Here is a 56,620-nt window from a genome sequence, read left to right on the forward strand (position 1 = left end):
GCAAGCGCGCCCACATGGTCTCGTAGTCGCCGACCACGTCTTTGCTCTGCAACACCACGATCGCGTAGTCGGGCAGCAGGTTGAGTGTGGACGGGTTTTCGGGGCCGGACGTCATCGTGAGCGTGCCCGTCTCGGCCACGCCCGCGAAGGCGTGGTTCACGGCGGCGAGGTCCTGCCCGTCGCTGCGGCCCTTGCTGACCTCCAGCGCGGTGTCGCCCCACGGCATGGCGGCGAGGCGCAGGTCGTCGCCCATCTTGATGCGGGCCGGCAGGTTGGAGGCGCGCAGGTAGTCCGCGATGGCGGCCGGCGCGTCCATGGCGCTGTCGACCTCCACGACGCTCGCCATGGCGGCCTCAGCCTGGGTCTTGAACAGGTCGATCAGCGCCTCGCCGATCAATTGCCCGCGCTGCGGAATGGCGCCCTTGGGCGCGCTCTCCAGCCGTTCCTGCACGATGTGGCGGCGCGGCGCCTCCGTGCCCTTCACGCCGAGCGAGCGGCGGATGGTGGCGAAGATCTCATCGCGAGCGGTCACCGGCGGCCCTCCGCCTTGCGGCTCTTCCACTGGTCCTGGAACGTCGCGCCCTGCGGCGCCGGGAAATCGCGGTAGTCGGTCCAGCCACCGGCGAGCGGCAGCGACGTGAACCGCCCCTTGTTGCGGCCGAGCAGCGCGAGCCCGCGCATCGCCACGCTGGTGGCCAGCCGGTAAAGCCGGGGGCGGCGGGCGAAGAAGCCCCAGGAGCCGATGCCGGTGCGCAGCGTCGCGGGCTGGAGGTGGCGCTCGAACTCGCGGTCGCGCCAGTGGCGCATCAGCTTCGGCAGCGGGATGCGCACCGGGCACACGCTCTCGCAGCGCCCGCAGAACGTGGAGGCGTTGGGCAGGTGGCCGGCCTTGTCGACGCCGATCAGCGAGGGCGACAGCACCGCCCCCATCGGACCCGGATAGACCCACCCATACGCGTGGCCGCCAACCGCGTGGTAGACCGGGCAGTGGTTCATGCACGCGCCGCAGCGGATGCAGCGCAACATGTCCTGGAAGGCGGTGCCGAGCATCGACGACCGGCCGTTGTCGAGGATCACCACGTGGTATTCCTCGGGCCCGTCCACGTCCTGCGGCCGGCGCGGGCCGGTGGAGAATGTGGTGTAGACGCTCATCTCCTGGCCGGTCGCCGACCGCGCCAGCACGCGCAGGATCTGCGACACGTCCTCCAGGGTGGGGACGATCTTCTCCAGCGAGGCGATCACGATGTGGACCTTCGGCATGGTCTGCGTCAGGTCGCCATTGCCCTCGTTGGTGACGATCACCGAGGTGCCGGTCTCGGCGATCAGGAAGTTCGCGCCCGTGATGCCGACGTCTGCTGCCAGGAACCGGTCGCGCAGGACGCCGCGCGCCTCGGTCAGCAGCTGCACCGGCTGGGAGAGGTCGCGGGCGGGATCGAGATGCGTGTGCACCCGGCGGAAGTCGCTCTCCACCTGCGTGGCGTTGAGGTGCACGGCCGGCGCGATGATGTGCGAAGGGATCTCGCCGCGCAGCTGGATGATGTATTCGCCCAGGTCGGTCTCGACCGGCCGGATGCCGGCCGCCTCCAGGGCCGTGTTGAGCTCGATCTCCTCCGAGATCATGCTCTTGCCCTTGGTCACCGTACGCGCGCCGACGCGGCGGCAGATGTCCAGGATGGCGCCGCGCGCCTCCTCGGCCGTGCGCGCCCAGTGCACGTGGCCGCCGGCGGCCGTCACCTTGCTCTCGTACTGCTCGAGATAGAGGTCGAGATGCGCCAGCGCGTGGTTTTTGATGTCACGCGCGCTGTCGCGCAGCGCCTCGAACTCCGGCAGCTTCGCGGCCACCACGGCGCGCTTGTCGATGAAGCCCTGGCGCACGTTGCCCATGGCCTTCTGCAGCTGCTCGTCCTGCAGCGCCCGGTGGGCGTTGTCCTTAAACTGTGGGGAAGTGACGTGCAGCGTCATGTCAGCGCTCCCGCTGGTCCGGCGCGCCGATCGGCGGCTCGTCCGTCATGCCGGCCAGCACCTCGGCGACATGGCGCACCGCGATGGGCTTGCCCTCGCGCGAGAGCTTGCCGGCCATGTTCATCAGGCAGCCGAGATCGCCCGCCAGCACCGTATGCGCGCCGCTGGCCGAGATCGCCTCGGTCTTCTTCTCGACAATGGAGTTGGAGATCTCGCCATACTTCACCGCGAAGGTGCCCCCGAAGCCGCAGCAGACTTCGTTTTCCTTCATCTCGGTCAGCGTCAGTCCCTTCACGGTGGCGAGCAGCTGGCGCGGCTGGCGCTTCACGTTGAGCTCGCGCAGGCCCGAGCAGCTGTCGTGGTAGGTGACGGTCCCGTCGAACCGGGCTTCGACCTCGGTCACGCCCATCACGTCGACCAGGAAACTCACGAGCTCGTAGGTCTTGGCCGCCAGCGCATCCGCCTTGCGGGCGATGTTGGGGTCGCCGGCGAAGAGCTCCGGGTAATGCGCCTTGATCTGCCCCGCGCAGGAGCCAGACGGCGCCACCACGTAGTCGAACGACGAGAACGCGGCGATGGCCTGCTCGGCCAGCGCACGCGCGGTGTCGCGGTCGCCAGAGTTGAAGGCGGGCTGGCCGCAGCAGGTCTGGCGCGGAACCTCCACCACGCAGCCGGCGTCCTCGAGCAGCTTCACGGCCGCGAACCCCACGGAAGGGCGCATCAGGTCCACGAGGCAGGTGACGAACAGCCCCACGCGGGGCCGCTGGGGGCGGGCGGTCAAGGGCACGGCTCAGGACAACTCCAACACGCGCGCGGCCTTGTGGCCGGCCGGCGCGCGACAGTGCACCGGCGCCGACTTCGTTTCAAGCGCGCCGCCGCGCCCCCGGCGTCGCGTCAGCTCTTCTTGCCGGTGGCGTCGAACTGCTTCAGGTAGGCCACGAGGTTGTCGATGTCGCCCTGCGCCTGGATGCCCGGAAAGATCATCTTGGTGCCCGGGATCTTGGCCTTCGGGTTCTTGATGTAGTCTTTGAAGGTCGCCTCGTCCCAGGTCAGGCCCGAGTTCTTGTTGGCCTCGGAGTAGCTGTAGCCCTCCACCGCGCCCGAATGACGGCCGATCAGGCCGTTCAGCTGCGGGCCTACGCCGTTCTTGGCGCCTTCGCCGATCTGGTGGCAGGCCTTGCACTTCAGGAAGACCTTTTCGCCCGCCGCGGCGTCCTGCGCAAAAGCCGAACCGGCCGACAACGCGAGCGCCGCGCCGGCGGCGAGGATGACGGTGAACTTGGTCATGGACGAAATCTCCCTTGAGGCGCATGCCCGCGTTGGCTGCAACTTGGCCATAGCATGAATGGCGGGCTTCGTTGCAGTGAACCTAGGTCGCACCCGCTAGACGCCGCCCGCATACGGGTGGTTCCGGCGTCACGGCGCCACGGCCCCCGCTTACGCCCCGGCCAGAAAGGCGAGCCCTTCGTCCCAGGGCGGCGTCGGACCGTAGAGATCGGCCAAATGATCGATGAATGCGCGCACCTTCTGGGCGAGGTGCCGGCGCGATGGGTAAACGGCGTGGATCGCGACCTTGCGCGCCCCGCCCAGCCCCGGCAGCACCCGCACGAGCCGCCCGTCGCGCAGCTCGGGCCCCACGTCCCAGGTCGAGCGCAGTGCGATGCCGGCCCCCGAGATCACGGATTCCCGCACCACTTCGCTGGAGTTGGTTTTCAGCGGGCTCTCGACCCGTACGGTCACGGGCCCATCCGGCCCATCCAGCCGCCACTGGTCCGTGTTGTGCGCCAGCAGCCGGTGCCGCGACAGATCGGCCAGCCGCTCCGGCACGCCATGCGCGGCGAGGTATTGCGGCGCCGCGCAGAGCACGCGGTGGTTGGGCGCGAGCCGGCGCGCCACGAGGCTGGAATCCTGCAGGTCCGCGATCCGCACCGCGAGATCGAAGCCTTCTCCGACGATGTCCACGAAGGCGTCGGACAAAACCAGGTCGACGGTCAGCTCAGGGTGCGCGTCCAGAAAGGCCGTCAGGTGCGGCGCGATATGCAGCCGCCCGAACGAGGTCGGCGCCGAAACCCGCAGCACGCCGCGCACCGCCGAGGAGCGCCGCGACACCCATGCTTCCGCCTCCTCGACGCTGGCCAGAATGGCCACGACACGCTCGTGAAAGCCCTGGCCAGCCTCCGTCAGGGCGATCTGCCGGGTCGTGCGATGCAGCAGCCGCGTTCCCAGCCGCTCCTCGAGCCGGCGGATGCGCTTCGAAATCACGGCCGGAGAAAAGCCGAGCTCCCGCCCTGCGCCGGACATGGAGCCGGCCGCCACCACGCGGGCGAAGATGTCGAGATCGGCGAGGGTGTTCATGGAGGCGCTCGGGGAGGCGGGAACTGAAAAGCGGCGGGGCGGCAGCGTCAGATAAGCACAAGGGCATGGACATTTGTGCCCTGGGAGAAATAATCCTGATCGACGCGGCATCCTGCAAGGCCCCGCGCAATCCGCTATGCTGAAAACTGAACACACGCGTTCACCCCGGCCGCCCTGCGCCGGAACGCCTGGAGGACCCATGAGCGGCATCGCTTTTCCGATCCCCGATGCGGGCGTGGTCGCCCGCCGGGACGAGATCGTCGCCGGCCTCGCGCGCCTCGTCGCCCCGGACGCGCTGGTGACCACCGAGGACGAGCGCCGCGCCTTTGAGACCGACGGCCTCACGGCCTATCGCCGCCTGCCGCTCGCCGTGGTGCTGCCCTCCACCACCGAGGAGGTCGCCTCCGTGCTGAAGTTCTGCAACGAGCATGGCGTCAAGGTCGTGCCGCGCGGGGCCGGCACGTCGCTGTGCGGCGGCGCCATCGCGCAGGAGGACGCCATCATCCTGGGCGTCTCCAAGATGAACCGCGTGCTGGACGTGAACTTCGGCGACCGCACCATGCGGGTGCAGTCCGGCATCACCAATTTGGCGGTCAGCGGCGCGGTGTCCTACGAGGGCTTCTTCTACGCGCCGGACCCCTCGTCGCAGCTCGCCTGCACGATCGCGGGCAATATCGCGATGAACTCGGGCGGCGCCCATTGCCTGAAATATGGCGTCACGACCAACAACATCCTGGGCGTCCGCATGGTGCTGCTGGACGGCACGATCGTGGACATCGGCGGCGACGCCCTGGATGCGCCCGGCTACGACCTGCTCGGGCTGGTGATCGGCTCCGAAGGCCAGCTCGGCGTCGTCACCGAGGCGACGCTGCGCATCCTGCGCGCCGCCGAGGGCGCCCGCCCGGTGCTGTTCGGCTTCGCGTCCAGCGAGAGCGCGGGCGAGTGCGTGGCCGCCATCATCGCGGCCGGCATCGTCCCGGTCGCGATGGAGTTCATGGACAAGCCCGCCATCCAGATCTGCGAGGACTTCGCCAAGGCCGGCTACCCGATGGACGCCGAGGCCCTGCTGATCATCGAGGTCGAGGGCTCGGACGCCGAGATGGACGCCACGCTGGCGCGCATCGTCGACATCGCCAAGGAGCACGGCGTCCAGACCGTGCGGGAATCCAAGTCCGCCATGGAGACGGCCGCCATCTGGAAGGGGCGCAAATCCGCCTTCGGGGCCACGGGCCGCATCGCCGACTACATCTGCATGGACGGCACCATCCCGACGGGCCAGCTCCCCTACGTGTTGAAGCGCATGGACGAGATCGTGAAGAGCTATGATCTTCGCGTCGCCAACGTGTTCCACGCGGGAGATGGCAACCTGCATCCGCTCATCATGTACAACGTCAACGACCCCGTGGAGGCCCACAAGGCCGAGGAGGCCGGCAACGACATCCTCAAGCTCTGCGTCGAGGTCGGCGGCTGCCTTACGGGCGAGCACGGCGTCGGCATCGAGAAGCGCGACCTGATGCGCCATCAGTTCACCGAGGTCGACCTCGAGCAGCAAATGCGCGTCCGCGCCGTGTTCGACCGCCAGTGGCTGCTCAACCCCGCCAAGGTCTTCCCCCTCGAAGGCCGCTGGCTCCCCGACAGCGAGGCGGCGTAGGCGGCGAAGCCCCTCATCCGACCCTTCGGGCCACCTTCTCCCCGTGCCGGGGCGAAGGGCGCGCCCGCCGCCGCAGCCGCAATCGACCCCCTCTCCCCGGCACGGGGAGAGGGCTGGGGTGAGGGCCTCTCCCCACCGCCTCAACCAAAGAAACGCGTGAATCAACCCGCATGACCGACCTTCTCCAGCCCGCCGATGAAGCCGCCCTGGCGGAGGCCATTGCGGCCGCCCATGCGGCAAAGACTCCCCTGGCCGTGGAGGGCGCGGGCACCAAGAACGGCTTCGGCCGGCCGCTTCAGACCGAGCGCACGCTCACGACGCGCGGCATGACAGGCGTCACCCTCTACGAGCCGTCCGAGATGGTGATCGGCGCGCGCGCCGGCACGCCGTTGCGGGAGGTCGAGGCCACGCTCGCCGAAAAGGGCCAGGCGCTGACCTTCGAGCCCGTTGACTACAGGGGCCTGCTCGGAACGAGCGGCGAGCCCACCATGGGCGGCCTTGCGGCCAGCAACAATTCCGGCCCGCGCCGCATCATGGCGGGCGCCTGCCGCGACAGTCTCATCGGGGTGCGCTTCGTCAACGGCAAGGGTGAGATTGTGAAGTCCGGCGGCCGGGTGATGAAAAACGTCACCGGGCTCGATCTCGTGAAGCTGATGGCGGGCTCCTGGGGCACGCTGGGCGTGATGAGCGAAGTCATCTTCAAGGTGCTGCCCGCGCCCGCGCACGTGATGACGGTGGTGCTGCACGGGCTGGACGACGCCCGCGCCATCGAGGCCATGGCGGCCGGCCTCGGCTCGCCCTTCGAGGTGAACGGCGCCGCGCATCTACCCTCCGGCGTGGAGCGCGTGCCCAAGACGCTGCTGCGCGTGGAGGGCTTCCGCGAATCCATCGCCTACCGGGCCGGCGAGTTGCGCACCGTGCTGAAGGGCTTCGGCCCCGCCGACGTGATCGAGGGCGACACCGCCGCCGCGCTCTGGCGCCAGATCCGCGATGCGTCTTTTCTGGCTGAGCCGCGCGACGCCGCGGTCTGGCGGGTGTCGGTCGCTCCCTCCAGGGCCGCGGCCGCGATGGCGAAGTTGCACCCCACGCTGCCGGTGCGCAGCTTCTATGATTGGGGCGGCGGACTGGTATGGATCGCCGCCGCGCCGGCGGGCGACGCCGGGGCAGCCGCCATCCGGGGCGCTTTCGCGGGAACCGGCGCGCATGCGACGCTGGTGCGCGCGCCGGCGGAGGTTCGCGCCGCCGTCTCCGTTTTCGAGCCGCAGCCGGCCGCCATCGCGGCGCTTTCGGCTGGGATCAAGGCCAGCTTCGATCCAGCCGGCATCCTCAACCCGGGCCGCATGACGGCGGGGCTCTGAAAGTCATATCATGCAGACCAATTTTGCTCCCGAGCGGCTGAAGGACCAGGCCACCGCCACGTCCGAGAAGATCCTGCGCACCTGTGTGCATTGCGGCTTCTGCACCGCCACGTGCCCCACCTATCTGCTGCTCGGCGACGAGCTGGATAGCCCGCGCGGGCGCATCTACCTCATCAAGGACATGCTGGAGAACGACAGGCCCGCCACCCCGCAGGTGGTGAAGCACATCGATCGCTGCCTCTCCTGCCTGTCCTGCATGACGACCTGCCCGTCGGGCGTGCATTACATGCACCTCGTCGACCATGCCCGCTCCTATATCGAGGACACCTACGCGCGCCCGCCGCTCGACCGCGCCATGCGGTCCGTGCTGGCCGCGATCCTGCCCTATCGGGGCCGCTTCCGCCTGGCGCTGGCCGGCGCGATGCTGGCCAAGCCGCTGGCGCCGCTGCTGCGCCGTATTCCGGGGATCGGCGCCCGCATGGGCGCGATGCTGGCGCTCGCCCCGTCGCGCCTGCCGGCCCGCTCGGACGCCGAAAAGCTCACGGTGTTTCGACCGGAGGGGCCGCGCACCGGCCGCGTGGCGCTGTTGAACGGCTGCGCCCAGCCGGTGCTGCAGCCCTCCATCAACGACGCCGCGATCCGGATCCTGAACCGCAACGGCGTCGAGGTCGTGATCCCGCGCGACGAGGGCTGCTGCGGCGCGCTGGTCCACCACATGGGCCGCAACGAGCAGGGCCACGCCCTGGCAAAGGGCGCGATCGACGCCTGGACGCGCGAGATCGAGGGCGAGGGCCTGGACGCCATCATCGTGACGACGTCCGGCTGCGGCACCACCGTGAAGGACTACGGCTTCATGTTCCGCGAGGACCCCGCCTATGCGGACAAGGCCGCGCGGGTGTCGGCGCTTGCCCGGGACATCACTGAATATCTTGGCTCCATCGAATGGAAGGCGCCCGTGCGCCGCACCGGCGACGTCGTGACCTACCATTCGGCCTGCTCGATGCAGCATGGCCAGAAGATTACGGACGCGCCCAAGAAGCTGCTGAAGGCGGCAGGCTTTCTCGTCAAGGACGTGCCGGAGGCGCATATCTGCTGCGGCTCGGCCGGAACCTACAACATCCTCCAGCCGGAGCTGGCCGGGCAGCTGCGCGAGCGCAAGGTCGACAACATCCAGAAGACCCGGCCCGAGATCGTCGCAACCGGAAACATCGGCTGCATGACGCAGATCGGAAAGGGATTCGCCGACCGCGGCGTGCGAATCCCGATCGTCCACACGGTGGAGTTGCTGGACTGGGCCACGGGAGGCCCCATGCCGGAGGCGCTCGAAGACGCCGGATTCGGCCATCGCGAGGCGCAGGACGAGCCGGTTTCGTTTGCTGCTGAATAGAAAATGGCAGCTCGTCTGATCTTTGCGGTTACGCGCGTTGCTGCAAGTTATGGTAAACAAAAGGTTAAAAATACAGCTTGAACGTGAGTGAGTCTGTGGCGCTAATGGGTCGTCCAACGCACTCAGGGAGAGCGCTTCAATGACTGACACCCGCGAATTCGTGACCACCAGCGCCGCCAGCCTTGCTCGCGTCGATTACGCCAAGATGCGTGAGATCGCCAAGGCGATCCATGAGGACCGTTCCTTGCTCGACGCCTTCGAGCAGGATCCCGAGGGCACGGCTCGCGGCATCAACGGCTTTGAAGTTCCGGAAGGCTTCCACATCCACGTGGCCGACGCCGAGAACCGCCTCTACCCGGCCGAGGAAGCTGGCGTGTTCGGCGACGAGAGCCGCGAAGCCTGGGACCGCATGGAAGTGCGCGCCGGCCACAAGACTATCAGCCTCGTGGTGTGCTGCACCCCGGCCTGAGCTTCAGGTCATAGGCTGTGGGGCTAAAGGCGCCGTCGCGCTGAGCGACGGCGTTTTCATGTTGCGGGGCTCGATCGCGACCGCGAACATGACATTGCCCCAGAGCTGCCCCTGCACGAACACGGGCGACGCCACCATGGTGGCCGGCACCCAGTTGGTCCCGCCATTGTGCCGCATGAAGGCCGTGAGCGAGTAGGACGTGCGGCTGCGGGCGATCACCAGCAGCTTGGAGCGCTCCAGGATGCGCCGGTTGCGGCAATTGACGTCGTTCCACTCGATCTCGCCCGGCCGCTGCGGCTTCGACCATTCGGGATGGTGAACCGGCATGTAGGCGTTGCGGTCCGCCGCCATCACCAGGAAAGCCTCGGGATTTTCGGCCCGGAACCGCTCCAGGATGGGCGGCAGAACGGCGTCGTAGAACGGCGTCGCCCGCGTGGTGTACTGGATCGGGTTGGTGCCCTCGATGCGCCGGTAGTCCACGGTGATCAGGTCCGACGCCGAAACCTGGCCCTGCTGAACGGCGAGCTCGAATTGCAGCGTCACCTCGGTTGCGGCCGCCTGCGCGGTCTTGATCCACCCCTGGAAGCGCCGCTCCGTGTCGGCCACGATCTGGTCGATGCCGTCGCCCACGGCCTGCGGCAGCGCGTCGAACACGAAGCGCACGCCGTCCTCGGTCGCGCTCAGGATCGTGGCCTCGAACACGCCCAGCGTGGGCAGGTCGAGACGGCCGCGGCCGCCCACGCGCAGCTCCGGGTCCGGCAGCGCCAGCACGCCGCCGCGCGAGATGTCGAGCGTCACGATGGGCACGGCCGAGAGCGCGTCGCCCTTGCGGAAGTAGCCGTCCAGCCGCAGCGGCGCGCGCCGGTACTTGCGCTGGTCGCCCGCCTCCGCGTGCCTGAACACCGCCGACGCGCGCTGCGTCAGCCGGTGGAGGGCGGGCACGGTCATGTTCGCGGCCTCGCCGGCGTTGCGGCATGCGCCCGCCGCGTCCGCGGCTATCTGCGTCATGGCCTCGCTCTTCTGCGAGACCACGCGCACGAATTGCAGGCTGTCGGACGCGCGGTGCGCGACCTCGCGGGCGGCGTCCATCTGCGCGCCCACGGCGTCGCGCACGCTGCCGAGCACGGGCCCCACGCGCGCGAGCAGGCGCGCGATGGCGCCGATGGACGCGCCGCTCTCGCGCGCCACCGTCTGCAGGGTCGCGATCTGCGCGCCGATGTCGCTCGTGGCCGCCTGCACCTGCCCGGCCAGCTGCTTCACCTCCGTGGCCACGACCGCGAAGCCGCGCCCGGCCGCGCCGGCCCGCGCCGCCTCGATGCTCGCGTTGAGCGCGAGCAGGTTCGTCTGCCGCGCGATCGCGCCAATCACCGCGACCACGCCCGCGATGCGGTCGACCGCGGTGGTGAGCTGCTGCATGCGCTGCGTCACGTCGCCCGCCAGGTTGCGCGCGTCGTCCACGAACTCGTCCGTGCCCGCGATATGGCTCTCGATCGCGACGCCCGTGCGCGAGAGCTGCTGCGTCGTCTCCGCGAGGCTGGTGGTGGCCTTGAAGGCCGTGTCGGAGAGGCTGGAGAGCTCGAGGCTGGCGTCGCGCAGCCCGTCCATCAGGGTGAGCGTCTCGGTCACCTGCGACTGCACGTCGTCGGCCGAGTAGCCGATTACCCGCATGGTCAGCAGAACGTCGTCCTCGAGCTGTCGCAGCACCTCGCGCAGGCCGTCGCCGCCGTCGGGCGACTCCGACGGCTGGGCCGTCGGCGCCTCGACGGCCGGGGAGGGGGCGTCATGCAGGTCCGCGGCGGACCTGGGGCGCTTGAAGAGGCGGACGAGGTTCACAAACGGCTCGGTGACTCGTGGCGATACGACCAGGAGTATGCCGGGCGTTCGTAAACAATCAGGGATAGAGATCCTCCAGAAGCCGGCTCGATGGGCCGGCGCCGCAACCCGAATGCGCGCAAACGAGCAATTTCAGCCCTCCCTGCGCGCAGGCGGTAGAACTCCGTTCACCATAGGGAGAAACCGGGCCACCCTGGCAACCACTCGAAAAGGCCTGCTCGTCCAGAGTGCGTCACGCAAAAAAGCACGCTGGGGTAGGGTTGCTCGATGACGGTCCGGAATGAAGGCTTGGCGATCAGCGCCGTCATGGACGGGCGTGCGCCCGCGATCCTGTGCGCCGCCGCAACGGCCTTCCTGGCCCGGCTGGACGCCCGGTTCGAGACTGCCCGCCGGGCGGCCCTGGCCCACCGGGCCGAGCGCCGGCTGGCCTTCGACGGCGGCGAGATGCCGGACTTTCCGGCCGAGACCCAAAGCATCCGCGACGCTGACTGGCGGGTGAGCCCCATCCCGGCCGACCTCGTGGACCGCCGCATCGAGATCGCCGGGCCGCCCGGACGCGCCGCCATCGTGGCGGCCGTGAACTCCGGCGCGAAGGTGTTCGTGGCCGATTTCGAAGACGCGTCCTCGCCGAGCTGGACCAACCTGATCGACGGCCAGGCGAACCTGATCGATTTCTGGGCCGGGCGGCTCCAGGCCGGCTCCCCCAAGGGCCGCAAGACCGCGCCGCGTCCGGATGGCGCGGCCGTGATGATGCGCCCGCGCGGCTGGCACCTGCCCGAAAAGCACGTGCAGGTCGCCGGCCGGCCGCTGGCCGCTACGCTGTTCGACGTCGGGCTCTATTTGTTTCACAACGCCCGCGCGATCCAGGCCCAGGGCCGCACCGTCGCGCTTTACTTGCCCAAGGTGGAGGGCGCGCGCGAGGCGCGCCTCTGGAACGACATGCTGGGCTTCGCCGAGCGTGAGCTCGAATTGGCGGCGGGCTCCATCAAGGCCACCGTGCTGATCGAGACCATGCCGGCCGCCTTTGAGATGGACGAGATCCTGTGGGAGCTGCGCGAGCGCGCGCTCGGCCTCAATTGTGGCCGCTGGGACCTGATCTTCAGCTTCATCAAATGCCTCGGCAAGCACGCCCGCTTCGTCACGCCGGACCGCGCCTCCATGGTGATGGGGTCGAACTTTCTGGCGGCCTGCTCCTACCTGCTGGTGAAGACCTGCCACCGCCGCGGCGCGCTGGCGCTCGGCGGCAAGATCGCCAACATGCCCGTGAAGGGCGATCGCCGCGCCCATCGCCAGTCCATCGCCATGGTGAAGGCCGACAAGCAGCGCGCCGCCCTCGAGGGCCTGGACGGCGTCTGGGTCGGCCATCCCGATCTGGTCCCCATCGCCCAGGAGGTGTTCCACGGTCTGGTGCCGGAGGCGAACCAGCTCGGCCTCCTCCATGCCGACATGGAGATCATCCGCGACGACATGCTCTCGATGCACCCCGGCCGCCGCACCGAGGCGGGCCTGCGCGGCAACATCCGGGTTGTGATCCACTATCTGGCCGCCTGGATCGGCGGGCAGGGCGCGCTGCCGATGCACGACCTCCTGGAGGACGCGGGCACGGCCGAGATCGCGCGCGTGCAGGTCTGGCAGTGGGTGTACCACGAGGCCAAGCTGTCGGACGGCCGCAAGATCACGCCCGAGCTCTTCGGCGAAATCCTCGACGACGAGGTCGCGCGCCTCCGCGCCGATCTCGGCGACGCCGGCTTCGCGGCTGGCCGCCACCGGGAGGCCGTGGACCTGTTCCGCGCCATGACGCTGGCCGCGGACGTCCCCGACTTCCTGACGCTCTCCGCCTACGACATGCTGGCGGCCTGAGCGGCTGGCGCACGCGCGCTTTTCCACCCCCGTCCACCGCCCCAATCCCCTCATCCTGAGGAGCATCGCCGCTTGGCGATGCGTCTCGAAGGACAAGTGACTCCAGCCTGCCATCACGGTTGAACTCGCTGGAGCCCTCGTCCTTCGAGACGCAGGCCCAAGCGGGCCTGCTCCTCAGGATGAGGGTGTTGGGAGTTTGGACTATCCGAATGCCGATGAGGCAAGGCGCCCTCGCTCCCTCCACGGCGCCCCCCACACGGAACGCCCGACCTTTCCGCGAATTCATGTTGCGAGGCCTTGGAGGCCGGCTTGGCCGCCACCACATCTCACGGGCCGCACGGTGGCGATTGCGGCGCCTGCGAGGGTTGTTTCGGCCGCCACGCCGTTGAGTCACGCACACGAGGAGCGACCATGAGTCCCGAGGAACGCCAGCTGCTCGCGAATCTGTTCGAGCGTGTGAAGGGCGCCGCCAATGCGCCGCGCGACAAGGAGGCCGAGGCCTTCATCAGCGATGCGGTGCGCCAGCAGCCCTATGCGCCCTACCTGATGGCCCAGACCGTGATCGTGCAGGAGGAGGCGCTGAAAGCCGCCGCCAGCCGCATCCAGGAGCTCGAGGCGCAGGCCGCCGAGCACGAAAAGGCGCGTGACGCCGGCTCCACCAGCTTCCTGGGCGGGCTCGGCAAAACCATTTTTGGCGGCCAGGAGGCGGGTCGTCCGCCCCAGCCCGGCCGTCCCGCAGGCCCATGGGGCCAAGCCGCCCCGCAAGCCGCTCCCCCGCCCGCCGCGGGTCCGTGGGGCGCGGCCCAGCAGGCCCAGCCGCCTCAGGGCGGCGGCGGCTTCTTCGGCGGAGGCCAGGGCGCGGGTCCTGGCGGGGCCATGGGGGCGATGGGTGGCGGTGGCGGCGGCGGCTTCCTGCGCAACGCCATGACGACCGCGGCCGGCGTGGCCGGCGGCGCCTTGCTGTTCCAGGGCGTCTCGTCGCTGTTCAACAGCCACCACGGCTCGGGCGGCCTGTTTGGCGGGCAGGCCAACAGCCTGGCCGACCCGGCCGCGCTCGGCGGCGGCTCCGGCGAGACCATCATCAACAACAACTATGGATCGGCGGCCGCCGACCCGATGGGCGACAGCGCCAACTACCAGTCGGCCGGCTATGACGATCCCGCGACCGACAGCCCCATCGATGACGCCAGCTTCGACGACGGCGGCGTGGACGACGGCGACAGCTGGGCCTGATAGGTTCTCCGGGTGACAGATTCGCCCGACAACAGCGCCCAAATGGCGTCCGCCGCGTTTCGCCTGCCGGCCATGGACCAGGAGTTCCTGCTCGGCGACTCGATGCGCGGCGTGCGCTTTCTTCTGGAATACGCCAAGGCGGAGGAGCGCCTGCGCGCCTGGGGCGTGCGCTCAACCGTGGTGGTGTTCGGCTCGGCCCGCGCGAGGCCGGCCGGCGTCCCGACGACGTTCGGGCCCAACGGCGCGCGCTGGTATGAGGAGGCGCGCCGATTCGGCATGATCGCCTCGCAGCGCGGCGGGGCTTTGACGTCCGACCACGGCCAGCGCGACAACGTGATCGCGACGGGCGGCGGCCCCGGCATTATGGAAGCCGCCAACCGCGGGGCCGCCGAAGCCGGAGCGCCGTCGGTCGGCTTCAACATCACCCTGCCGCACGAGCAGGAGCCGAACGCCTATTCGACGCCGGACCTCACCTTCCGCTTCCACTATTTCGCGATGCGCAAGATGCATCTCGCCATGCGGGCCAACGGATTGGTGGTGTTCCCGGGCGGCTTCGGCACCTTTGACGAGCTCTTCGAGATCTTGACGCTGCGCCAGACCGGCAAGGCCCCGGCGATCCCGATCGTGCTGGCGGACCGAGCCTACTGGACCTCGGTCATCAACTTTGACGCCCTCGTGGACGCCGGCATGGTGAAACGCGACGACCTCGACCTCTTCGGCTTCGCGGATGACGCCGAGGACATCTGGGCCGCCTTGGTGGAACGCGGCCTGCCGCTGCCGCACCGGAAAGGGTAGCGAGCCTGTGGCTGGGCATTCGATGCGCCTCGCCGTCATTGCGAGCGCAGCGAAGCAATCCAGCCTAACGCCCGGCCGTTAGGCTGGATTGCTTCGCCTCCGGCTCGCAATGACGGCGAGGGGACGCCCAGGACGGCGCGAAGCGCCACCCTCCCCCTCAAGGGGAGCGTGGGCCCCCTACATCACCACCACAGTCGTCCCCACCCGCACGCGCTCGTACAGGTCCGTGACGTCCTCGTTGCGCAGGCGGATGCAGCCCGAGGAGACGTTCTGGCCGATGGTGTTGGGCTCGTTGGTGCCGTGGATGCGGTAGAGCGTGGAGCCGAGATACATCGCGCGGGCGCCGAGTGGGTTGTCGGGGCCGCCTTCCATGTGGGCCGGGAGGTCCGGCCGGCGCTTGATCATCTCGGGCGGGGGCGTCCAGCCGGGCCATTCGGCCTTGCGGGTGATGGTCTTCACGCCCGCCCAGGTGAAGCCGGGGCGACCCACGCCGATGCCGTAGCGCAGGGCCTTGCCGCCCGGCTGGACGAGATAGAGAAACTTGTTGGGCGAATCGATCACGATCGTGCCCGGCGCGTGGCGGCCGTCATAGTCCACGACCTGGCGCTCGTAGCGCGGGTCGAGGCCGCGCTCGATGCGGCTCATCGGCTCGGGCGGCGCGTTCATGGGCAGGGAGGCGTAGCGCGGGTCCGGCGCATAGGCGGGCTCGGCCGGCCAGATGGGACGGCGGACGCCGAGCGGCGCCCCTGGGATGGGGGGCGCCACGGCGGGTTCGCGCGGCGACGGGTTGCGCCCGGTCATCAGCAACTCGATGAAGCCGCCGCCCATGTCGGGCGAGCCGGCGCGCGCAAGCGACGGCGCGACGGCCACGAGGGCGATGAGGGGCAACAGGTATCTGCGCATGGGAGGCTGCGGCTCCAGGCTGAATACTTCGGGTTATGTCAGCCGGAAACTATTCGCTCGCGGGTGGAGGCCTGCTGAACAATCAACGTTAACAAAGCGCTTTGTATTTCATTCAATTCTCTTTTCAGCGGAATGGTTTACAAGAAATTGAGCGGTTTCGGTAAGGCGTTGTTTATCCCTTAAGGAAGCGCAGGCATGGTTCTCGGCAACGCTTGGCCGGCTCGCGGCCCGCGTTCGGAAACTGTTGATTGAACCGCACGACCCGCCCCTATCGCCTCGAACGCACCGCGCCGCCCGGGTCGCCGACGGCGCGCGGCGCTTCTGGCTCGTCGGCGGAGACAGCCCGGGCCGAATCGGCGCAGGCCGGAGCCGGCCACCAGGCCGCCGCGGTTGCGGTGGTTCAAGCTGGCGCCGGGCTGGCGCGCGCCTCCGCGGAGCTCACCGCGGTCACCAGCGACGTGGCGCGCGGCGTTCACGCCATCCTCGGCATCTGCGAGGAGCTGGACGCAACGATTCACCGTCTCAAGGCCGAAGGCGCGCTTTCGGCCGAAAGCGCCGACCACCTCTCCGAACGGCTCTTGCTGGTGTTTCAGGCCTGCGATTTCCAGGATCTCGCGGGGCAGCGCATCGCCAATGTGCGCGGCCTTCTCGATGAGCTCGACCGCCGCATCGTGACCTGGCGGTTCGGCGCCGCGCCGGCCGCCAAGGCGGCCACCGCGGACGGCGCGATCCCGGGCTGGGGCGGCAACGCCCGCGCCACCGAACTCGAGAATGGCCCGCGCCTGCAATCGGACGCCGGGCACCTGACCCAGGCCGACGTGGACCGGCTGCTGTCCTGACGACTTCACGGCGCCGGCGCGGCATGCGAGAAGGGCCGCCCCTGTTCGCCCGGGCCGCCCCCCCCCATGACCGCTCCGCTCGACGCCAGCCTCTCGATCCGCCCCGCCGTCGACAATGACGGGCCGCGGCTGGCGGACCTGATTCGCACCGTGTTCGCCGAATACGAGAACTGCCCCTTTGTGTCGGATGAATTCCCGGAGCTCGCCGCCCCGGCGACGAGCTATGCGGCGCGCGGCGGCGTGCTCTGGGTCGCAGAGCGCAGGGCCGCCGGCGGCGAGACGCAGCTGGTCGGCTCGCTCGCGATCGCGCCGGCCGTTGACCCGGGCGACTTCGAGCTCCTGAAGGTCTACGCCGCCGCCAGCGAGCGTGGGCGCGGCCTCGCGGCGCGGCTGCTCGCCGACGCGGTCGCGTACGCGGCCGAGCGGGGAGGGCGGCGCATCGTGCTGTGGTCAGACAGCCGCTTCACGCGGGGGCATGCGTTTTATCGCAAGCACGGGTTCAAGCCGACGCCCGGCATCCGGGCGCTGCATGACGTCGGCGTAACGCTGGAGCTCGGCTTCGCGCGCGACCTGCCTGCAGGCCGGGACGAATCGGCGGGCGGGCTTTGAAGCCCGTTCTCCGGCACGATGTCTCGCTGCTGCCGATCGGCATGGCGATGGCGGGCGCGATCCTGCTCACCGTGATGGATGCGGTGATGAAGGGGCTCTCGGCCGGCTTCTCGACGCTCGATCTCGTGGCCGGACGCTATGTGTTCGGCACGCTGGTGGCGGTCCCGATCGCGCTCGTGATGCGCCCGGCGCTCCCCAACGCGGCGATGCTGCGCGCCCATCTGGTGCGCACCCTCGTGGTGGTGGTGACGGCCGGGTTGTTCTTTTACTCGCTGTCCATCCTGCCGCTCGTGGAGGCGGTGGTGTTCAGCTACCTGTCGCCCGTGATCATGGCGCTGCTCGGCCGCGTGATGCTGGGCGAGAAGGTCGCGCCGGCCGTCGCGGTCGCGATCGCGGTGTCGTTCGCGGGCGTGATCGTGATCGCGGTCGGCAAGGGGATCAGCGTCGCCGGCATGGGCCGGGACCTCTGGGGCGTGCTGGCCGCCGTGGCGGCGGCGTTCACCTATGCGCTCGCGATGGTGATGCTGCGGGCGCGCACGGGCAGCGACCCCATCGTCGGCATCGTGGCGCTGCAGAACGTCATCGCCATGGCGTATGTGCTGCCGCTGTCGCTCGCGTTCGGCCAGCCGCTTTCGCTCGTGCAGGCGCACTGGCCGTGGCTGCTGCTCGCCGGGGGGCTGGGCGCGGTCGGCCACCTGTTCTACGCCGGGGCCTTCAAGCGGGCGCCCGCCGCCAAGATCGGCGCGGTGGAGTACACCAACTTCATCTGGGCGACCGCCATCGGCTACGTCGCCTTCAGCGAGATCCCGACCGCTTCCGCGACGGCCGGCGCGGCCCTGATCGTCTGCGGGTCGCTGGTGCTGATGGTGAAGCGCAAGCCCGCCGCGGCCTGACGGCGGCGGCGCGGGGTTTCGGCCGGAGGCGTTTCGGGCTATGGTCCCCCCGCAGATCGTGGCGCGGCCGCCCCGCCGGTCGCCCTTAATTTCGACCGCCCGCACAAAACCGCGAAGCTCGCGCTGCGACAAATCTTGACAGTCCCGCCCGGGGCGCTTATCTCCGCGTCATCCTGATTGGCACTCTCTTGGTGAGAGTGCTAGCAGGCCATCGTTTCTTGCCAGCTTCAGCGCTTCGTGCGCGTCGCGAAGAGGAAGACACTCATGCAATTCCGTCCCCTGCACGACCGCGTCGTCGTCCGCCGCCTCGAGTCGGAGGAGAAGACCAAGGGCGGCATCATCATCCCCGACAGCGCCAAGGAGAAGCCCCAGGAGGGCGAGATCGTGGCCGTTGGACCCGGCGCCCGTGACGAAAGCGGCAAGCTCGTCGCTCTCGACGTGAAGGCCGGCGACCGCGTCCTGTTCGGCAAGTGGTCGGGCACCGAGGTCAAGATCGACGGTCAGGACCTCCTGATCATGAAGGAGTCCGACATCATGGGCGTCGTCGCCTGATCTCGGACCTACCCCGCCTTTCCTGATTTCAATTCATAGGAGCTAGACGTCATGGCTGCCAAAGACGTTCGCTTTTCCTCCGACGCCCGCGACAAGATGCTGCGCGGCGTGGACATTCTCGCCAACGCCGTGAAGGTGACGCTCGGTCCCAAGGGCCGCAACGTCGTCATCGAGAAGAGCTTCGGCGCACCCCGCATCACCAAGGACGGCGTCACCGTCGCCAAGGAGATCGAGCTCGAGGACAAGTTCGAGAACATGGGCGCCCAGATGGTGCGCGAAGTGGCCTCGAAGACCAACGACATCGCCGGCGACGGCACCACGACCGCCACGGTTCTCGCCCAGGCGATCGTGAAGGAAGGCGCCAAGGCCGTCGCGGCCGGCATGAACCCGATGGACCTCAAGCGCGGCGTCGATCTCGCCGTGACTGCGGCCCTCGAGGACATCAAGAACCGCGCCCGCAAGGTTGCGTCCTCGGCTGAGGTCGCGCAGGTCGGCACCATTTCGGCGAATGGCGACAGCGCCATCGGCGAGATGATCGCCCAGGCCATGCAGCGCGTCGGCAACGAAGGCGTGATCACGGTCGAGGAGGCCAAGACCGCCGAGACCGAGCTCGACGTCGTCGAGGGCATGCAGTTCGACCGCGGCTACCTCTCCCCGTACTTCATCACGAATGCGGAGAAGATGGTCGCCGAGCTCGAGGACCCCTACATCCTCATCCACGAGAAGAAGCTGTCGTCGCTCCAGGCGATGCTGCCGATCCTCGAGGCCGTGGTGCAGACCGGCAAGCCGCTCGTCATCATCGCCGAGGACATCGAGGGCGAGGCTCTCGCCACCCTGGTGGTCAACAAGCTGCGCGGCGGCCTGAAGGTCGCGGCCGTGAAGGCTCCGGGCTTCGGCGATCGCCGCAAGGCCATGCTGGAGGACATCGCGATCCTGACCCAGGGTCAGATGATCGCCGAGGACCTCGGCATCAAGCTCGAGTCCGTCACCCTCAACATGCTGGGCCGCGCCAAGCGCATCCGCATCGAGAAGGAAAACACCACGATCGTCGACGGCGCCGGTGAGCGTTCCGACATCGAGGCGCGCGTGTCGCAGATCAAGGCGCAGATCGAGGAGACCACCTCGGACTACGACCGCGAGAAGCTGCAAGAGCGTCTGGCCAAGCTCGCTGGCGGCGTCGCGGTGATCCGCGTCGGCGGCGCGACCGAGGTCGAGGTGAAGGAAAAGAAGGACCGCGTCGACGACGCCCTGAACGCCACCCGCGCTGCGGTGGAAGAAGGCATCGTCCCCGGCGGCGGCACCGCGCTGCTGCGCGCCAAGGGCGCCGTCTCCAAGCTGAAGTCGGATAACGCCGACGTGCAGGCCGGCATCAACATCGTGATGAAGGCCCTCGAGGCTCCGCTTCGCCAGATCGTCGAGAACGCTGGCGTCGAAGGCTCCATCGTGGTCGGCAAGATCGGCGAGAACCCGTCCGAGACCTTCGGCTTCAACGCCCAGACCGAGAAGTACGTCGACATGCTCGAGGCCGGGATCGTCGATCCGGCCAAGGTCGTCCGCACGGCTCTCCAGGACGCGGCTTCGGTCGCCGGCCTGCTGATCACCACGGAAGCCATGGTCGCCGAAATCCCGAAGGACAAGCCCTCCATGCCCATGGGCGGCGGCGGCGGCATGGGCGGCATGGACTTCTAAGTCCAACGCCGCTCGGTTCTCCGAGCCACAGAGTAGTGAAGGGCGGCCGCGAGGCCGCCCTTTTTGCGTTGTGGCAGGCGCTGGCCCAGCGAAACGGCCGTGACATGCTCTCCGTCATCCCCGGCGGCGCGAAGCGCCGGGAAGGGGATCGAGAAGTGAGCGACCTTGCCGCTGGATCCCCATCCCGACCTGCTGCGCAGGTCGCCGGGGATGACGGCCCAACAAGTCCAGCCTTCGCTGGCGCCATCGGGAGACATCCTCCCCCTCATTGCGAGCGCCAGCGAAGCAATCCAGCCTAATGTCCGGCTTTTAAGCTGGATTGCTTCGCCTCCGGCTCGCAATGACGGCGAGGGACTCAATCATTCCGGCGTAAGTTTCCGCGACCCCGCAGCCTCTTCGGTTCCACCGCGCCGCGTGTTAAGCCTTCCCGCCGGTTCGCGCTCCGCGCGCCTTTCTTGCCGTGAGACTCAAGCCCCATGCATGGATCTAAGCTGAAGCCGCTGGCCCTCGTGGTTCTGGCCGCCGCGTTGGCGGCGGGCGTGGTCGGGGCCGTGCGGGGCGATCCTGCGGCGCTGGGCCTTGCCTTGGTGGGTCTGCTGCTGGCGGGCGCGACCTGGCGCTCGGCCGTGATCTCGGTGTTCCTGCGCATCTTCGTGGCGATCTTCGCGGTGGAATACGTGCTCGCCAGCGCGGTGGTGCTGCTGGTGCGCGGCGGGCTCTGGCCCGAGGCCCTGGCCGACCTCGCGGTTCCGACCAGCCTGCCGATCACGGTCGGCGTCTTCGGCCTCATCGTGTATGGGGCGTCGCACCTGCACGTGATCCGCACCATCACGCGCATCGCCGACCTCTACTTCGCCACCCGCGAGGTCGGCGTGGCCCGCATCTGGCCGTTCGGGACCGTGCAGGTCCGCGAGAACCGGCTCGCTGCCGCGGCCATCACGTTCCTGATCGTCATCAACCAGGCGCAGGTCGGCATTTCGGTGCGGCTGTCCTTCTTCAACCGCGACTGGTTCAACGCCATCCAGGAGAAGAACGCCGATGCGTTCTGGTCGCTGCTGTTCACGGTCTTCCTGGTCTGGGCGGCCGTCTATATCGCCAGCGCGATCGTCGAATACGTGGTGCAGTCCGGCCTCAGCATCCGCTGGCGGCGCTGGCTGACCGACCATTTCGTCAGCGACTGGCTGGGCGACCACCGCCACTACCGCATGAACCTCGCGGGAGTGGGCGCCGACAACCCCGACCAGCGCATCGCGGTCGACATCGATCGCTTCATCGATTCGACCTACAGCTTCTCGATCCGCCTGCTCGCGACCGTGAGCTCGCTGGTGTCGTTCTCGATCATCCTGTGGACGATCTCGGCCAACTTCACCATCCCGGGCACCGAGATCGTGATCCCGGGCTTCCTGTTCTGGGTGGCGCTGCTCTATGCGGGCATCGGCACGCTGATCACCCACCTGATCGGCCGCACCCTGGTGCCGCTGAACTTCACGCAGCAGCGCTACGAGGCGGACTTCCGCTTCTCGCTGGCGCGCCTGCGGGAATATTCGGAGCAGGTCGCCCTTCTGGACGGCGAGCGCGCCGAGCGCGGCATCGTGATGGGGCGCTTCGGCTCCGTGCTGGCGAATTTTTGGCAGATCGTCGGCGTCCGCAAACGCCTGCTCGCCTTCACGGCGTCCTATGGGCAGATCAGCCCGCTGATCCCCTATGTGATCGCCGCGCCGTTCTACTTCGCGGGCAAGATCCAGCTCGGCCAGATGAGCCAGACGGCAGGCGCCTTCGGCAATGTGGAAGGCGCGCTGAACTTCTTCGTCAGCTATTACGTCAGCCTGGCGGAGTACAAATCCGTCATCGACCGCCTCACCACCTTCAACGACGCGATCGAGACGGCGGGTTCCATCGGAACCAAGCCGCCCCGCGTCGAGCTGGTGCAGAAGGCCGGGCAGACCAACGTGCGCGTGGACGCGCTGGAGCTCGCGCTGCCCAACGGGAAGACCATCGTGACGATCGACGACCTCGTGCTGAAGCCGGGCGAGTCGACGCTGGTCACGGGCCCGTCAGGTTCCGGCAAGTCGACGCTGCTTCGCGCCGTCTCGGGCATCTGGCCCTATGGCGACGGCCGCATCAGCGTGCCCGAGGGCCAGAGCGTGATGCTGCTGCCGCAGCGCCCCTATATCCCGATGGGCACGCTGCGCGGCGCCGTCACCTATCCGGAGCTCAGCGGCGCCTATGACGATGCGGCCCTGCGCGACGCGCTCACGGCCGCGCGCCTGCCCGCACTGGTGGATCGGCTGGACGAGGAAGACATCTGGCCGCAGCGCCTCTCGGGCGGCGAGCAGCAACGCCTCGCCATCGCGCGCGCGCTCTTGGCCAAGCCGGACTGGCTGTTCCTGGACGAGGCCACATCGGCGCTGGACGAGCTCGGCGAGGCGGCGCTCTACAAGATGCTGGCCGAGCGCCTGCCCGGCGCCACCATCGTGTCCATCGGCCACCGCTCGACCCTGATCGCCATGCACAAGCGGCATCTGCAAATGGCCTCGAAGGGCGACCTGTTCACGACCGAGGAGGTCGAGCGGAATGCGAGCGCTTAAGGAGTTCATGTCGGCGCGATGCCCACCCTCCCCTTGAGGGGGAGGGTCGCCGCGCAGCGGCGGGGTGGGGTGACGCCGGGCGTTGGCTGGGTGGCGAAACCGAGTCTTGCCCCGGCCCCCCAACCCGCCGGCCTTCGGCCATCGACCCTCCCCCTCAAGGGGAGGGTGGGCTGCGGCGCTTCGTTCGAAGAACGGCAGGTGAGGCGAGCGCCGTTAGCGCGTTTCTTCTCCCCCCGGGAGAAGGTGTCAGCGAAGCTGACGGATGAGGGACTGACGGCTGGTCAGTGGCCTCGATGGTCGAGTTTGCTGGAAGGACGCTAGTCCCTCATCCGGCCCTTCGGGCCACCTTCTCCCGAGGGGAGAAGGGTGCGGCGCGCGACGCCCTCAGATCGAGCGCTGGAACTTCAGCTCGCCGTGCTGGCTCTGGATGATCAGGTAGCCGTCCTTCACGTCCCACACCTGGGCGGTGCGGAAGGCGACCAGGAAGGCCTTTTCGAGGTCCATCACGCCCTTCTCACAGGCCTTCTTGGTGGACGCGATCGGCCCCACCGCGAAGCGCTGCTGCTGGAGCGGGTAGGCGGTGGCCGAGAAATTGTTGCAGCCGCCGAAGCCGCGGGCGCGGAACTGGCCGTCCAGCATGATGGAGGGGCGCTCGCCCGACGTGAACGACTTGCCGTTCATGCTCGCCAACGTCCACTGCACGTCGGTGGGGAACACCTTCTGGGCCTTGGGAACAACCACCTCGCCCTGCTGCGGCGCCCGGCTGCCCTTCTGCTGCGCAAGCGCCTGCCCGGCGCCCAGCGAGGCGAAGAGCGCGGCGGCGCAAACGAGACGCATGGAGGACGAACGACGCAGCATGATGGTGGATCCCTTGTGGAATGGCGGCGGAGCATAGTCACCCAAAGGCGCCCTCGCAATGGCGAGCCGTGGGTTTGACGGGTGCGTTTCTGCGCTGTTTCAGCGCCTCGCCGTCATTGCGAGGAGCGAAGCGACGCGGCAATCCAGGCGCTAGGCGAAGGCCTTGGCGCCTGGTGGCCCGCGTCAGCTGGATTGCTTCGCTCGCGCTCGCAATGACCGGGAGGGTGGCGCCATCCAAAAGCCCTCAGCCGCCGATGCGGCGTTCCAGCTTCTCGATCAGCGGGTTGGAGGCCGAGAACACGTAGTAGTTCTGCCGCACCGCCACGCGGGTGGCGCCCAGCGCCACGAGCGCTTCCGAGAGGGGAAAGATCTGCCCCGCCGGGCATTGCAGCGTCACCACCCCGGCGGCTTCGTCGCGCTGGATGAGGCGGGCCGAGAACGGCGCCAGCGCGTCCGCGCCCAGCGCGGCGCGGGGCAGGGTGGCGGTGACCTCGCGGGTGGTGCGGGCTTCTTCCTCGGCGGCGATGCGGGCCAGGATGGAGCGGGCGGCCCGGCGGGCGCGCTCGCCCCAGGGGGCCTGCGTGGAGGCCGCCAGATTGGCTTCGCTTTTCAGCATCACGCCATCGTCGATCACCTTCAGGGCGTTGGCGGCCAGCGTCGCGCCCGTTGTGGTGATGTCGACGATGAGCTCCGCCGCGCCTGAGGCCGGCGCGCCCTCGGTGGCGCCGAGGCTCTCGACGATGCGGTAGTCGGCGACGCCGTGCTGGGCGAAGAACGCGCGCGTCAGGTTCACGTATTTGGTGGCGACCCGCATCTTGCGGCCGTGCCGGGTGCGAAACACCGAGGCGACGTCCTCGAGATCCGCCATGCGGCGCACGTCGATCCAGGCCTGCGGCACCGCCACCACCACATTGGCGTGGCCGAAGCCGAGCGGCGTCAGGAGTTCGAGCTTCTGGTCCGCGTCCGGCAGGCTTTCGCGGATCAGGTCCTCGCCCGTGATGCCGAGATGCGCGCCGCCCTGCGACAGCTCGCGGGCGATCTCGGAGGCGGAAAGGAACAGCACCTCCACGTCCGGCACGCCCGCGATCACGCCGCGATAGTCGCGCGCGCCACGACCCTGCGACAGCGGCAGGCCGGCGCGCTTGAAGAACGCGAAGGCGTTTTCCTGCAGGCGGCCCTTGGACGGAACGGCCAGGATCAGCGGGGCGTCGGCGGTGTCGAACGTCATGCCAGCGCTCCTGCGAGCCGGTCGAGCCAGATGGAGCAGCCCACGGCCGGGATGGGGTGGGAGGCGCCGAGCGTCTGGATCAGGCGGTCGTAGCGGCCGCCGCCGACGATCGGCCGGGCGTCTGCCTCACCGCCGTCGCGGATCTCGAACACCACGCCGGTGTAGTAGTCGAGGTTGCGGCCGAAGGCGGCAGAAAAGGCGATCTGCGCCACGTCCACGCCGCGCGCCGCGATGAAGCCCGTGCGGGCGTCGAAGCTGTCGAGCACGGCGCCGAGATCGAGCCGGGCCTCGGCCGCCAGCGCGCGCAGTTGCGACGAGGCGGCGTCCGGATCGCCCGCGATGGCGGCGAAGCGCCGCAGCACCGCGACCGCCTCGGGCGAAACGCCGGCGTCGGCCTCGGCTTCGGCGCGGGCCAGGAAGCGCTCGGCGATTTCGGCGGCGGTGCGGCCGCCCACGGTCGAGATGCCCGCGATGTTGAGCACGTCCTCCACAAAGGCGCGGGCCGCCTTGGGGTCCTGCCCCTGCACGGCGCGCAGCAGGCCGGCATGTTCGCCGCCCACCGCGTGCGCGGCCGTGAGGTCCTCGCCCAGCGCGGCGGCGAGCTGGCCTTGCGCGTAGGCCCGGCGCAGCTGGCGGGCGCGGGCGGGCGGCAGCGCAAGCGCATCCAGCAGAGCGGTAAACAGGCCGACGTCGCCGAGCCGGATCTCGGGGCGGCGCAGGCCCATCGCGTTCACGGCGTCGAACGCGATGGCGAGAACCTCCGCGTCCGCCGCCTCGGCGTCGTCGCGACCGTAGGATTCGATGCCGGCCTGCCAGAACTCGCCGCTCTCGCCGGCGCGCAGCCGGAACACCGGGCCGCCATAGGAGAGCGCCGCCGGCTCGGCCGCGCCGGGCGAGGCCAGATAGGCGCGCGCCACCGGGATGGTGTATTCGGGCCGCAGCGCCCATTCGCGGCCGGCCGCGTCCGTGGTGACGAACATGCGGGCGCGGATGTCCTCGCCCGAGAGGTCCAGGAACACGTCGGCGGGCTGCAGCACGGGCGGCTCGACCCGGCCGTAGCCGGAATCGCCGAAGCTCGCGACCAGCGCGTCGGCCAGATCCTGTGGCGTGCGGTCCATGTCCCTTGTCCTGCCTCGCGTCCTGCGGCGTCGATCCCATAGCAGGCGAGGACGCGGGGCGCGACCTTCTTTGCCGTGGAGGGTGAACGCTCCGTAGAGCCGCCGCGGCCGCGCGGCGCCGCCGCCTTGACACGCGCCCGCAGCGCCGGTAGCGGCGGGGCTCCTTCCCGTTCCCCAACAGCGGCCTCGCCGCGCCAGCGGTGACCCATGACGACGACCACAGCGCTGCCCGAGATCCTGTCCGGCGTCGAGGGCTGGATCGGCCGCTACGACCTCATCCTGTGCGACATCTGGGGCGTGCTGCACGACGGCCTGAAGGCCCATCCGGGCGCGGGCGATGCGCTCACGCGCTTCCGGCAGGCCGGCGGCACGGTGGTGCTGGTCTCCAACGCGCCGCGGCCGGCGCTGGCGGTGGTTCCGCATCTCGACCAGCTCGGCGTCGTGCGCTCGGCCTGGGACGGCGCGGTGACGTCGGGCGACGTCACCCGGGCGATGCTGGAGGAGCGGGCCGGCACGGCCTATTACTGGCTCGGCCCGGACCGCGACGCGCCCCTGTTCGACGGCCTCTCGGCCCGGCAGGTCCCGCTGGAGGAGGCGGAGCTCATCGTCTGCACCGGGCTGCTCCATGACGAGCACGAGACCCCGGCCGACTACGCCGCGCTCCTTGCCGCCGCCAAGGCGCGAGCCCTGCCCTTCGTGTGCGCCAACCCGGACCTCGTGGTGGAGCGCGGGCAGGACCTGATCTACTGCGCGGGCGCGCTGGCGCAGGCCTATGAGGAGATCGGCGGCGAGACGATCTACGCCGGCAAGCCCTACCCGGCCGTGTATGCGGCTGCGCGCGACATCGGCGCGTCCATCCGGCGTGAGCGAACGCCCGAGAGCCGCATCCTGGCCATCGGCGACGCGCTGCGCACCGACATCGCGGGCGCGAACCAGCTCGGCTGCGACTCGCTGTTCGTGGCGCGCGGCATTCATACGCACGAGCTCGGCATCGCGGACCGCCCGCTCCACGAGGAGGGCCTCGCCCGCCTGATGGCGACCGCGACCGTGAAGCCCACCGCCGCGATCGACAAGCTCGCCTGGTAGGGCGAGCGGCCGCGCTTATGCGACCGCGCGGATCACCTTCCCGAGCTTGTCGACGAGTTCGCCGATCTGCTCCTCGGTGATGATCAGCGGTGGCGTCACCGCGATGGTCTCGCCGGTGATGCGGATCATGAGGTCATGGTCCCGGAACGCCCGGTCCATGGCCTCGAAGGCGCGCTTGCCGACCGCGTCCGGGCGCGACGCGAGATCGATGGCGCCGACCATGCCCACGGCCCGGATGTCGAGCACGTTGGGCAGGCCCTTCAGGGTCATGATCGCGTCGATCCACTTCGGCTCCATCGCCTTGGAGCGTTCGAACAGGTTCTCGTCGCGATAAAGGTCGAGCGTGGCGAGGCCGGCGGCGGCCGCCAGCGGGTGGCCCGAATAGGTGTAGCCGTGGAAGAGTTCGATGGCGTTGTCGGGCCCATTCATGAAGGCGTCGTAGATGCCCTTGCGGGCGATCACGCCGCCCATCGGCACCGTGCCCGAGTTCACCGCCTTCGCGAAGGTGATCATGTCCGGCACGACGCCGTAGCGCTCGGCCGCGAAGGCGCAGCCCAGGCGCCCGAAGCCCGAGATCACCTCGTCGAAGATCAGCAGGATGCCGTGCTTGTCGCAGATCTCGCGCAGGCGCTTCAGGTAGCCCTTGGGCGGCGGCAGCACGCCGGTGGAGCCCGCCATCGGCTCCACGATCACGGCCGCGATGGTGGACGCGTCATGAAGGGTGACGATGCGCTCGAGGTCGTCCGCCAGGTGCGCGCCCCATTCGGGCTCGCCCTTGGTGAAGGCCTGTTCCTGGCGGTTGTAGGTGTGCGGCAGGTGGTCGACGCCGGCCAGCAGCGAGCCAAAGAACTTGCGGTTGTTGACGATGCCGCCCACCGAGATGCCGCCGAATCCGACGCCGTGGTAGCCGCGCTCGCGGCCGATCAGGCGGGTGCGCGAGCCCTGCCCCTTCACGTTCCAGTAGGCGAGCGCGATCTTGAGCGCGGTGTCGACCGCTTCCGAGCCCGAATTGGCGAAGAACACGTGGTCGAGGTCGGCAGGCGCCAGCGCGGCGATGCGCGAGGCGAGCTGGAAGGCTTTGGGGTGGCCGAACTGGAAGGTCGGCGCGAAGTCGAGCTCCGCCGCCTGCTTCTGGATGGCCTCCACGATCGGCTGGCGGCCATGCCCGGCGTTGCAGCACCACAGCCCCGCGACGCCGTCCAGGATCTTGCGGCCCTCGGGGGTGATGTAGTGCATGTCCTTCGCTCCCGCGATCATGCGCGGGTTCTGCTTGAAGGAGCGGTTGGCCGTGAACGGCAGCCAGAACGCGTCGAGGTCGTTCGGGGCGACGTCGCGGCCGGACAGGTGATCGTGAGCAAGGGACATAAAGGGCCTCCGGTCGGTCGGCGACGGCGCTGATCGTGTCCGAAAAGCCTAGCAGGGCGCCAGCCCGCGCGAAAGCCGCCCCCATGCGTGGCCCCTGCGAAACTGCGGCCGTCCGCCGCAGCTTTTTGGCAGAAGATGCGAGAAGGCGGGGATGTGTCGGGTGCTGGGAGGCTGTGGAGAGCGCCTCGCCGTCATTGCGAGCCGGAGGCGAAGCAATCCAGCCTAGCGCCGGGCCATTTGACTGGATTGCTTCGCTGTCGCTCGCAACGACGGGAGGGTGGGGCGGCTAAACCGCTTTCCCGTCAAAGCGGCGCGAGCGATCGCGCCCTTACGCCAGCGGCACGGCCTCGTAGCCGGCCTTGGTGATGGCCTCGGCCAGTCCGTGCGGGTCGGCGCTGGTGCGGGCGTTGACGCGGGCGTTGTCGAGGTCGACCGAGACTTCGGCGCCGGGGTCGAGCCGCTTCACGACGCGGGTCACCGCGTTGGCGCAGCCGCCGCAGGTCATCCCTTTCACCGCGAGGACGACGTCGGGCGTGGTGTTCAGTGCTTCGCTCATGCTCGCCTCCAGACGTGGCGCCGCGCACGGGGCGTCCGCCATTCCGGCTTCACATAGGCGCGCGCTTGTCCTGCGCCAAGCACCCAGCGCCAAGAACCCCGCGCCGGGATCGCCGCATGACGCTACCCGCCCGGCCTACCCCTAAGGGCGGCCGCTACGTGAAAAAGGCCGGGAAAGCACGGGCGCAAAAAGGGAAACAGCTTTTCGGGCGCGGGAGGATGCGACACTCTCCGGCCCAAAGGCGGTTTTGTCGGGCAACGTGCGGTGATTCGCAGGCGCGGCGGCCGTTGGGGCAGCATCAACCGGGCATCCGTTCCGCCGTGACCAGCAGGTTCGAACCCATCGCCATCTTCGCGGGCGTCGTTATTCTGGCCGTCGCGAGCGCGCTCACGCTGTGGAGCGGCTTAGGCCTGTCCTGGCCGGTTTCGGCGCTGGCCGGCATGGGCGTGGCCGTGGCGCTGTTGGCGATCGCCGCCTGGTCGCGCCGCGGCGCCGCCCCGGCGCCCATCAACACCAGCGAGGTCGCGGCTGTCCTGGAAGAGCTGGCGGCGACGCGCGAGCGCCTGGCCGCCGTCGAGGAGCGCATGGGCGTGCTCGATCGCGCCATGGTGGAATACAGCCGCAAGACCGTTACGGCCGTCGCCAACGAGCTCGACATGGTGGGTTCCGTCGTGCGCGATCTTGCCCAGGCTGTCGCGATGCACGACGCCGAATTGTTCGCGCGGACGGACGGCCCCAACCTGCCCGCCGACGCTTCAGCCGCCGACGTGGCGCGTTCAGCCTTTCAGGCCCCGCCCGAGGCTGTGCGCGCCGCCGAAGCCGATCCGCAGGCCGAGCCGCCGGCGCCGAGGCCCGGCCAGTCGCGCGAGGACAGAAACGTCGTCGCCAGGGCGATCACGCAGGAGCGGCTCGATCTTTTTCTTCAGCCCATCATGGCCGCGCCGCACCGCAGAGTGACGCTCTACGAGACCATGGCGCGCGTGCGGTTGCCCTCCGGCGCGTTCGTGGAGATGCCCGACGTCGCCGCGGTCGCGCAGCAGCGCGGCCTCGCGGCCCAGTTCGACGCCTATCTGCTCGCCAATGTGGTGAAGATCGCCCGCCACTTGCTCGGGCGCGGCCGCGACGTCCCGATCCTGTGCGGCCTCACCACGCGCGCTCTGGTGGACCAGACCTTTTTCCAGGCCCTCACGGCGCTCGGGGCGGCGGAGCGCGAACTCGTCGGCCGCATCGTCTTCCAGTTCCCGCTCGCAGACGTGCGCGCTTTCGGCGTGCTGGAACTGGAGGGGTTGGAGGCCATCCGCGAGCTCGGGTTCCGCTTCGCGGTGTCGGGCGTGTCGGACCTGAAGCTGGACGCGCGGCCTTTGTTCGAGCGTGGCTTCCGCTTCGTCAGCGTTCCGGCCGAGTTGCTGCTGGCGGCGCAGAGCGGCGCCGTGCCGACCGATATCCATCCCGCCGACCTAGCGGGCCTCATGGCCCGGCATGGCCTGGCGCTGATCGTCGAGGGCGTGGACGCCGATGACGTGATGATCGACTTGGCGGATTTCAGCGTCGCTCTGGCGCGCGGCGACATCTTCGGCGCGCCGCGGCCGGTGCGGGCGGACGTGCTGGCCGAGCGGCCGGCGGCTGAAGGCCGGCCCTCGCCCGAGCCTCAGGCAGGGCCTGCCACGCAGGCGGCGCCTGCCACGCAGGCATTCCGGCCCGAGCCGGTGTCGGCCGCCGCCCGGGCGCGCACGGCCGCGACGCCCCAGCCCCGAACCGAGACCGTGATGCCGCCCCCGGATTCGGCGCTCGCCGCTCTGGTGCGCGAGCTTGGCGCGTCCCGCTCGGCGCCGCAACCGCAACAGTCTGCCCCGGCGGAGCCGGCCGCGACGGACCCGGCCGCAACCGGCGACGGCCTGCGCCAGTCGCTTCGCTCATTTCTGAAAAACGGCGCCGGGCGCTGAGCCCGGCCTCCGCCGCGATTCCTAGCCGGCGTGGCGGGCCAGCACCTTGCGGACGGCCTCGACCAGCTCGGCCTCCGGAACCTCGAACTGCGCCTCGGCCTGCATGGCGAGGTAGGTCTCCCGGTCGGGCGCGCCCGACAGCTTGGCGCCGAGCACGAGGTCCTTGACCTGCACGGCCCCCTTCTCGCGCTCGTTGGAGCCCTGGATCACCACGCAGTTGCTGCCGCGGCGGTCGGCGTATTTCATTTGCGGCTTCATGCCCGCGCCCCCGAGATAAAGCTCGGAGCGGATGCCCGCGCGCCGCAGCTGCGCGACGAGACCCTGGTAGTGGGCGATCTGGTCGCGGTCCATCACCAGCACGACCACGGGCCCGAGCCCGGCCTTGTCCTCGATCTTGCCCAGCACCGTCAGCGCCGCCAGGAGCCGTGACACGCCGATCGAGAAGCCCGTCGCCGGGACCGGCTCGCCACGAAAGCGCGCCACGAGCCCGTCATAGCGCCCGCCGCCCGCCACCGAGCCGAAGCGCACCGGCTTGCCGTCCTCGTCCTTCACCTCGAAGGTAAGCTCGGCCTCGTAGACCGGGCCGGTGTAGTATTCGAGGCCGCGGACAACCGAGGGATCGATGACGACGCGGCCGTCATCATAGCCGCCGGCCCGGATGAGAACCGAGATCTGGTCCAGCTCGGAGACGCCCTCGACGCCGCGAGCCGAGCCGCCGACGACTTCGGCGAGAGCCGATAGCGTTCCGGCCGCGTCGTCCCGCTTGGCGTCCGTGAAGGCCAGCACGCGCGCAATCGCGTCGGCGCTCAGGCCCGCGCCCTTGGTGAAGTCCCCGCTCGGGTCCATGCGCCCCGGGCCCAGCAGGTCGCGCACGCCTTCCGGCCCCACCTTGTCGAGCTTGTCGATGGCGCGCAGCACGATGAGGCGCTTGCCGGCGTTCTCGTCGCCCGCGAGGCCGATCGCCTCCAGCACGCCGTCCAGCACCTTTCGGTTGTTGACCTTCACGACGTACTGGCCGCGCGGAATGCCGACTTTCTCCAGCGTGTCGGCCATCAGCATGGCGGCCTCGGCATCCGCCGCCACCGAGGGCGCGCCCACCGTGTCGGCGTCGAACTGCATGAATTGGCGGAAGCGGCCGGGGCCGGGCTTCTCGTTGCGGAACACCCAGCCGCAGCGGTAGCTGCGGTAAGGCTTCGGCAGGCTGTCGAAGCGCTCGGCGACCGAGCGGGCGAGGGGCGCCGTGAGATCGTAGCGCAGCGACAACCACTGGTCGTCATCGTCCTGGAACGAGAACACGCCCTCGTTCGGCCGGTCCTGGTCCGGCAGGAACTTGCCCAGCGCCTCGGTGTATTCCACGAAGGGGGTTTCCACCGCCTCGAAGCCGTAGAGCTCGAACGTGTCGCGGATGGCCGCGAGCATGCGCTCGGTGGCGGCGATCTCGGCCGGGCCGCGGTCGGCGAAGCCGCGCGGCAGCCGCGCCTTCACGCGGGCGGCGGATGTGTCGTCAGTGTCGGCCATGATGGGGCGCCCGGAACTTGCAAAACTGCCCGCGTCCTAGAGCATTTTTGGCCCGAGCGGTATCCGGCGTCGCGAAAAAGGCGCACCGGCGCGGCGCGCCGATAGACGCGCCTACTTCCAGGCGATGTCGTTCAGGTCGTCGAAGATCTCGTCGACGCGCTGCTGGTCGTTGCCTTCGCCCGGCGCGGCGGGGCCGATCGGCTCGAAGCCGTCGGCGCCGATGGGCGCATAGTCGATCAGGTCGGGCGTGGTGCGCGTGTGGACCATGGTGGCCAGCCGCGACAGGCGCCGCTCCAGCGTCTGCATGGTGGAGCGTATGCGCTGGGCCCGCTGGCGGGCCAGGTCCTGGAACGCGCAGGCAACGAAGATGGCCGTCATCTTCTCGCCCACGAACGCCTTGTAGGCGACGGAATCCATCGCGCCGGCGGCGGCCACGACTTCCTCGGCCGCCCCCATGATGGACTGCGACGACCGTTCGGTGCCCTCGATGATGCAGTCGAGTTCGCGGATGGTGGCCGGGATGCGGTCCTTGGCGATTTCGTCCGCGCCCAGGCGCGCCACCTCCTGGCGAAGAAAGCGAAGGTAGTCGGCGGCTGCGTTGAGCTCGCGCACGAGCGGCGTACGCGATCCGGCGGCCTCGCCGGCCAGCGCCTCGAGCGGGCGCATCGGCCGATGGTGGACGCCGCGCGCCGGCGTTGCGGCGTGTGCGGGGGATGGGCGGGCGGCGCTGTCGGTCATGGGTCTTGTCTCGAGCGCACGGCTTCGGCGTCGCGGGGGTGCGACGCGAGACCGCTCAGGGGCCGCAAACGGCGTCGATCTTCGCCTTCAGGGTCTGGGCGTTGAACGGCTTGACGATGTAGCTCGACACGCCCGCCTTCTTGGCCGCGATGACGTTGTCGGTCTTCGACTCGGCCGTGACCATGATGAAGGGGGTGTCCTTCAGGCCGTCGTCGGCCCGCACCGTCTTCAGGAGCTCGAAGCCGGTCATCGGCTCCATGTTCCAGTCCGAGATCACGAGCCCGTAGCGGCGCTGCTTCAGCTTCGCCATGGCCTGCACGCCGTCCGTGGCGTCGTCCACGTCTTCGAAGCCGAGCTGCTTGAGCAGGTTGCGAATGATGCGGATCATCGTCTGGTAGTCATCGACAACGAGGATCGGCATCGAAGTTTCGAAGCCCATGAACTGTCCCCCTCAAACGTGGGTCCTTGACCGACGTCTAGCTTCTGGATCGCAAGTGGCAGCCGCACTACCGACCGACACCCTAGCGGGCGCGGCTTTCAAACCTGTTAATGCCAAGGGTTTGAGTTGAATCGCGTAAAGTCCAATAGCTCGCTCGCTAACGTTTTGGCTAAGTTGGCCAGCGTGGCCTACACAAACAGGGCCAACCAGCGGTTGAAACAACAAGGAACCCGATGACGTTGCGCACTTACACGATCGATGAACTCAAGGTCGGCATGCGCGAAACGCTGCTCCGCACCGTGATGGAGAGCACCGTGAACACCTTCGCGGAGCTGTCCGGGGACGTAAATCCGGTTCATCTGTCGGACGATTACGCAGCCTCGACGCGCTTCGGCCAGCGCATCGCGCATGGCATGTTCACCGCCAGCCTTATCTCGGCCGTGATCGGCACACGGCTGCCCGGCCCGGGCGCGGTTTACCTGTCGCAGACGCTGCGCTTCGTCGCGCCGGTGAGGATCGGCGACGTGGTGGCGGCCGTGGTGGAGGTGGCCGAGATCATCGAGAAAGGCCGCCGCGTCCGGCTCGACTGCCACTGCCTGGTGGACGGAAAGCCGGTTCTGGAAGGCGAGGCCTGGGTGATGGCCCCGGCGGCGGCCCGGCCTCAGCCCGCGGCCGGTGAGGCCGTGGCCGGCGCTTGACCCGGCCGGCCGTGCACGCCAGTTTGCGCGCGGTTCGCGCCTGCCGGGCGCTCGCCATTGTTTCCGCCTCCTGAAAAGGCCCCCTCCGCGTGTCCGCTCCCGGATCAACCCTCTCCCATGAGCGCCCCTTCACGGTGGTGCGCGGCGCCGCCCCCGATGTGCGCGCGCTCGCCGGCGCGGTGGCGGCGGTGGGCAATTTCGATGGCGTCCATCTCGGCCACAAGGCGGTGATCGGCCGCGCCCAGGCGCTTGCGGCGCGGCTCGGGCGGCCCGCCTGCGTGCTCACCTTCGACCCGCATCCGCGCGCCTTTTTTCGCCCCGACGAGCCGATCTTCCCGCTCACGCCCGAGCCCGTGAAGCTCGCCTTGCTGGCCCGCATGGGCCTCGACGGCGCAATCGTGCTGCCCTTCGACAGCGCCTTGGCGGCGATGACCGCGCAGGATTTCCTGGCCGACCTGTTCGTGCGCCGCCTCGGCCTTTCCGGCGTGGTGGCGGGCTACGACTTCCACTTCGGCAACAATCGGCAGGGCACGCCGGCCTTTCTGGCCGAGCAGGGCAGGGCGCTTGGCCTTGCGGTCGACATCGTCGAACCCATGGCGCTGGAGGGCGGGCCCGTCTCGTCCACGGCGATCCGCCGCGCGCTCGCGGAGGGCGGCGTCGAGCAGGCCGCGCGGCTGTTGGGCTACCGCTGGGTGGTGCGCGCCGCCGTGCAGCACGGCGACAAACGCGGCCGCACGCTGGGCTACCCCACCGCCAACTTGCGCATGGCCCCGGGCTGCGCCCTGCGGCACGGCATCTACGCGGTGCGCATCGCGATCGACGGGGCAGTGCATGACGGCGTCGCGAGCTTCGGCCGCCGCCCGACCTTCGACGACGGCGCGCCGCTGCTGGAGGTCTTCGTGTTCGACTGGTCCGGCGACCTCTACGGCCGCACCGTGGACGTGGAGTTCGCGGCCTGGCTACGCGGCGAGCTGAAATTCGACTCGGCCGAGGCGCTCGTCGCCCGCATGGACAAGGACAGCCTCGAGGCCCGCGCCGCGCTGGCGCGCGCGCCGGACGTTCCGGCTCCGTCGGCGCTACCGCTGCGCTCCGTTTGACGCGCCAGCCCTTTATTCCCCACGCGCGCGCTGCTAGAACCCGCCGCATGACCGCCGCGGCGCGACGCGCGCTTTGCCCCGTTCTGCGAATTACCGGCCCGGCCCTCGGGTGAGGCGTTTTGCTTCGCGAGGGTCCGGGACTTCGGCGCATGCGCGCTTCTTTCGCCCGATCGTCTCTCGCCCGCCGCCTCGCGGCCGGCCCAATCCGGTTGCATCCCGATGAACGACGCCGCCTCCACGCCCGCCGGGCGCGATTATTCCAAGACGCTGTTTCTGCCGCAGACGGATTTCCCGATGCGCGCCGGCCTGCCGCAGGCCGAGCCCAAGCTGCTGCACCGCTGGGAGCAGAACCAGCTCTACCGGCTCCTTCGCGAGAGCGCGGCCGGGCGGCCAAAATTCGTGCTGCATGACGGCCCGCCCTACGCCAACGGCAACATCCACATCGGCCACGCGCTCAACAAGATCCTGAAGGACCTCGTCACCCGCTCGCAGCAGATGCTGGGCTACGACTCGAACTACGTGCCCGGCTGGGACTGCCACGGCCTGCCGATCGAGTGGAAGATCGAGGAGCAGTACCGCGCCAAGGGCAAGAACAAGGACGAGGTGCCGGTCGTCGAGTTCCGCAAGGAATGCCGCGCTTTCGCGGAGCATTGGCTCGGCGTGCAACGCGAGGAGTTCAAGCGCCTCGGCATCACGGGCGACTGGGAGAACCCCTACCTTACCATGGCCTACCCGGCCGAGGCGCAGATCTCGCACGAGATCATGAAGTTCGCCGCCACCGGGCAGCTTTATCGCGGCTCCAAGCCGGTGATGTGGTCCGTGGTGGAGCGCACCGCGCTCGCCGAGGCGGAGGTCGAGTACCACGACCACCAGTCAACCACGATCTTCGTGAAGTTCCCGGTCCGCGACACGTCCGACGTGTCGCTCAGCGACGCCTCCGTGGTGATCTGGACCACCACGCCCTGGACCATCCCGGCCAACCGGGCCATCGCGTATTCCAAGACCGTGGACTACGGCCTCTACAAGGTCACGGAGGCTCCCGAGGGCAACTGGGCCAAGGTCGGCGACCTCTACGTGCTGGCCGACAAGCTCGCCGACAGCGTCATGAAGTCCGCCAAGGTCGACGCGTACGAGCGCATCCGCGAACTTGACCCCGCCTTTATCGAGACCTGCTCGCACCCGCTCGCCGGCGTCGCGGAGGCGAACAGCTTCTACGATTTCGGCGTCCCGATGGTGCCGGCCGACTACGTCACGGACGACGCCGGCACGGGCTTCGTCCACACCGCGCCCGGCCACGGCGCGGACGACTACATCACCTTCATCAACAACCGGCAGGTCTTCGCCGCGGCCGGCACCCAGGAGGTGCCGCACACTGTGGGGCCGGACGGGGCTTACTATCCCAGCGTGGCGCTGTTCGCCGGCGCGCGTGTGCTGGACGACAAGGGGAAGGATGGCGACGCCAACAAGCGCGTCATCGAGAAGCTCGTCGAGGTCGGCGCGCTGGTGGCGCGTGGGCGCCTGCAGCACAGCTACCCGCATTCCTGGCGCTCCAAGGCGCCGCTGATCTTTCGCAATACGCCGCAATGGTTCATCGCCATGGACAAGGGCGTGCCGGCGCTGGGTAACAGGACGTTGCGCGAGGTCGCTCTCACGGCGATCAGCCACACCCGCTGGGTGCCGGCCGCCGGCGAGAACCGCATCAACGGCATGATCGAGAACCGGCCCGACTGGGTCATCTCGCGCCAGCGCGCCTGGGGCGTGCCCATCACGGTGTTCACCCGCGAGGACGACAGCGGCAACGTCATCGAGCTGGCGCCCGGCCCCGATTTCGCGGCCAGCGAGGCTCTCACCGCCCGCATCAAGGACGCCTTCGCCGAAAAGGGCGCGGACGCCTGGTTCGAGGGCGACCCGCGGCGCTTCCTGGAAGGCCTCGTGGACGACCCCTCCGCGTGGACGCCCGTCTATGACGTGCTCGACGTGTGGTTCGACTCCGGCTCCACGCACGCCTTCACGCTGGAGGATCCCGAGCAGTTCCCGGGTCTTGCGGGCATCCGCCGCGTCGTCGACGGCGGCCAGGACACCGTGATGTACCTGGAAGGCTCCGACCAGCATCGCGGCTGGTTTCATTCCTCGCTGCTGGAGAGCTGCGGCACCCGCGGCCGCGCGCCCTATGACGTGGTGCTGACGCACGGCTTCGTTCTGGACGAGAAGGGCCAGAAGATGTCGAAGTCGCAGGGCAACGTCACGGCCCCGCAGGACGTCATCAAGGAAGCCGGCGCCGACATCCTGCGCCTGTGGGTGGCGGCGGCCGACTACTCGGACGACCTGCGCATCGGCAAGGAGATCCTGAAGACCTTCGTGGAGACCTACCGCAAGCTGCGCAACACGCTGCGGTGGATGCTGGGCACGCTCGCGCATTATGATCCGGACGCGCCGCTGCCGACGCAGATGCCCGAGCTGGAGCGCTTTATCCTGCATCGGCTCGCCGAGCTCGACGGGCAGGTGCGCGAGGCCTATGCGGAATTCGACTACAAGCGCGTCATCGCGCTGCTCAGCAGCTTCATGACGAGCGACCTGTCGGCCTTCTACTTCGACGTCCGCAAGGACGTGCTGTATTGCGACCCGGCGTCGAGCGAGACCCGCATCGCTGCGTTGGCGGTGGTCGACGCGGTGTTCCGCCGCGTTAACGGCTGGCTCGCCCCCATCCTGGTGTTCACCGCCGAGGAAGCCTGGCTGGCGCGCAATCCCGCCTCCGGCGGTTCCGTGCATCTGGAGCTCTTCCCGGACACGCCCGCCGCCTGGCGCGACGATGCGCTCGCCGAGAAGTGGGCCCGCATCCGCCGCGTGCGCCGCGTCGTCACTGGAGCGCTGGAGATCGAGCGCGCCCAGAAGCGCATCGGCTCCTCGCTGGAGGCCGCGCCGGAGCTTTACGTGGTCGACGCCGATCTACGCGCGCTGCTAGCCACCGTCGACATGGCGGAGGTCTGCATCACGTCGGGTCTCGCCCTCATGGACGGCGAGGCTCCCGAAGGCGCGTTCAAGGTGGAGGACGCGCCCGGCGTCGCGGTCGTCTCCCGGCCGGCCCCCGGCCGCAAATGCGCTCGCTCGTGGAAGTTCTCCACCGAAATCGGCGCCGATCCCGACTACCCCGACGTCACGCCGCGCGACGCCGCCGCGTTGCGCGAATGGGATGCCGCCCACGCCGCGCAATCGGCAGCGTGATGGCCGCGCGCTTGCCCTGGCTCGGCGGTCTTGCCGCCGCCGTGGCCCTGCTGGCCGACCAGGCGTCCAAGTTCTGGATCCTCAACGTATTCCGGCTGCCCGAACGGCCGCCTGAGCGGGTCGGCCCGGTCGAACTCGTGATGGTGTGGAACCGCGGCGTGTCGTACGGGCTGTTCCAGCAGCACGAGGATTGGGGCCGCTATCTGCTGGTGGCCCTTTCGATCATCGCCGCCATCGGGCTTGCGATCTGGCTCAAGCGCGCCAGCACCGCCCTGGTGGCGGTTGCGCTCGGATTGCTGATCGGCGGCGCGATCGGCAACGCCATCGACCGGTTGCTCTATGGGGCCGTGGCGGACTTCGTTCTGCTCTACTGGATCCCGTTTTTCCCCTACGTGTTCAACGTCGCCGATTCGGCTATCGTTGCGGGAGTGGCCCTCCTTCTGTATGACTCCGTCGTCGTCGAAGGCCGCAAGGCGCGGCCGGCCGGGCAGGACGCCGCCGGGGCAGACCCGGGCGCAGGCATCTGAGGTTCGGCGCAGCGCCTTGAATTGGCCGCGTTAGGTGGGCATCAGCTCGCAAGAGTTGCAGGGCTGCCGGCGAAAGGGATCGCGTTCCATGGTGTTCAAGCTCTCCACGAAACTGGCCCTCGCGGCCGCCGCCATGGCGGCTTCGCTGTCCTTCGGCACGCCCGCCATGGCCCAGAGCGAGACGCTCAACAGCCTGATGGGCTTCCTGGGTCTGCAGAGCGACGAGAAGCCCGAGATCGAATATCGCGAGCGCGCCCCGCTGGTGGTGCCGCCGAAGATCGAGCTGCGCCAGCCGCAGCAGTCGGCCGCCCGCGGCGCCAACTGGCCGACCGATCCTGACGTCGTGAAGGCGCGCAAGAAGGCCGCCGAGGCCCGCGTGCCCGTGCATGACACGCAGACCTACAAGCTGAACGAGGGCAAGCCGCTCAGCGTCTACGAGATGCGGGCCGGCCGCATGGAGGGCGCCGGCCTTCAAACCGGCCCGGCCAACCCCTACAAGGACGACCTGCGCGCCGAATTCTGGGCCGGCCCCGAGAAGATGCAGAACCGCGGAAAGCTGAGCGGCCCCAAGAAGGACGAGATGCTCGCCGGCGTCGAGCCCGAGCGCCAGTTCCTGACGGATCCGCCCGTCGGCTACCGCGCGCCCTCGGCCCGCGGCGCGATGGCGCTGCCGAAGGCTCCGGTGGAGCCCAAGCTGAGCGACAATCAGGAAGGCAGTCCCTACGAAATGTGGCGCAAGCCCAAGCCCGTCGAATAAGCGAGCGCCTGAAGCCGACCCGAGGGGCCCTGTCGAAAGGCAGGGCCCCTCTCTATATCTGGAGCCACAGCCGGGCGTCGCGTCACCCTGACCTTCGACGCGAGCCCTCCGGTCGAGGATCATCATGACAGTCGCCGACGCTCCCGCCGCCTCTTCCGCACCCGCGCACGGCGAGGGCCCCCAGGTCTCTGATTTCAAGCTCGCCAACGGCCTCGAAGTGGTGGTGATCCCCGATCACCGCACGCCTGTGGTCACGCATATGATCTGGTACCGCAACGGCTCGGCGGATGATCCGATCGGCAAGTCCGGCATCGCGCATTTCCTCGAGCACCTGATGTTCAAGGGCACGGCCAGCCACCCGCAGGGCGAGTTCTCCAACATCGTGGCGGAGCTCGGCGGGCAGGAGAACGCCTTCACGTCGCTGGACTACACGGCCTATTACCAGCGCGTCGCCAAGGAGCACCTCGGCGCCATGATGGAGCTCGAGGCCGATCGGATGAGCAACCTCGTGCTCTCCGACGACGTGGTCGCGCCCGAGCGCGACGTGGTGCTGGAAGAGCGCCGCATGCGGGTCGAGACCGACCCGGGCGCGCAGCTCGGCGAGTCGGTCGCCTCCGCGCTGTTCACGCACCACCCCTACGGCATCCCGATCATCGGCTGGATGCACGAGATCGAGAAGCTGGACCGCACCGACGCGCTGGACTTCTACAAGCGCTTCTACACGCCCGAGAACGCCATCCTGGTGGTGGCCGGCGACGTGACGGCGGACGAGGTCCGCGCCTTGGCCGAGACCACCTATGGCCGCGTGCCCGCGCACGGTCAGGCGCCGAACCGCCAGCGGCCGCAGGAGCCCGAGACGCGCGCCTATCGGCGCGTCAGCCTGGCGGACCCCAAGGTCGAGCAGCCCTCGCTGCAGCAGGCCTTTCTTGCGCCGTCTTACTCCACGGCCGAGCCCGGCGACGCCGAGGCGCTGGACGTGCTGACGCAGATCCTGGGCGCGCACGCGACCGGAAGGCTGCATCGCCGCCTCGTGATGGAGAAGCGGGTCGCCGTCGCGGCGGGCGCCTGGTACCAGGGCACGGCCGTGGACCGGACCCGCGTGGTGCTCTACGCCGTGCCGCGCCCGGGCGTCTCGCTCGAGGACCTCGAGACCGAGATCGAGGCGACGGTGGCCGACCTTGTGGCCAACGGGGTCGACGCCAAGGAACTCGAGCGCGCCAAGACGCGCCTGATCGCCGACACCGTCTACGCCCAGGACAGCCAGGCGTCGCTGGCCCGCATCTACGGCTCCACGCTCGCCACCGGCGGCCGCGTGCAGGACGTGGCGCGCTGGCCGCAAGATATCGAGACGGTCACGGCCGAGGCCGTCCGGCAGGCCGCCGCGCGCTGGCTGCCGCCGCGCCGCTGCGTCAGCGGCTATCTGGTGAAGGACGAGGCGGCCTGAGCCGCGTCGTCCCGATCGCCTGACCCTGTTGTTGTGGCGCGATCCCGGCTGGTTCGGGCGTTGCGCAGTCGAGAATCGAGCATCGCCATGAACGCGCCCGTCCAGCCCGAGAGAGCCTCCCACGCCTCGCGCATCCAGCGCGTCTCCACCCGCTGCGGCGTCGAGGCCTGGCTGGTGGAGGACTATACGGTGCCGCTGGTGGCGCTGGAATTCGCCGCGCTGGGCGGATCCTCGCAAGACCCGGCCGGCAAGCCGGGCGTGTCCTACTTCCTCTCCGGCATCCTGGACGAGGGCGCGGGCCCCTACGATTCCGCCGCCTTTCACGAGCGCCTGGACGAGTTCGCCATCGAGCTGCGCTTTCACACCGACCGCGACGTGTTCTCCGGCCACCTGCGCACGCTCGCCAAGCGCAAGGACGAGGCCTTCGACATGCTGCGCCTCTGCCTCGCGGAGCCGCGCTTCGACGACGAGCCGATGGAGCGTGTGCGCCACCAGATCGAGGCCGGGATTCGGCATGAGATCAACGACCCCGACAGCATGGCGAGCCGGGCCTTTTTCGAGACCGCGTTCCCGGGCCATCCTTATGGCCGCGCCGTGCACGGCTCGCTTGAAAGTCTGCCTACGATCGGCCGGGACGACCTCCTGGACTACCGCCGCCGCGTGATCGCCCGCGACGCCATCCGGATCGGCGTGGTCGGAGCCATCGACGCCGCGACGCTCTCGGCCGCGCTCGACAGCATCTTCGGCGACCTCCCGGCCAAGGCCGAGCGCGCGCCTGTCGCCGACGTTAAGCCGGCCGCGATCGGGACCCGCAAGGTCATCGACCTCGACATCCCGCAATCCTCCGTGCGCTTCGGCGGCCCCGGCTTGGCGCGCCGCGATCCGGACTGGATTCCCGGGCTCGTGGTCAACCACATCCTGGGCGGCGGCGTCTTCTCGGCGCGCCTGTTCCGCGAAGTCCGTGAAAAGCGCGGCCTCGCTTATTCGGTTTACTCGCACCTGGCGCCGCTGCAGCACGCCGCGATGTTCATGGGCGGCACCTCGACCAAGAACGAGCGCACGGCCGAATCCATTGCGCTGATCGAGAGCGAGATCCTCGGCATGGCCGAGCATGGGCCCACCGCGGATGAACTCGACAAGGCCAAGAAGTACCTGATCGGCTCCTATGCGCTGAACTTCGATACGTCGACCAAGATCGCCGGCCAGCTCGTCCGCATCCAGCTCGATGATCTCGGGGTCGACTACATGGACCGGCGCAACGGCCTCGTGCAGGCCGTCACGCTCGAGGACACGGCCCGTGTCGCCAAGCGGCTTCTCGGCGAGGGCAAACTGCTTGTTACAGTGGTGGGACGCCCAGTGGGACTGTACTCGGAATAATAATTCGGTGTCTTTTGGATTATCCAAAATCAATATTAACTACGCAGTAGCCACAATCTCTTTCGTGTTGCTAAATAACATTTTTTTATAGAGTCGAAGACTATCGTTCGGCAACCGAGCGCACATGGTTGCTCGTCCGGATGATAGAGTACGATGTTCGCTGCCCACGCCCGACGCCTTCGAGCCGATGAGCGCGGCGCCGTCGCGGTCGTGTTCGCGTTCGTGCTGATCCCGATGGTGCTCTTCGCCGGCGTGGCGATGGACTACACGCGCTTCGCATCCGCGAAAGCCAAGCTCGACGCAGCCGCCGATGCAGCCGTGCTGGCGGCCACCAGCAACTCCACCAATACGGCCTCGGCCGAGGCGGCCCGCAAGATCGCGCAGGACCTGTTCTCCACCCTCGCCGACAACGCTCGGCCGCTGAACGTCGATGGACTGAACGTCACCGTGAGCGACAAGGGTGTCGACCGCACCGCGCAGCTTTCCTACACGGCTCGCATGCGCACGACGCTTGGCGGCGTCGTGGGCATGGAGTGGATGACCGCCAACGGCTACGCGACATCCGCGCAGAGCCGCGCGCCCTACCTTGACTTCTACCTCGTGCTCGACAACTCGCCCTCCATGGGCGTGGGCGCGACCACGGCCGACATCGCCAAGATGGTGGCCAACACGAGCGACAAGTGCGCCTTTGCGTGCCACGACATGTCGAACGCCAACAACTACTACGACCTCGCCAAGAAACTGGGCGTCACGACCCGCATCGACGTGCTGCGCTCCGCGACTCAGAGCCTGATGGACACGGCCGCCAGCCTCGCCGCGATGCCGAACCAGTTCCGCATCGGCATCTATGACTTCGGCGCCGACGCCGCCAACGCCAAGCTCACCGAAATTACGCCGCTGACCCCCATCCTGGCCAACGCAAAAGCCAAGGCGGGCACGATCGACCTGATGACGGTGCCGTACCAGAACTACAACAACGACATGCTGACGCCGCTGACCGCGATCATGCAGGCCGCCAACCAGACCATCTCGGATCCGGGCGACGGCTCCGGCCCGTCCACGCCCCAGAAGGTGATGTTCCTGGTCTCGGACGGCGTGGCGGATGAGTACAACCCCACCGGCTGCAGCCGGCCGACAGCCGGCGGCGGCCGCTGCCAGGCGCCCATCACGGTGTCGCAGTGCGACGCCATCAAGGCGCGCGGAGTCCGGATCGCGGTGCTCTACACCACCTACCTGCCGCTGCCGACCAACGGTTGGTACAACACCTGGCTGGCGCCCTTCGCGGGCGCGATCAGCCCCCGGATGTCGGCCTGCGCCAGCCCGGGCCTGTTCTTCGAGGTCAGCCCATCCCAGGGCATCGCGGAGGCCATGGCGGCGCTGTTCAAGCAGGCCGTGGTGGTCGCCCGCCTCACCAAGTAAGGCGCCGGCGCGTCAGACTTCCTGCACCAGCTTGTGCAGGAAGCGCTCCACATCCGTGTTGAGCCGGTCCGCCGCGAGCTGGACCGAGGTGGCGGCGCTGCCCGCCGTGAGCGCGCTGCCCTTGGTGCGGTCCGCCGCGCCCGCCGCCCGCGTCGAGAACTCGCGCATGTTCTCCGCGCCACGCGAGATGAAGCTCACCGCGGTGGCGATTTCCTCGATGGCGGCGTGCTGCTGCTCCACCGAGGCGGCGATCTCGATGGCGCTCTCGTCGATGCTGTCCAGCGCCGACGCGAAGAACCGAACGCCGTCCACGGTGCGCTTGGAGATGCTCACCACTTCGTCCACCTGCCGCTCGATCGCGACCGCCGCCGTGGCGGTCTGGGCCGAGAGGGACTTCACCTCGTTGGCCACCACCGCGAAGCCACGGCCGGCCTCGCCGGCGCGCGCCGCCTCGATGGTGGCGTTGAGGGCCAGGAGGTTGGTCTGCTGGGCGACGTTGCGGATCATGTCCACGAAGGAGGCGATGCGGTCGATCGAGCCCGAGAGCTCGTCGGCCAACGCCTGCGCCTCGGCTGCGCGGTCGCGGCCCTGGCAGGTTAGCATTGCGGTTTCGCTCATCCGGTTGGCGATCTCGCCGATCGCGCTGGTCAGCTCCTGCGTGGCCATGTGCACCATCGGGGCGCGCTCGGCCGTCGAGGCCGCGCAATCCTCCACCTGGGTGGCGAGCTCCGACGCGCTGGTCGACATCGTGGTGAGCGACCCGCTGGTGTCGTGCATCTCGCGCGCAGCCTGATCGAACGATCCGCGCAGCTCCGCGATCGTCTGCGGAAAGGCCCTGGCCATGTCGACGATGTGCCGGTGTGCGCGGCTCTCGCGCTCCGCCACGAGCTGGTAGTCGGCCGCCAGCCTAGCGGCTTCGGCGCGCGATTCTTCGGCCTGCGCGAGCGCCCGCTCGCTGGTGCCGAAGGCTTCGGCGAGCTTGCTCGTGAGTAACGACAGGGCCGCCACTTCCACCGCCACCACGAAGCCGTGCAGCAGAACCCGCGCCATGCTGGACGCGGCCGGGAACACCGCGCCCGGATACACGGCGTTCAGCACGAGATGGTGCAAGACCACGAAGCCGGCCGCCGCCACGAGGGACCGCCAGCAGCACCACGCCGCCGCGATCGCCAGCGCGGCGAAGAACGTCATGTGGACGTCCAGGATGACGCCCGAACCCTCGGCGCAGAGCAGATAAAGCGCCCCGTAGGCCACAATCGCGATGGAGGTTACGACCCGCGTCGCCAGGACCGTGCCCCAGGCGCGGTAGGCGGCTGAGCACGCCAGCGTCAGCGTGAGGCTGACGGCGATCAGCAGCGCAGCCTGCTCACGCTCGGCCAGCAGCGCGAGGCCGGCCACCAAGGCGGCGTTGAACCAGAGAAACGCAAGAAACCGTGGCGCGACCCACGCGCGAAATTGTTGAAGCATGGTCATGGGTCAGCTCTTGGACGGAGTGGCGCAGGCGAAGGACGACAGCGGGCTGAGGACCAGCAATGCGCCGGCCCGGCGCAGCCGGGCCCGGAATCCGTCGTCGTCAGCGGTTGCGATGACGATCCAGGACCAACTGGCGGCGCGCACGATCTGGCCGTCGCTGCGCGCCACCAGCGAGGCGGCGGCTTCCGCCCCGAAAGGATTGACCACTATCGCGTAGGGCCCCGGCCCTCGGGCGCCCAACTCGAGCAAGAGTAGCGGGACCAGAATGGCCGTGATCGCCCCCAGTATCGCAAGCGTTTCGGCGCAGCGCGCCGGAATCGCGCGCCACGTGTCGCCAGTCGCGCGGGGGATCGCGATGGCGCTCGCATAGTCTGTAGGGAGCACTAATATAGTCCGAGAGTTGTAAGACCTCTCTTTTCTGGCGCGGATTTCTGAAGAGCCGATTAAGTCCACATTTATCAGGTCGTTAAATCGATTTTAGCAAGAGATCGCCCTGGGGCGCTGGCGGGCTGGGTAGGCTCGTCACGGCTGCGGTGCTGAACGTCCGGCGCGGGTTTGTAGTACAGCTGCCTGCGTGCATGTAAGCCATTGATTTGCAATGGAAATGATGACGCTGGCAGAGCGGCTCTGTGCCAAGCCGCCCATTGGGCGCTCGCATACCGGGGATATGCAGGATCTATCCCTGTTTCACATCGCTCAATACCACGGCTGTCCCAAGCGCCGCCGGGGCGGCCTGCACGGCGCAACGGCGTCCGCCACATCTGTAGATTATAGCGCCAGCGACAACGCGCCACAGGCTCGCCGGCGATCAACTCGGAGGGCGGCGCATCGCTGCGCCGCCGCTCGATGGCGCGCTACTGCATCCCGATGGTGGTCAGATCCTGGAACCAGTGCTGCGCCTGCACGAAGCTCTTCACCTTGGGCGAGAGCGCGTGCGGGTTGGTGTCGTGCACGGCCCAGACCAGCACAGCATCGTCGACGATCAGCGTGTGCGCCTGCGCGAGCAGCTTGTCCTGCTCGGCCACGTCGAAGCTCTTCTTCGCCTGGTCGATCAGCGCGTCCACCTTGGGGTTGGCGTAGTAGCCCCAGTTCACGCCCACCGGCGCCACCTGGCCCGAATGGAAAAAGCGCACCAGCGCGTAAAGCGGGTCCGACGTCACGTAGGCGACGTTGTTGGCCGACACGCTGGCGTTCATTTCGTCCTTCGCGCCCTTGCGCCATTGCGTGTAGAGCACCTCCAGCTCCACCGGCTTGAACGACACGTCGATGCCGACCTCCTTCAAGTTCTGCTGAATGTACTCGTTCATCGGCAGGCTCTGCATCTGCCCGGTTCCGCCGGTCGCGATCGCGAAGGTCGCCTTCAGCGGCTTCTCGGGCGAGTAGCCTGCTTCCCTCACGAGCGCCTTGGCGGCCTCCGGATCATACTTGATGTCGAAGCTTGGCTTGCCGAACCATGGGCTCGACGGGTCGACCTGACCCTTGGCGGGGCTCGCCAGCCCGCCCAGCAGCTCCACCAGGCCGGCGCGGTCGATCGCGAGGTTCATGGCCTTGCGCAGGCGGATGTCCGTCCACGGCGAGCCGGGCAGCACGCTCAGATGATAGTTCCAGACGTGGGGCGTTACGTTGTCGACGATCTTGAACCCGCCGCTCTTGATTTGCGGCACGGTGTCGGGCGCCGGCGCCTCGATGATGTCCACCTGCCCGGAAAGCAGCGCGTTGGTGCGGTTCAGCGCCTCAGGAAGCGGCACCAGCACGAGCTTGTCGACCTTCGGGATGCGCTTGGGGTTCCAGTAGCCGTCGTTCTTCACCATCTCGGCGCGCTGGCGCGGCTGAAACGAGGTGAGCTTGAACGGCCCCGTGCCGGAGGGCTGCGACGCGAACTTGTCCCAGTCCTTTCCGACCTTTTCGAACTGCGCCGGGCTCGACACCAGGAACCACAGCATCTGGTAGGGAAAGAAGCTGTCCACGTCCTTGGTGGTGATCTCCACCGTCGCGTCGTCCACCTTGCGCCAGCTTGCCACGGAGGGGAGCCTCGGCCGCACCTGCGCGCTCTGGCGCTTGTCGAATTGGGCGGACTTGTCGTCCAGCACCTTGTCCAGGTTCCAGATTACCGCGTCGGCGTTAAAATCGCTGCCGTCGTGGAACTTCACGCCTTGGCGCAGGGAAAAGCGCCAGACTTTCGGGTTGGCGGCGTCCACGGTCCAGCCGGTCGCGAGGCCCGGCACGAGCTTGCCCGGGCGGTCGGAGACGTCCATCTCCCAGGCGACCAGCGGGTCGTACAGCGTGTAGCCGGTGAACTGGTAGGCGCCCGCGCCGCGGTCGGGCTGGCCGGTGGTCAGCGGGATGTCGGCCAGCGACATGCCATAGCGCACCACGGTTTCGGCGGAGGCGATCGAAGACACGGCGGCCGAACCGGCCAGAACGGCGATAAACGCTGCGGACAGCAATCTGCGGTGCATTGCGGGCTCCCTTGAAGGAAGCTCTTGCTCTGCAAGTGGGATGCCAAATGCCAAGCCGTTAAGCGGCTCCTTCTCAAGGCTGCGTGAACGTTGTCGCTCCTGGCTTGAATGCGGCGAGCACACGCCCGAAGCTGCGCCCGGAGGCGCCCGCGAGCGGCGCCCGGGAGGAACGCATGAAGGTTACAGCATTCATCGTTGCGGGAGCCGCGGGACTCGGCGCCGGTTCGGCCACCGCGGGCGAGATCCGGCTCGTCGGCACCGGCGCGGTGAAACACACCATCGAGAAGCTTTCGGAGGACTTCCGCCTGCGCACCGGCCATGAGGTTCGCGGCGCCTATGCGACCGCCGGCGTGGTGACGAGTCGCATCGAGGGCGGCGAGGCCGCCGAAATCGTGGCGTCGAGCCGCGCCAGCATCGCCACGCTGGTGAAAGCCGGCAAGGTTGCCGGGGAGGCGCGCGACCTCGGACAGGTCCGCGTCGCCATGGCGGTGCGGTCCGGCGCTCCGAAGCCTGACCTTTCGACCCCCGAGGCCTTGAAAGCGGCCCTGCTGGCGGCGGCCAGCGTCGGCTATGGCGACCCCGGGACGGGCGCCACCACGGGCATCCACTTCGCCAAGCTGCTCGAGCAGCTGGGCGTCGCCGACGTCGTGAACGCCAAGGCGAACCTGCAGAAGGACGGCCTCGACGTGATGAAGGAGGTCGCGGAGGGCCGCGCCGCCGTCGGCATCACGCAGGCCAGCGAAGTGCAGGCGGTCGCGGGCGTCGACTTTGCGGGATACCTGCCCGAGGCCCAGCAACTCGTCAGCACCTACACGGCGGCTCTGACGCCGGCCGGCGCCAGGAACCCCGTCGCGTCCGCGTTCCTGGCCTTTATCGCCGGGCCTGAAGGCAAAGCCGCCTTCAAGGCGGCGGGCTTCGACTAGTCCGGCCCGCCGCTTGCGGCCGCCCTCGCTTCTCTCGTGGAGAGCCGCGAGGGGAGGCGATCCAGCCCTAGCCCGAGGCGCCGGCGCGTCCTACTCTGTGGCCATGTCCAACCTGGGAATCACCACCCGCAGCCCGGTTCGCTGGGCGTCGCTTTGATCATGGCCGTTCGTCGCCTCGATCCCGTGCTGGTGGATCGCATCGCGGCCGGCGAGGTCGTGGAGCGGCCCGCCTCAGCCGTGAAGGAACTCGTCGAGAACGCCTTGGACGCCGGCGCCAGCCGGATCGAGGTGGTGATCGAGGGCGGCGGGCGCAGCCTCATCCGCGTGGTGGACGACGGGCTCGGCATGACGCCCGAGGACCTCGACCTCGCGGTGGAGCGCCACGCCACCTCCAAGCTGCCGGACGGCGACCTGTTCGCCATCGACACGCTGGGCTTCCGCGGCGAGGCGCTGCCCTCCATCGGGGCGGTGGCGCGTCTCCACATCGCGACCCGGCGAAACGGCGCGCCGCATGGCTCGTCCATCCTGGTGGACGCCGGACTGAAGCATAGCGTCCGCCCCGCCGCCGTCGACCGCGGCACCCGCGTCGAGATCGCCGACCTGTTCTACGCCACCCCGGCGCGCCTCAAATTCCTGAAGACCGACCGCGCCGAGGCGCAGGCCGTCGCCGACATGCTGAAGCGCCTCGCCATGGCGCATCCGCACGTGCGCTTCGAACTGGGCGGGGAGGGCGCTCCGGCGCTGGACTACCCCGCCGCCGTGGACCTCGACCCCGCCGCCGCGCTGGCCCGCCGCCTGGCGCAGGTGATGGGCCGCGATTTCGTCGACAACGCCTTGCCGGTGGATGCCTGGCGCGAGGACGTCGGCCTCGCCGGCCTCGCTGGCCTGCCCACCGCGCACCGGCCCACCGGCGCGGCCATCCACCTCTTCGTCAACGGTCGCCCGGTGCGCGACAAGCTGCTGCTCGGCGCCGTGAAGGGCGCCTACGCGGACGTGGTGCCGAGCGGCCGCCACCCCGCGCTGGCGCTGTTCGTCACCTGCCCGGCGCGACTGGTGGACGTCAACGTCCACCCGGGCAAGAGCGAGGTGCGCTTCCGCGACCCCGGCCTCATCCGCGGCCTCGTGGTGGGGTCGCTGAAGCAGGCGCTGGCCGGCGCCGGCCACCGCGCTTCCAACACGGTGGGGTCGGCGACCATCGACGCGCTGCGGGCCCACACCGGCGCGCAGGCGCCGCGCTCCTGGCTCGCCTCGCCGGCGACGCGCAACCTCGACTGGAACTGGCGCGCCAGCCCGGCCGCCCCCGCTGAGCCGCCTGGGCCCGCCGGTTACGACACTGGCCCCGCCCCCGCCTTCGGCTTCGCCGAAGCCGCCCAGGCCGCCTTCGCGACTCTCGCCGACCCTGCGGCCGACGGCCGCGCGGCCGCCTTCGCGCCCGCGCCGGACCAGCTGGAACGTCCCCTCGGCGCCGCCCGGGCGCAGCTGCACGACACCTACATCGTCGCGCAGACCCGCGACGGCGTGGTGATCGTCGACCAGCACGCCGCGCACGAACGCCTCGTCTACGAGCGCCTGAAGGCCGAGCGCGCCGCCGCCGGCGGTGTTTCCCGCCAGATGCTGCTGATCCCCGCCGTGGTCGACCTCGACCCCGTGGAGGTCGACCGGCTGGCCGAAAAGGCGGACCTGCTCGCCGCGCTCGGCCTCGTGATCGAGCCCTTCGGCCCCGGCGCGGTCGCGGTGAGCGAAGTCCCGGCCGCGCTCGCGGGCGCGGACGTCGCCGCCTTGGTGCGCGACCTCGCGGACTCGCTGGAGGAATGGGGCGGCGCCCTGGCGCTGGAAGACCGCCTCGACCACGTGCTGGCGACCTTCGCGTGCCACCACTCGGTGCGCGCCGGTCGACGCCTCAAGCCGGAGGAAATGAACGCCCTCCTGCGCGAGATGGAGGCGACGCCGCTCTCCGGCCAGTGCAACCACGGCCGGCCGACCTATGTGGAGCTCAAGCTCGCCGACATCGAGCGGCTGTTCGGGCGACGGTGAGGGGCGCTTGTTGGTTGGCAAGCGTTCACTTATGATTTCGGAATGAAGTCGACGATCGTGAACCTGGGCAGCACACGCGGTTTGCGCCTGCCGGATGAGATCCTTGACGCGGCGGGGGTTACCCATGCCGTGAACGTCGAGCTGCGCGGCGACGAAGTCGTTCTGACTGCCGCGGACGAACACGTTGAGGCCGAGGGCATCGACGGTGTTGGATCGGCGGACGAAGACAGCGTTTTGAGCCGGATCGGCGAAACTGATTTCGATCACGAGGAATGGGAATGGCCGAACGATTTCGACGGCCTCCGGCGCCCAGTCGTTTCGAAGCCTGTCTCGTAGATCTCGATCCAGTCGTCGGTTCCGAGATCGCCAAGAAGAGGCCATGCGTCGTGGTGTCTCCCGACCGCCTGAACGCCACCTTGGCGACGGCCCTTATCGTTCCGCTGACATCGAGGAGGCGCGGTTGGGATCACCGCGTGCCGCTGCTGTTCGACGGCGTTCGGGGCGAACTCTGCACCGACCAGTTACGCGCGGTCAGCAAGGAGCGCCTTCGCCGCTACCTCGGCGTTCTCGACCCGATCACCGCGCGCCGACTGTCTTCGTCCTTGCAGTCGCTTTTCGCTGATTGAAGCGTCGTCCCACCGCTTGAGCCAGCGGAGTCGAACGCCGCCTCACGGCGCCACGCGCGCGAACGCCACCTGCGTGTCGCCGTAGTCGCGCCGTTCCAGCAGCGTGAAGCCGTTCGGCAGCGTGAGTTCTGCCTCGGCGTGCTCTTCCACCACCAGCAGCGCGCCTGGGGCCAGCCAGCCGCCGGCGAGCGCGGAGGCGAGCGCCAGGGGGGCGAGGCCCTTGCCGTAGGGCGGGTCGCAGAATACGAGCCCAAAGGGCGCGTTCGGGTGCGCGGCCCCGAGCTTGGTCGCGTCGCGGCGAAACACCTTGCTGAGGCTGGCGGCGCCGAGCGCCTCGATGTTGCTTTTCGTCAGGCCGCGACCCTCTGCGGAATCGTCCACGAACAGCGCGTAGGCGGCGCCGCGTGACAACGCTTCAAGCCCCATCGCGCCCGTGCCGGCGAAGAGGTCGAGCACGCGCGCGCCGTGGACCGGGTCCTCGTGCGCATGAGCGAGGATGTTGAAGATTGTCTCGCGCAGCCGATCGGAGGTCGGCCGCACGGCTTGCGTCTTCGGGCTCGCGAGCGCCCGGCCCTTGAACCGGCCGCCGACGATCCGCATGGGTCAGCCTTCGCGCGGCCGCCGGGGCGGACGTCCGCCCGCGCCGCCGGAGCCGCCGCGCCCAGGACCCGAGCCGCCACGGCCGGGCCCTTTGGAGAAGCCGCCCGGCTTGCCGCCAGGAGCTCCGCGTGACGCGCCAGGACCGCCGCGCGAACCGCCGGGGCCGCTCGGCCTGTCGCCGCGCGCCTTGAACCCGCCTTCGGGCCGATCGCTCCGCGTGGGGCGATCTCCCCGTGCGGGTCGATCGCCGCCGCCGGCGGGCCGCTCGCCCCTGGGTTTGAAGCCCTCGCCGCCACGATCGTCGCGCGGCTTGAAGGTGCGCGGCTTGCGCGCGCCGCCCTCGCCGTCAGCCTTGCGTCCCTCGAACCACAGATCGCGCTTGGGCCGGTCATCGCCGCCGCTGCGCGGCCGCTCGTCGCGTTCGCGGGGCGCATAGCTACGCTTCTCGCCTGAGCCGGCCCGGTCGCCGCCGAAGCTGCGCTTGGGGCCGCCCGTGGGCCGGTCGCCGAAGCTGCGCCGCTCGCCGCGCTCGCCCGCCGGGCGCTCGCGCCGGTCGCCCTCTGGGCGGGCCCGGAAGGGCCTGTCAGACCGCGGCCGCTCCGCGCCATCGTCGCGCGGCCTTGCGGAAGCGCGACGCTGGGGGCGGTCCTCTCGGGGCGTTTCGCGCTCGAAGGCGGCCGGATCGGCCTTGATCCGCTCCACCTTCACGGCGCGGCCCTTGGGGTCCTTCACCGCGCCGGCGCGCGAGCGCACCTTGTCGGCGCTTTCGGCGCGGGCCAGCTTGGGGTCGGCGCCCCGGCGCGGGACCTTGCCGCGCGGCACGTTGGCCTCGGCGTCGTCGGCGCGCCAGATGCTGGTCAGCGGCTCCATCGGATGCCGGCGCTTGGGCTTGGGCTTCTCGTCGCCCTCCGTCTCGCCGAAACGGCCCGCCGGGCGACGGTCGTCGCGAGCCCCGCGGTCGTCCCGACCGCCACGGTCGTCACGACCGCCACGGTCGTCTCGGTCCTGGCCCCAGCTGCGGCCGGCGCCGCGCTCGGGGGCGTCGTCACGGCTGCGCCGCTTCGGGCGGTCGTCGCCCGTCACGGCGTCGCGCGCCGTTTTGGCCTTGGGCCGGAAGTCGTCCTCGTCATACACGAATACCGGCGCGTCGAAGTCCACCTCCGCCTGGGCGGCGAGATCGACCCCGAGCTGGTCCTGCAGCACGCGGGTGGGGATTTCCTCGGCCGCGCCCTCGGGCAACTCGTTGAGCTGGAACGGGCCGAAGGAGAGCCGGATCAGCCGGTTCACCTGCAGGCCCAGATGCTCGAGGATCTTCTTGACCTCGCGGTTCTTGCCCTCGCGCAGGCCCAGCGTCAGCCAGGCGTTGTCGCCTTGCGCGCGGTCCAGCGTGGCTTCCACGGGGCCGTAGTTCATGCCCTCCACGGTGACGCCGTCGCGCAATGCGTCGAGCTGCGGCTGCGTGATCTCGCCAAAGGCGCGCACGCGGTAGCGGCGCAGCCAGCCGGTCTCGGGCAGCGACAGCACGCGCGCCAGCCCGCCGTCATTGGTGAGCAGCAGCAGGCCCTCGGTGTTGATGTCGAGGCGTCCGATCGTGATCACGCGCGGCAGGCCGGGCGGCAGCGCGTCGAACACGGTGCGACGGCCCTCAGGGTCGCGCACCGTGGTCACCACGCCGCGCGGCTTGTGGAACATGAACAAGCGCGTGCGCTCGCGAGTCGGCAGCGGCGCGCCGTCCACCACGATCTTGTCGTTGGCGTTCACGTCCAGCGCCGGGCTGGTCAGCGTCACGCCGTTCACGGCGACGCGGCCGGCCTCGATCCACGCCTCGGCGTCGCGGCGCGAGCACAGGCCCGCGCGGGCGATCACCTTGGCGATGCGCTCGGAAAACTCCTTGCGCGGCGCCGCCTCGGCGGTTTTGCGGGATTTGAAGTCACGGCCGCCCTTGGCGTCGTCGCGTGCTTTGAAGTCGCCCTTTGGCGCTGCGCGTCCCGCGCCAAAGCTCTTGCGTTCGCCGCCCTCGGGGCGGGCCCGGAACAACCGCTCGCCGCCTTCGGCGCGCGCGGGCCGGCTGCCTTGCGGCCGATCACCTTGTGGCCGGTCACCTTGCGGTCGGGCGCTGCGCTGCGGCCGGTCGCCTGTCGCGGGCCGCTCCGGGCGCGCCGGGCGGTCGCCGTCGAAGCGCCTCGGCCGGGCGTCGCCCTCGGGACGCGGACCGCGCGCGGGGCGGTCGTCGCCGCCGCGGCCCTTTGCGGGTCCGCCGGAGCGTGGGCCGAAGCTCTTGCCGCCGCGGCTGTCGCCGCCGCCGGCGCCGCCACGGGATGGAGGCCGGCCCTTGCCGCCGCCGCGATCATTCGTTCTGTCGTTCATTGGCCGCTGATAGAGCATTTCGTGCCGAAGTGGTATCGGCTTCACGAAACTTCCTTGCCGACAAGGACCTCGCCGTGCCCGAAATCCGTCCCGACCCCATGGCGCTGGCGCTGGACGAGGCGCGCGCCGCCGCAGCGCGAGGCGAGGTGCCGGTGGGCGCCGTGGTGGTGCGCGACGGCGCCGTTCTGGCGGTGGCGGGCAATAGGACGTTGGCGGACCATGATCCCTCCGCGCATGCCGAGATGCTGGCCATCCGGCAGGCCTGCGCGGCGATCGGCTCCGAGCGGCTGGTCGGCTGCGATCTCTACGTCACGCTGGAGCCCTGCCCGATGTGCGCCGGCGCGATCTCGTTCGCGCGCATCCGGCGGCTTTATTTCGGCGCAGGCGACCCCAAGGGCGGCGCGGTGGAGCATGGCGTCAGGCTCTACGCGTCGCCCACCTGCCACCACGCCCCAGAGGTCTATGGCGGGCTGCGCGAGAGCGAGGCGGCCACGATGCTCAGGGCCTTTTTCGCCGAGCGGCGCTGACCCTGGCCGGCGCGAACGCCGCGTCGAGGTCGCGCTTGAACTGCTCCTTGGCGGGCTCGGCCGCCAGCAGAATCGCCTTGGCGCGAAAGAAGTCGAGACCCCGGAAGCCGTCCACGGCCGGACGCACCAGGATGTCGGGCGCGCGCGCCTTCAGCTTCTCGGCCACGATCGCGCCCTGCATGATCTGCGATGCGCCCAGCATGGCCTCGGATGCCTCCGGGGCGGCCTTGGTGTCGGGGACCGGTCCGCCCGTCACGTCCACGGCGATCACCACGGTCCCGGGGCCGTCCATGCCCTCGAACGGCAGCGGGTTCACGGCCCCGCCGTCAATGAACACGCGCCCGCCGGCCAGCACCGGCCGCACCAGCCCGGGGATCGCCATGGAGGCCGCGACGGCGCTCACCAGCGGCCCGCTCGCGAAGCGGTGCTCGACGCGGCCGTAATAGTCCGTCGCCACCGCCTGGAACGGGATCGCCAGGTCCTCGATCGCATCCGGCACGGCCTCCGGCCAGAACAGGTCGAGCAGCTTTTCGCCGTCCACCAGCACCGGGTTGCCGAGCCCGGAGAACAGGTCCGTGAGCTTGCCGACGCGCGCCTGCAGCACGCGCGACATCACCTGAGCGCGGTCGCGCAGCCGCGACAGCGCATAGGCGCGCAGGTCCTTGCCCGAAACGCCGCTCGCATAGGCGGCCCCCACGATGGCCCCGATGGAGGTGCCCGCAATCGCGGCCGGCCGCAGCCCGAGCTCGTCCAGCGCTTCCAGCATGGCGATGTGCGCGAGGCCGCGCGCGCCGCCGCCCCCGAGGGCGAGCGCGATACGGGGAGAGGAGGGCCGTGCGCTGGTCATGCCGCACGATAGCGCAAGCGCGCCGCCGTGGTCATGCGCGCTGCCGTCGCGGCGATCAGAGCGCGTTCTGGTCGAACACGGGGTCGACCGAGCCGCCCCAGGCGCCGTGGAACTGCTCCAGCAGCACGTCCGCGCGGGTGCGTCCCGTGGCCACGACCTCGTCCAGCGGCGCGAGGTAGCGCGTCTCGTCCTGTCCGTCGTCGAGCCTGGCGCGGCGGGCCAGCCCCTGCCGGGCGAGCGCCAGCACCTCCCGGGCGACGTCGCGCACGCTGCGGCCCGCCACGGTGGCGTCCAGAGCCTGGCGCGGAACCGCGTCGCGCAGCGCCTGCCGATCGTCGGCGGTCCAGCCCTTCACCAGCTGCCAGGCCTGGTCCAGCGCCGCCTCGTCATACAGCAGC

At 69.5% G+C, this 56,620-nt stretch carries 50 protein-coding genes (2 of these 50 cut by a window edge); 28 read left to right on the top strand and 22 right to left on the bottom strand.

Going from position 1 to position 56,620, the window contains the following annotated elements:
• The 5 genes from IEV99_RS04325 to IEV99_RS04345 form a co-directional block, all read right to left on the bottom strand.
• Positions 1-532 carry the 5' portion of a LutC/YkgG family protein gene (locus tag IEV99_RS04325; RefSeq protein ID WP_188516473.1) on the bottom strand. It extends 140 nt beyond the left edge of the window, so the window shows 532 of its 672 coding nt (coding positions 1-532); its start codon is at positions 530-532; its stop codon lies off the left edge, out of view.
• Entirely contained in the window at positions 529-1,962 is a 1,434-nt protein-coding gene (locus IEV99_RS04330; protein ID WP_188516474.1) for a LutB/LldF family L-lactate oxidation iron-sulfur protein, read from the bottom strand. The genes IEV99_RS04325 and IEV99_RS04330 overlap by 4 nt, the downstream gene beginning before the upstream one ends.
• 1 nt (position 1,963) lies before the next feature.
• A complete protein-coding gene (locus tag IEV99_RS04335) occupies positions 1,964-2,743 on the bottom strand; it encodes a (Fe-S)-binding protein (RefSeq protein ID WP_280514629.1) in 780 nt (259 codons plus the stop codon).
• A gap of 113 nt (positions 2,744-2,856) precedes the next feature.
• The gene (locus IEV99_RS04340) at positions 2,857-3,249 is read right to left on the bottom strand and encodes a c-type cytochrome (protein WP_188516475.1); all 393 of its coding nucleotides are present in this window, start codon (positions 3,247-3,249) and stop codon (positions 2,857-2,859) included.
• A gap of 150 nt (positions 3,250-3,399) precedes the next feature.
• Positions 3,400-4,317, bottom strand: coding sequence for a LysR family transcriptional regulator (locus IEV99_RS04345; protein ID WP_188516476.1), 918 nt, complete (start codon positions 4,315-4,317; stop codon positions 3,400-3,402).
• A 199-nt stretch (positions 4,318-4,516) separates the two neighbouring features.
• On the opposite strand from IEV99_RS04345, the gene IEV99_RS04350 reads away from it, so the two are divergent.
• The 4 genes from IEV99_RS04350 (at position 4,517) to IEV99_RS04365 (ending at position 9,182) form a co-directional block, all read left to right on the top strand.
• On the top strand, positions 4,517-5,968 hold the full coding sequence (locus IEV99_RS04350) for an FAD-linked oxidase C-terminal domain-containing protein (RefSeq protein ID WP_188516477.1): 1,452 nt from the start codon (positions 4,517-4,519) through the stop codon (positions 5,966-5,968).
• A gap of 170 nt (positions 5,969-6,138) precedes the next feature.
• Positions 6,139-7,326 carry a glycolate oxidase subunit GlcE gene (gene glcE, locus IEV99_RS04355; RefSeq protein ID WP_188516478.1) on the top strand — a complete coding sequence of 396 codons (1,188 nt, stop codon included), beginning with the start codon at positions 6,139-6,141 and terminating at the stop codon, positions 7,324-7,326.
• Between the two features lie 10 nt (positions 7,327-7,336).
• A complete protein-coding gene (glcF, locus tag IEV99_RS04360; RefSeq protein WP_188516479.1) occupies positions 7,337-8,713 on the top strand; it encodes a glycolate oxidase subunit GlcF in 1,377 nt (458 codons plus the stop codon).
• Between the two features lie 139 nt (positions 8,714-8,852).
• Positions 8,853-9,182: a hypothetical protein gene (locus IEV99_RS04365; RefSeq protein ID WP_188516480.1), complete on the top strand. Its 330-nt coding sequence runs from the start codon at positions 8,853-8,855 to the stop codon at positions 9,180-9,182.
• Between the two features lie 3 nt (positions 9,183-9,185).
• Here the strand turns inward: IEV99_RS04365 and IEV99_RS04370 are convergent, their stop codons facing one another.
• Positions 9,186-11,015, bottom strand: coding sequence for a methyl-accepting chemotaxis protein (locus IEV99_RS04370; RefSeq protein ID WP_188516481.1), 1,830 nt, complete (start codon positions 11,013-11,015; stop codon positions 9,186-9,188).
• Positions 11,016-11,303: 288 nt separating this feature from the next.
• Here IEV99_RS04370 and aceB point away from each other — a divergent pair, with 288 nt between their 5' ends.
• The 3 genes from aceB (at position 11,304) to IEV99_RS04385 (ending at position 14,903) form a co-directional block, all read left to right on the top strand.
• Positions 11,304-12,875 (top strand): malate synthase A, encoded by a 1,572-nt coding sequence (aceB, locus tag IEV99_RS04375; protein ID WP_210318620.1) that lies wholly within the window; start codon positions 11,304-11,306, stop codon positions 12,873-12,875.
• Between the two features lie 411 nt (positions 12,876-13,286).
• Entirely contained in the window at positions 13,287-14,108 is an 822-nt protein-coding gene (locus tag IEV99_RS04380) for a DUF2076 domain-containing protein (protein ID WP_188516483.1), read from the top strand.
• Positions 14,109-14,150: 42 nt separating this feature from the next.
• The gene (locus tag IEV99_RS04385) at positions 14,151-14,903 is read left to right on the top strand and encodes an LOG family protein (RefSeq protein WP_188517644.1); all 753 of its coding nucleotides are present in this window, start codon (positions 14,151-14,153) and stop codon (positions 14,901-14,903) included.
• A 177-nt stretch (positions 14,904-15,080) separates the two neighbouring features.
• Here the strand turns inward: IEV99_RS04385 and IEV99_RS04390 are convergent, their stop codons facing one another.
• Positions 15,081-15,806: a L,D-transpeptidase gene (locus IEV99_RS04390; protein WP_188516484.1), complete on the bottom strand. Its 726-nt coding sequence runs from the start codon at positions 15,804-15,806 to the stop codon at positions 15,081-15,083.
• A gap of 248 nt (positions 15,807-16,054) precedes the next feature.
• Between IEV99_RS04390 and IEV99_RS04395 the strand changes: the two genes are divergently transcribed.
• The 6 genes from IEV99_RS04395 (at position 16,055) to IEV99_RS04420 (ending at position 22,976) form a co-directional block, all read left to right on the top strand.
• Entirely contained in the window at positions 16,055-16,645 is a 591-nt protein-coding gene (locus tag IEV99_RS04395; RefSeq protein WP_188516485.1) for a protein phosphatase CheZ, read from the top strand.
• Positions 16,646-16,711: 66 nt separating this feature from the next.
• Positions 16,712-17,254, top strand: a complete 543-nt coding sequence (locus IEV99_RS04400) for a GNAT family N-acetyltransferase (RefSeq protein ID WP_188516486.1) — start codon at positions 16,712-16,714, stop codon at positions 17,252-17,254.
• The gene (locus IEV99_RS04405; protein ID WP_188516487.1) at positions 17,251-18,147 is read left to right on the top strand and encodes a DMT family transporter; all 897 of its coding nucleotides are present in this window, start codon (positions 17,251-17,253) and stop codon (positions 18,145-18,147) included. The genes IEV99_RS04400 and IEV99_RS04405 overlap by 4 nt, the downstream gene beginning before the upstream one ends.
• 264 nt (positions 18,148-18,411) lie before the next feature.
• Positions 18,412-18,699 (top strand): co-chaperone GroES, encoded by a 288-nt coding sequence (groES, locus tag IEV99_RS04410; RefSeq protein ID WP_188516488.1) that lies wholly within the window; start codon positions 18,412-18,414, stop codon positions 18,697-18,699.
• Between the two features lie 51 nt (positions 18,700-18,750).
• Positions 18,751-20,388, top strand: a complete 1,638-nt coding sequence (gene groL / locus IEV99_RS04415; protein ID WP_188516489.1) for a chaperonin GroEL — start codon at positions 18,751-18,753, stop codon at positions 20,386-20,388.
• 476 nt (positions 20,389-20,864) lie between these two features.
• Positions 20,865-22,976 carry an ABC transporter ATP-binding protein/permease gene (locus tag IEV99_RS04420; protein ID WP_188516490.1) on the top strand — a complete coding sequence of 704 codons (2,112 nt, stop codon included), beginning with the start codon at positions 20,865-20,867 and terminating at the stop codon, positions 22,974-22,976.
• Positions 22,977-23,360: 384 nt separating this feature from the next.
• On the opposite strand, the gene IEV99_RS04425 is transcribed toward IEV99_RS04420, so the two are convergent.
• The 3 genes from IEV99_RS04425 to IEV99_RS04435 all read right to left on the bottom strand — a co-directional run bounded on the left by IEV99_RS04425 (position 23,361) and on the right by IEV99_RS04435 (position 26,180).
• Positions 23,361-23,834: an META domain-containing protein gene (locus IEV99_RS04425; RefSeq protein WP_188516491.1), complete on the bottom strand. Its 474-nt coding sequence runs from the start codon at positions 23,832-23,834 to the stop codon at positions 23,361-23,363.
• Between the two features lie 244 nt (positions 23,835-24,078).
• Complete coding sequence (gene hisG, locus IEV99_RS04430; protein ID WP_188516492.1) at positions 24,079-25,062, bottom strand: ATP phosphoribosyltransferase; 984 nt, start codon at positions 25,060-25,062, stop codon at positions 24,079-24,081.
• A complete protein-coding gene (locus tag IEV99_RS04435) occupies positions 25,059-26,180 on the bottom strand; it encodes an ATP phosphoribosyltransferase regulatory subunit (protein WP_188516493.1) in 1,122 nt (373 codons plus the stop codon). The genes hisG and IEV99_RS04435 overlap by 4 nt, the downstream gene beginning before the upstream one ends.
• A gap of 207 nt (positions 26,181-26,387) precedes the next feature.
• Here IEV99_RS04435 and IEV99_RS04440 point away from each other — a divergent pair, with 207 nt between their 5' ends.
• Entirely contained in the window at positions 26,388-27,266 is an 879-nt protein-coding gene (locus IEV99_RS04440) for a TIGR01459 family HAD-type hydrolase (RefSeq protein WP_188516494.1), read from the top strand.
• Between the two features lie 15 nt (positions 27,267-27,281).
• On the opposite strand, the gene aptA is transcribed toward IEV99_RS04440, so the two are convergent.
• Both aptA and IEV99_RS04450 read right to left on the bottom strand, forming a co-directional pair.
• Complete coding sequence (gene aptA / locus IEV99_RS04445) at positions 27,282-28,631, bottom strand: omega-aminotransferase AptA (protein ID WP_188516495.1); 1,350 nt, start codon at positions 28,629-28,631, stop codon at positions 27,282-27,284.
• A gap of 328 nt (positions 28,632-28,959) precedes the next feature.
• Positions 28,960-29,187, bottom strand: coding sequence for a heavy-metal-associated domain-containing protein (locus IEV99_RS04450; RefSeq protein WP_188516496.1), 228 nt, complete (start codon positions 29,185-29,187; stop codon positions 28,960-28,962).
• Between the two features lie 320 nt (positions 29,188-29,507).
• On the opposite strand from IEV99_RS04450, the gene IEV99_RS04455 reads away from it, so the two are divergent.
• Positions 29,508-31,130, top strand: coding sequence for an EAL domain-containing protein (locus IEV99_RS04455; protein WP_188516497.1), 1,623 nt, complete (start codon positions 29,508-29,510; stop codon positions 31,128-31,130).
• A gap of 21 nt (positions 31,131-31,151) precedes the next feature.
• Here the strand turns inward: IEV99_RS04455 and hisS are convergent, their stop codons facing one another.
• From hisS to IEV99_RS04470, 3 genes are all read right to left on the bottom strand, one after another.
• Positions 31,152-32,648: a histidine--tRNA ligase gene (gene hisS, locus IEV99_RS04460; protein ID WP_188516498.1), complete on the bottom strand. Its 1,497-nt coding sequence runs from the start codon at positions 32,646-32,648 to the stop codon at positions 31,152-31,154.
• A gap of 111 nt (positions 32,649-32,759) precedes the next feature.
• A complete protein-coding gene (locus IEV99_RS04465; protein WP_188516499.1) occupies positions 32,760-33,386 on the bottom strand; it encodes a hypothetical protein in 627 nt (208 codons plus the stop codon).
• Between the two features lie 55 nt (positions 33,387-33,441).
• Complete coding sequence (locus tag IEV99_RS04470; RefSeq protein ID WP_188516500.1) at positions 33,442-33,825, bottom strand: response regulator; 384 nt, start codon at positions 33,823-33,825, stop codon at positions 33,442-33,444.
• Between the two features lie 233 nt (positions 33,826-34,058).
• On the opposite strand from IEV99_RS04470, the gene IEV99_RS04475 reads away from it, so the two are divergent.
• From IEV99_RS04475 to IEV99_RS04510, 8 genes are all read left to right on the top strand, one after another.
• Entirely contained in the window at positions 34,059-34,523 is a 465-nt protein-coding gene (locus tag IEV99_RS04475) for a MaoC family dehydratase (protein ID WP_188516501.1), read from the top strand.
• An 89-nt stretch (positions 34,524-34,612) separates the two neighbouring features.
• On the top strand, positions 34,613-35,620 hold the full coding sequence (locus IEV99_RS04480; RefSeq protein ID WP_188516502.1) for a bifunctional riboflavin kinase/FAD synthetase: 1,008 nt from the start codon (positions 34,613-34,615) through the stop codon (positions 35,618-35,620).
• A 219-nt stretch (positions 35,621-35,839) separates the two neighbouring features.
• Positions 35,840-38,842, top strand: a complete 3,003-nt coding sequence (gene ileS / locus IEV99_RS04485; protein WP_188516503.1) for an isoleucine--tRNA ligase — start codon at positions 35,840-35,842, stop codon at positions 38,840-38,842.
• Positions 38,842-39,369, top strand: a complete 528-nt coding sequence (lspA, locus tag IEV99_RS04490; protein WP_210318621.1) for a signal peptidase II — start codon at positions 38,842-38,844, stop codon at positions 39,367-39,369. The genes ileS and lspA overlap by 1 nt, the downstream gene beginning before the upstream one ends.
• A gap of 88 nt (positions 39,370-39,457) precedes the next feature.
• Positions 39,458-40,126, top strand: coding sequence for a hypothetical protein (locus IEV99_RS04495; RefSeq protein ID WP_188516505.1), 669 nt, complete (start codon positions 39,458-39,460; stop codon positions 40,124-40,126).
• Between the two features lie 124 nt (positions 40,127-40,250).
• Positions 40,251-41,570, top strand: a complete 1,320-nt coding sequence (locus IEV99_RS04500) for a M16 family metallopeptidase (protein WP_188516506.1) — start codon at positions 40,251-40,253, stop codon at positions 41,568-41,570.
• An 87-nt stretch (positions 41,571-41,657) separates the two neighbouring features.
• Positions 41,658-42,947 carry a M16 family metallopeptidase gene (locus IEV99_RS04505; RefSeq protein WP_188516507.1) on the top strand — a complete coding sequence of 430 codons (1,290 nt, stop codon included), beginning with the start codon at positions 41,658-41,660 and terminating at the stop codon, positions 42,945-42,947.
• Positions 42,948-43,100: 153 nt separating this feature from the next.
• Entirely contained in the window at positions 43,101-44,366 is a 1,266-nt protein-coding gene (locus IEV99_RS04510) for a TadE/TadG family type IV pilus assembly protein (RefSeq protein WP_188516508.1), read from the top strand.
• Positions 44,367-44,378: 12 nt separating this feature from the next.
• On the opposite strand, the gene IEV99_RS04515 is transcribed toward IEV99_RS04510, so the two are convergent.
• The 3 genes from IEV99_RS04515 to IEV99_RS04525 form a co-directional block, all read right to left on the bottom strand.
• Positions 44,379-45,839 carry a methyl-accepting chemotaxis protein gene (locus IEV99_RS04515; protein WP_188516509.1) on the bottom strand — a complete coding sequence of 487 codons (1,461 nt, stop codon included), beginning with the start codon at positions 45,837-45,839 and terminating at the stop codon, positions 44,379-44,381.
• A 3-nt stretch (positions 45,840-45,842) separates the two neighbouring features.
• Entirely contained in the window at positions 45,843-46,223 is a 381-nt protein-coding gene (locus tag IEV99_RS04520) for a hypothetical protein (RefSeq protein ID WP_188516510.1), read from the bottom strand.
• A 470-nt stretch (positions 46,224-46,693) separates the two neighbouring features.
• On the bottom strand, positions 46,694-48,298 hold the full coding sequence (locus tag IEV99_RS04525; protein ID WP_188516511.1) for an ABC transporter substrate-binding protein: 1,605 nt from the start codon (positions 48,296-48,298) through the stop codon (positions 46,694-46,696).
• Positions 48,299-48,471: 173 nt separating this feature from the next.
• Here IEV99_RS04525 and IEV99_RS04530 point away from each other — a divergent pair, with 173 nt between their 5' ends.
• The 4 genes from IEV99_RS04530 to IEV99_RS04545 all read left to right on the top strand — a co-directional run bounded on the left by IEV99_RS04530 (position 48,472) and on the right by IEV99_RS04545 (position 51,881).
• A complete protein-coding gene (locus tag IEV99_RS04530) occupies positions 48,472-49,221 on the top strand; it encodes a substrate-binding domain-containing protein (protein WP_188516512.1) in 750 nt (249 codons plus the stop codon).
• Positions 49,222-49,380: 159 nt separating this feature from the next.
• Positions 49,381-51,255 carry a DNA mismatch repair endonuclease MutL gene (gene mutL / locus IEV99_RS04535; RefSeq protein WP_188516513.1) on the top strand — a complete coding sequence of 625 codons (1,875 nt, stop codon included), beginning with the start codon at positions 49,381-49,383 and terminating at the stop codon, positions 51,253-51,255.
• A gap of 42 nt (positions 51,256-51,297) precedes the next feature.
• On the top strand, positions 51,298-51,591 hold the full coding sequence (locus tag IEV99_RS04540) for an AbrB/MazE/SpoVT family DNA-binding domain-containing protein (protein ID WP_188516514.1): 294 nt from the start codon (positions 51,298-51,300) through the stop codon (positions 51,589-51,591).
• Entirely contained in the window at positions 51,534-51,881 is a 348-nt protein-coding gene (locus tag IEV99_RS04545) for a type II toxin-antitoxin system PemK/MazF family toxin (protein WP_188516515.1), read from the top strand. Before IEV99_RS04540 ends, IEV99_RS04545 begins: the two co-directional genes overlap by 58 nt.
• 42 nt (positions 51,882-51,923) lie before the next feature.
• On the opposite strand, the gene rsmD is transcribed toward IEV99_RS04545, so the two are convergent.
• Together rsmD and IEV99_RS04555 are read right to left on the bottom strand one after the other, a co-directional pair.
• Complete coding sequence (gene rsmD, locus IEV99_RS04550; protein ID WP_188516516.1) at positions 51,924-52,481, bottom strand: 16S rRNA (guanine(966)-N(2))-methyltransferase RsmD; 558 nt, start codon at positions 52,479-52,481, stop codon at positions 51,924-51,926.
• A gap of 3 nt (positions 52,482-52,484) precedes the next feature.
• Entirely contained in the window at positions 52,485-54,848 is a 2,364-nt protein-coding gene (locus tag IEV99_RS04555) for a pseudouridine synthase (RefSeq protein ID WP_188516517.1), read from the bottom strand.
• A gap of 98 nt (positions 54,849-54,946) precedes the next feature.
• Here IEV99_RS04555 and IEV99_RS04560 point away from each other — a divergent pair, with 98 nt between their 5' ends.
• A complete protein-coding gene (locus tag IEV99_RS04560; protein ID WP_188517645.1) occupies positions 54,947-55,375 on the top strand; it encodes a nucleoside deaminase in 429 nt (142 codons plus the stop codon).
• Here the strand turns inward: IEV99_RS04560 and IEV99_RS04565 are convergent.
• Together IEV99_RS04565 and IEV99_RS04570 are read right to left on the bottom strand one after the other, a co-directional pair.
• A complete protein-coding gene (locus IEV99_RS04565; RefSeq protein ID WP_188516518.1) occupies positions 55,347-56,222 on the bottom strand; it encodes a patatin-like phospholipase family protein in 876 nt (291 codons plus the stop codon). The two genes, IEV99_RS04560 and IEV99_RS04565, sit on opposite strands and share 29 nt — an antisense overlap.
• Before the next feature lie 55 nt (positions 56,223-56,277).
• Positions 56,278-56,620 carry the final stretch of a glutamate--cysteine ligase gene (locus IEV99_RS04570; protein ID WP_188516519.1) on the bottom strand. Its footprint extends 1,025 nt past the window's final position, so only the last 343 of its 1,368 coding nucleotides appear in the window; its start codon lies beyond the right edge, outside the window — the gene reads right to left on this strand; the stop codon is at positions 56,278-56,280.

Source organism: Alsobacter metallidurans (assembly GCF_014636935.1).
Lineage (GTDB): Bacteria > Pseudomonadota > Alphaproteobacteria > Rhizobiales > Beijerinckiaceae > Alsobacter > Alsobacter metallidurans.

Bases quoted from the DNA above. Each gene is read 5' to 3' on its own strand.
- IEV99_RS04495 (WP_188516505.1), top strand. From the start codon at position 39,458: ATGGTGTTCAAGCTCTCCACGAAACTGGCCCTCGCGGCCGCCGCCATG.
- IEV99_RS04425 (WP_188516491.1), bottom strand. From the start codon at position 23,834: ATGCTGCGTCGTTCGTCCTCCATGCGTCTCGTTTGCGCCGCCGCGCTC.
- IEV99_RS04515 (WP_188516509.1), bottom strand. From the start codon at position 45,839: ATGACCATGCTTCAACAATTTCGCGCGTGGGTCGCGCCACGGTTTCTT.
- IEV99_RS04545 (WP_188516515.1), top strand. From the start codon at position 51,534: ATGGCCGAACGATTTCGACGGCCTCCGGCGCCCAGTCGTTTCGAAGCC.
- lspA (WP_210318621.1), top strand. From the start codon at position 38,842: ATGGCCGCGCGCTTGCCCTGGCTCGGCGGTCTTGCCGCCGCCGTGGCC.
- IEV99_RS04350 (WP_188516477.1), top strand. From the start codon at position 4,517: ATGAGCGGCATCGCTTTTCCGATCCCCGATGCGGGCGTGGTCGCCCGC.
- IEV99_RS04385 (WP_188517644.1), top strand. From the start codon at position 14,151: ATGGCGTCCGCCGCGTTTCGCCTGCCGGCCATGGACCAGGAGTTCCTG.
- IEV99_RS04505 (WP_188516507.1), top strand. From the start codon at position 41,658: ATGAACGCGCCCGTCCAGCCCGAGAGAGCCTCCCACGCCTCGCGCATC.
- IEV99_RS04340 (WP_188516475.1), bottom strand. From the start codon at position 3,249: ATGACCAAGTTCACCGTCATCCTCGCCGCCGGCGCGGCGCTCGCGTTG.
- IEV99_RS04450 (WP_188516496.1), bottom strand. From the start codon at position 29,187: ATGAGCGAAGCACTGAACACCACGCCCGACGTCGTCCTCGCGGTGAAA.
- IEV99_RS04560 (WP_188517645.1), top strand. From the start codon at position 54,947: ATGGCGCTGGCGCTGGACGAGGCGCGCGCCGCCGCAGCGCGAGGCGAG.
- IEV99_RS04365 (WP_188516480.1), top strand. From the start codon at position 8,853: ATGACTGACACCCGCGAATTCGTGACCACCAGCGCCGCCAGCCTTGCT.
- IEV99_RS04330 (WP_188516474.1), bottom strand. From the start codon at position 1,962: ATGACGCTGCACGTCACTTCCCCACAGTTTAAGGACAACGCCCACCGG.
- IEV99_RS04440 (WP_188516494.1), top strand. From the start codon at position 26,388: ATGACGACGACCACAGCGCTGCCCGAGATCCTGTCCGGCGTCGAGGGC.
- hisG (WP_188516492.1), bottom strand. From the start codon at position 25,062: ATGACGTTCGACACCGCCGACGCCCCGCTGATCCTGGCCGTTCCGTCC.
- IEV99_RS04470 (WP_188516500.1), bottom strand. From the start codon at position 33,825: ATGGGCTTCGAAACTTCGATGCCGATCCTCGTTGTCGATGACTACCAG.
- glcF (WP_188516479.1), top strand. From the start codon at position 7,337: ATGCAGACCAATTTTGCTCCCGAGCGGCTGAAGGACCAGGCCACCGCC.
- groL (WP_188516489.1), top strand. From the start codon at position 18,751: ATGGCTGCCAAAGACGTTCGCTTTTCCTCCGACGCCCGCGACAAGATG.
- IEV99_RS04500 (WP_188516506.1), top strand. From the start codon at position 40,251: ATGACAGTCGCCGACGCTCCCGCCGCCTCTTCCGCACCCGCGCACGGC.
- IEV99_RS04540 (WP_188516514.1), top strand. From the start codon at position 51,298: ATGAAGTCGACGATCGTGAACCTGGGCAGCACACGCGGTTTGCGCCTG.
- IEV99_RS04475 (WP_188516501.1), top strand. From the start codon at position 34,059: ATGACGTTGCGCACTTACACGATCGATGAACTCAAGGTCGGCATGCGC.
- mutL (WP_188516513.1), top strand. From the start codon at position 49,381: ATGGCCGTTCGTCGCCTCGATCCCGTGCTGGTGGATCGCATCGCGGCC.
- ileS (WP_188516503.1), top strand. From the start codon at position 35,840: ATGAACGACGCCGCCTCCACGCCCGCCGGGCGCGATTATTCCAAGACG.
- IEV99_RS04380 (WP_188516483.1), top strand. From the start codon at position 13,287: ATGAGTCCCGAGGAACGCCAGCTGCTCGCGAATCTGTTCGAGCGTGTG.
- rsmD (WP_188516516.1), bottom strand. From the start codon at position 52,481: ATGCGGATCGTCGGCGGCCGGTTCAAGGGCCGGGCGCTCGCGAGCCCG.
- IEV99_RS04530 (WP_188516512.1), top strand. From the start codon at position 48,472: ATGAAGGTTACAGCATTCATCGTTGCGGGAGCCGCGGGACTCGGCGCC.
- IEV99_RS04525 (WP_188516511.1), bottom strand. From the start codon at position 48,298: ATGCACCGCAGATTGCTGTCCGCAGCGTTTATCGCCGTTCTGGCCGGT.
- IEV99_RS04510 (WP_188516508.1), top strand. From the start codon at position 43,101: ATGTTCGCTGCCCACGCCCGACGCCTTCGAGCCGATGAGCGCGGCGCC.
- IEV99_RS04465 (WP_188516499.1), bottom strand. From the start codon at position 33,386: ATGACCGACAGCGCCGCCCGCCCATCCCCCGCACACGCCGCAACGCCG.
- hisS (WP_188516498.1), bottom strand. From the start codon at position 32,648: ATGGCCGACACTGACGACACATCCGCCGCCCGCGTGAAGGCGCGGCTG.
- groES (WP_188516488.1), top strand. From the start codon at position 18,412: ATGCAATTCCGTCCCCTGCACGACCGCGTCGTCGTCCGCCGCCTCGAG.
- IEV99_RS04435 (WP_188516493.1), bottom strand. From the start codon at position 26,180: ATGGACCGCACGCCACAGGATCTGGCCGACGCGCTGGTCGCGAGCTTC.
- IEV99_RS04345 (WP_188516476.1), bottom strand. From the start codon at position 4,317: ATGAACACCCTCGCCGATCTCGACATCTTCGCCCGCGTGGTGGCGGCC.
- IEV99_RS04565 (WP_188516518.1), bottom strand. From the start codon at position 56,222: ATGACCAGCGCACGGCCCTCCTCTCCCCGTATCGCGCTCGCCCTCGGG.
- IEV99_RS04400 (WP_188516486.1), top strand. From the start codon at position 16,712: ATGACCGCTCCGCTCGACGCCAGCCTCTCGATCCGCCCCGCCGTCGAC.
- glcE (WP_188516478.1), top strand. From the start codon at position 6,139: ATGACCGACCTTCTCCAGCCCGCCGATGAAGCCGCCCTGGCGGAGGCC.
- IEV99_RS04420 (WP_188516490.1), top strand. From the start codon at position 20,865: ATGCATGGATCTAAGCTGAAGCCGCTGGCCCTCGTGGTTCTGGCCGCC.
- IEV99_RS04390 (WP_188516484.1), bottom strand. From the start codon at position 15,806: ATGCGCAGATACCTGTTGCCCCTCATCGCCCTCGTGGCCGTCGCGCCG.
- IEV99_RS04555 (WP_188516517.1), bottom strand. From the start codon at position 54,848: ATGAACGACAGAACGAATGATCGCGGCGGCGGCAAGGGCCGGCCTCCA.
- aptA (WP_188516495.1), bottom strand. From the start codon at position 28,631: ATGTCCCTTGCTCACGATCACCTGTCCGGCCGCGACGTCGCCCCGAAC.